Origin of the sequence: Actinomadura fibrosa, from assembly GCF_900659615.1 — a bacterium.
In the GTDB taxonomy this organism is placed as follows: domain Bacteria; phylum Actinomycetota; class Actinomycetes; order Streptosporangiales; family Streptosporangiaceae; genus Spirillospora; species Spirillospora fibrosa.
In genome coordinates, this window is sequence record NZ_CAACUY010000031.1 from 1 (window position 1) to 54,990 (window position 54,990).

Genomic DNA, 54,990 nt, shown 5'->3' on the forward strand with positions numbered 1-54,990 from the left:
ACCGCGGCGGCGGCCGGCGACGGCGGCGCGTCCTCCAGCAGGCGGGCGGCCTCCAGCAGGTCGGGCAGCGGGTCCTCGCCGTTCCGGTCGCGCAGCGCCGCCCGCGTCTCCAGGAGCGCGGCGGCCCGCACCGGGTCCGGCGACTCGTCCAGCGCGGCGGTCGCGAGAGCGATCCCGGCGTCCAGCTCACCGGCGTTCAGGCAGGCCTCGGCGGCCATCTCCATGACCGCGGCCCGGTCGGCGCCGATCCGGCCGGGCAGGTCCGGCAGCCGGTCCCACAGCCGCAGGACGCGGTCGAGCATGCGGTGCCGCTCGGCGTGCGCGTAGGACCGGCGGGCCGACTCGGCGGCCTGCCAGGCGGCCTCGGCGGCGCGGGCGTCCTCCCCGGCCGCGTACCAGTGCAGCGCGGTCTCGGCGGGCGCGCGCTCGGCGGGGACGAGCCGCCGGTCGGCGGTGATCGCCTCGGCGCAGCGCCGGTGCAGCCGCACGCGCTCGCCTGGCAGCAGCCCGGCGTAGACGGCCTCGCGGATCAGGTCGCGGCGGAAGGCGTACCCGCCCTCGACCACGTCGAGGACCCTGCGGCGGACGAGCGGCCGGAGCGCGTCCTCGAACTCCAGGTCGGGCATCCCGGTGAGCGCGGCCAGCAGGTCGTGCTCGACGGGGCCGGCGGCGACCGCGGCGGCGCGCACGATCCGGCGGCTCGGCTCGGGCAGGCGCTCGACGTCGGTGCGCAGCAGCTCCAGCAGCGACTCCGCGGTGGCGTCGCCGGCGTCCACCAGCGCTTCGACGAAGAGCGGGTTCCCCTCGCTGCGGCGGAGGATCTCGTCCACCCGCGGTTCGCCGGGGTCGTGGCCGAGGAGCGCCGCGACCTGCCGCGCCACCGCGTCCCGGTCCAGCCGGGACAGGTCGATCCGGCGGACGTCCTCGCCGCGGGCGACCAGCGGCCGCAGCGGATGCCCGGCGACGATCTCGTCCGGCCGGTACGTGCCGACCAGCAGCAGTCCCGGGCCGCTGAGGTTCTGCGCGAGGAAGGCCAGGAGCTCGCCGGTGGACCGGTCGGCCCAGTGCAGGTCCTCCAGCGCCACGACCAGCGGCCGCTCGGCGGCGCCGCCCTCCAGCAGCAGGAGGACCTCCTCGAAGAGCCGGGCGCGGCCGAGGTCACGGTCCCGCTCGCCGTCGTCCTCGCCGAGTTCCGGCAGCAGCCGGGCCAGCCCGCGCCGGCCGCCGGCCGGGAGGAGCCCCGCGGCGGCGGGCACGCCGATCGCCCGGACCAGCCGGCGCAGCGCCGTCACGACGGCCCCGAACGGCGGCCCGTCCGCGCCCAGGTCGGTGCACCCGCCCGCCGCCGTCCGCGCGGACGCGCCGAGCCCGGACGTGAACTCCCGCACCAGCCTGGTCTTGCCCATGCCGGCCTCGCCGCCGACGAGCACCACGGTCGCCGCCAGCGCGGCGTCGCGGTACGCGTCGAGCAGCGCCGCGCGCTCCCGCTCCCGGCCCACCAGCACCGGGCTCGTTAATCGGCTCGCCATCCCCACAGCGTCTCCCGCCCCCGGAATCTAAAGATCTCGCGGCGGCCCGCTTAAGGCATCGGCCCCATGCGCGCGGCCGCCGTGCCGAACATCCTGGACGGGCATCCGAGCGAAGGGAAGATCTCATGCGCATCCGCACCCACATCGCCGTCAGCGTCGACGGCTACATCGCGTCCCCGGACGGGCTGCCCGCCATCCTGACCGCGCCGGACTTCGAGTCCGGCGTCTCGCACGGCCTCCCGGAGTTCATCGCCGGCTGCGGCGCGGTCGTCATGGGCCGCAGCACCTTCGCCCCGGCGGTCGGTTCGCCGCACTGGCCGTGGCCGAACCTGCGGGTGTTCGTCCTTACGAGCCAGCCGCTCCCGGAAGGGACGCCTCCCGGCGTCGTGTCCGCCGCCGACCCGTCCGAGCTGCTCCGCCTCATGCGCGAGGCGGACTTCACCGGCGACGTGCACCTGGTCGGCGGCCAGCAGACGATCCAGGCCTTCCGCGACATCGGCGCGCTGGACGAGCTCGGCGTGGTCGTCATGCCGATCCTGCTCGGCGACGGCCTCCGCCTCACCCCGGACAAGGGTGCCACCGCCCCTCTCCAGCTCACCGGCACCCGTACCTTCCCGGACGGCTCCGTCGAGCACCGCTACACCCTGGTCCCCGAACGTCCCTGACCGGCGGCGGAGCCGGAAGGCGGTGCGGGGGACCTCCGCGCCCGCAGGCCCGCGCGACCGACTTCAAAATTTTTTCCGCGGTCGTGTCGGTTCGCGCCGATCCCGTTCGTAGCCATGGTGAGAGACCGGCACCGAGCCGGTCGCCCCTAACCGGAGGCACACGATGTCCGTCACCACCACCACCGCGACCACCGCCCCCGCCAAGCCGCTGATCATCGCTGGCCTGGCCGCCTCGGCCGCGGCGTCCGCGGCGACCGCGGCCGTCGCCGCGGCGGGCCAGGCCGCCGGGATCAGCGTCGCCGTCGGCGGCGCGACGATCCCGGCGTCCGGGTTCGCCACGCTCACCGCGATCTTCTCCGTGGTGGGCCTGGCGCTCGCCCTGGCGCTGTCCCGCCTGGCCCGCCGTCCGCGGACCGCGTTCGTCCGCACCACGGTCGCCCTCACCGCGCTGTCGCTGGTGCCGGACGTGCTCGCGGACGCGGCGCCGGCCACGAAGGCGCTGCTGATGCTGACGCACCTCGTCGCCGCCGCGATCGTGATCCCGGCGGTCGCCCGCCGCCTTTCCGCCTGACCGCCCGGAGGAGCCCGCAGTGAGGAAGTACCTGCTCGCCGTCCAGGACGAGGAAAGCGCGTCCTGGACGGACGAGGAGATGCGGCCCGCCGGTGCGTGGCCACGCTGACGCGCCTCGTGACCACCACCCGCAACCGGCCGATCGCCCTGGCCGCCACCACCACGGAACGCGCCTGCCTGCGGAAGCGGCTGCTTCCGCGCCCGGACGCGGCGTTCAGCCTCCGGCGGCGTCGGCTATACGGCGCGCCAGCAGCCGCGACTGGGCGATGAGCTCCGGCGGCCCCTCGATGCGGTACGGGACGCCGACCGACGCCAGCGCCATCGCCAGCCACTCCCACGAGTCGGCCGCCGTGACATAGCGGCAGTTCCCCGCGTCGATCTCCTCCAGGACGCCGGTCTCCGCGACCAGGCGTTCGGCCACGACGCCCAGCGGCGCCGCGAAGCGGACGACGCCCGCCGCTTCACCGCCCCGGGTGCTCGGGAAGGCCGCGGGATCCTCCGGCGGCTCGCGGGGCGTGAACGTGGTGCCCGGGGAGTGGACCTCCTCGATCCGGTCGACGCGGAACGTCCGCCAGTCCCGGCGGTCCCGATCCCAGCCGAGGAGATACCAGTGGCGGTCGAGGAGAATCAGCCGGTACGGCTCGACGCGGCGCTCGCTCGGACGGCCGTCGCGGCTCGTGTAGCCGAACCGCACGTGCCGGTGCTCGTGGGCCGCCGACCCGAGCACCTGCACGGTGTGCAGATCCAAAGCCGCGGCCGTGCGGGACACCGCCTCGGTGGACGCCGAGACCGCCTCGATCCGCGACCGGAGCCGGGGCGGCAGCGCCTGCCGGAGCTTGCGGAGCACGCCGTCCGCCGCGCCGGTGGCGCCGTCCACCCGCGCGAGCGCCGCGAACCGCAGCCCGGCCACGGCGGCCACCGCCTCGTCGTCGGTGAGGGGGAGCGGAGGCACGGCCCGCCCGGCGACGAGCCGGTAGCCGCCGTCCGGCCCGCGCGCGGAGAGCACCGGATAGCCGATCTCGCGGAGCCGCTCGATGTCGCGGCGCAGCGTCCGCGGCGACGCGCCGAGCCGCTCGGTCAGCTCCGCGGCCCGCCACGTCCGCCCGTCCTGCAGCAGGGAGAGCAGCTCCAGCGTCCGCCTGCTCGGATCGGTCATGCCACCAGCCTCGCACGGGTTGTGGCCGGGATCTGACCACAACCCTCCCTAGCCTCGCCCGCATGACCGACGATCACATCCGCGTCCGCGGGGCGCGGGAGCACAACCTCAAGGGCATCGACGTCGCCGTCCCGAAGGGGGCGCTGACGGTCGTCACCGGCGTGTCCGGGTCGGGCAAGTCCTCGCTGGTGTTCGACACGATCGCCGCCGAGTCCCAGCGCCAGCTCGGCGAGACGTTCACCGCGTTCGCCCGCCACCGGCTGCCCCGGTACGCCCGCCCGGACGCCGACGCCATCGAGGACCTGCCGGCCGCGATCGTCGTCGGCCAGAAGCGCCTCGGCGGCAACGCCCGGTCGACGGTCGGGACGGCGACGGAGGTCTACGCGCTGATGCGGCTGCTGTGGTCGCGGGCGGGCCGCCCGCCCGCCGGCGAGTCCACCGCCTTCTCCTTCAACGACCCGCAGGGCATGTGCCCGCGGTGCTCGGGCCTCGGCACCGTCCGGACCATCGACCTCGAACGGCTCGTCGACCGGCGGCTGTCGCTGAACGAGGGCGCGATCCGCTTCCCGACCTTCCACGTCGGCGGCTGGATGTGGCGGACGTTCGCCGAGTCCGGCCACTTCGACCCCGGCAAGCCCCTTTCCGACTACACGCCCGAAGAGTGGCGGCGGTTTCTGCGCGGCGCGCCGGACCGGCGGCGCGGCGGGAGCGGACCGTCCGCCAACTACGAAGGGCTCCTGACCCGGTTCGAGCGGATCTGGCTGCCCAAGGACCCGGAGTCGCTGCGGGGACCGACCCGGGAGGCGTTCGAGGAGGTCGTCCGGGAGGGCACCTGCCCGGCCTGCCGGGGCGCCCGCCTGTCGGAGGCGGCGCTGTCGTCCCGGATCGGCGGCCGGACGATCGCCGAGTGCGCCGCCATGGAGATCGCGGACCTCCTGGAGGTCGTCCGGACCATCGACGCCCCGGGCGCCGAACCGGTCGTGGCGGGGCTCGTCGCCCACCTGGAACGCCTGGCGGGCATCGGCCTCGGCTACCTCAGCGTCGACCGGCCGACCACGACCCTGTCGGGCGGGGAGTCGCAGCGCGTCACGATGGTGCGCCACCTCGGCAGCAGCCTGACCGGCATGGCCTACATCCTGGACGAGCCGAGCGCCGGCCTGCACCCGCACGACGTCGCCGACCTCGTCGCCCTCCTGCGGACGCTGCGCGACAAGGGCAACACGGTGATCGTCGTCGAGCACGACCCGGACGTCATCCGGGCGGCCGACCACGTGATCGACCTCGGGCCCGGACCCGGCGACGCCGGCGGCCAGATCCTCTACGAAGGCGACGTCGCCGGGCTGGCGGCCTCCGGCACGATCACGGGCGACCACCTCGACCGTCCGACCACCCTGAAGGAGCGGCTCCGCCGGCCGGCCGGAGCCATCGAGATCCGCGAAGCCACCCGGCACAACCTCCAGAACATCGACGTGGACATCCCCCTCGGCGTGCTGACCGTCGTGACCGGCGTCGCCGGGTCGGGCAAGAGCACCCTGGTCCACGGGTACGTGCCCCGGCTGCGTCCCGACGCCGTCGTCGTCGGCCAGGACGCCGTCCACGCCTCCCGCCGGTCCACCCCGGCGACCTACACCGGCGTCCTCGACCCGATCCGCGACCTGTTCGCCGCCGAGAACGGCGTGAGCCCGTCGCTGTTCAGCCCGAACGCCGACGGCGGCTGCCCGCGCTGCGGCGGCCTCGGCGCCATCTACACCGACCTGGCCTTCCTGGAGCCGATGGTCAGCGTCTGCGAGACCTGCGACGGCCGCCGCTTCACCGATGAGGCCCTCCGCTACCGGTTCCGCGGCCGGACGATCGGCGAGGTCTTCCAGGCGAGCGCCCAGGACCTGGTGGACGTCTTCCCCGAGCAGCGCGTCCGCCGGGTGCTGGAGCACCTCGTCGACGTCGGGCTCGGCTACCTCCCGCTCGGCCAGCCGCTGACCACCCTGTCCGGCGGCGAGCGGCAGCGGCTGCGCCTCAGCCGCGAACTCGACCGGCCCGACCGCGTCTACGTCTTCGACGAGCCGACCACCGGCCTGCACATGGCCGACGTCGCCGACCTGCTCGCCCTCCTGAACCGCCTCGTCGACCGCGGCGGCACCGCCGTCGTCATCGAGCACGACGTCGCCGTCATGGCCCAGGCCGACTGGATCATCGACCTCGGCCCCGGCCCGGGCCGCCACGGGGGCCGCCTCCTGTTCAGCGGCACCCCCGCCGACCTGCTCCGCACCGGCGACTCACCCACCGCCCACCACCTACGCGAAGCAGTCAACCGACCAACCCGTTGACGCGCCACGAGGGGTGCTTCTGAGCGGCCGGCCGAGCACCAAGCCCGCACTCGAATGCTCAGGTCGCGGTGAAGAGCACTGCTCGGCCGGCCTTGGCGGCTCGCTGGTAGAACTCCCGGACGTCCGCGAAGTTGCTCCAGATGTACTCGAACTCCTCATCACCTCCCGGGGCGCTGCGATCGCCAGGTTCCAGAGCGTCGTAGCGCTGCCGCAGCCAGCCCCGGTCGAGAGGACGAAGCGCTTCCGCCACATCCCTCACCTCAGCCGCGGACACGTGCACGACGTGAATGTCCTCATGCAGATGCCGCCCACCGAGCACGGCATGTGAGAGCGGATAGGCCTCATAGTCGAGCGTTCCGTCACCGAGGCACCGGTGGATCGTTTCCCAGGCTTTGTCCGTGTCGACTTTCAGGTCATCGTCCCGCCAGTTCTCTTCGAGGTCTTCGACGAGGTCGGCCACCGTCTCCTCATCACCCGCCAAGAGGGCCCGCTCCTGGTCGCCGGTGATCGCGAAGTGCACGCCCAGCATGGACGGTCATCGTAGGTGCTCGGTCTGACACGCGCTCGGGCGCCGTCGCCGTGGTGGGGGCGGTCACAGTGGGGTCACAGGGGTTCGGACCGTGGTGTGACCGTCGGTTCCCTACAAATGGCCTCCAGCGATTGACGCGATAGGAGACCACGCGATGTCCAAGGGGAAGCCGAAACGGACCCTGGCGCTGCCGTTGGCGGCGCTTTCGATGCTGCTGCCGCTGCTCGCGGCCTGCGGGGGATCGGACGACTCCTCCGGCGGGTCGGGCGCGGCGGGAGGCGGCGGTTCCGGCGCGGGGGCCGGGGCCTCCTCCGGCGCGGAGGGCGACCGGTACGTGAAGTACGCGCAGTGCATGCGCAAGAACGGGCTCCCGGACTGGCCCGACCCCGTCGACGGGACGAAGTTCCGCATGCCGAAGGGGAAGATCGATCCCAAGTCGCCGCAGTTCAAGGCCGCGACGCAGGCGTGCGCGCCGCTCGCGCCACCGGGATGGGACGGCAAGCGCCAGCAGGATCCGGCCATGCAGGCGCAGGCACTGAAGTACGCCCGGTGCATGCGCCAGAACGGGCTGGCCCAGTTCCCCGACCCCCAGAACGGCGTGCTGGACCCCGGCGGCCTCGATCCCGACTCGCCGCAGTACAAGGCCGCGGACCAGAAGTGCCAGTCGCTGCGTCCGGCGGGCGGTGGCGGTTGAGCACCGAAGCGAAGCAGGCGCCGTCGGCTATCGAAGGCGGCGCGGCCGCGGGGCCGGTCACGGAGCGGCAGAAGCCCCGTTGGCGCAGGCGGTGGAAGGTGCTCGCCGGGACGGGGGTCCTGGTGCTGCTGGTGCCCGCGGGCATCGCCGCCGCCGTCATGGATCCCTTCGGCGACGAGGAAGAGCAGCCCGCGTCCTCAACCGAAGGCACCTCGCTGGCGGCCGTCCAGGAGGGTCCGCTGTCCACGCAGGTGACGCAGAGCGGGACGCTCTCGTACGCCGCCCATGGCGACGGAACGCCGTACGCGGTCGTCAACCAGGCCAAGGGGATCTACACCTGGGTTCCCGCCGAGGGAAGGGACGTCGAATGCGGTAAGACGCTTTACCGCGTCGACGAGAAGCCGGTCGTGCTGATCTGCGGCGACACACCCGCCTACCGTGCCCTGTCGGTGGGCGAGAAGGGCCGCGAGGTGCGCGACCTCAACGAGAACCTCGTGAGGCTCGGGTATGCCGAGAGGTCCGAGCTCGATCCCCGCTCGTACTACTACGGCTGGGAGACCGCGGAGGCCGTCCGCGAGCTGCAACATGAGCTGCGCGTCGACCAGACCGGGACGCTGGACCTCGGGGACGTCGTCTTCCTGCCCGGCCCGCTCCGGGTGACGAAGGCGACGGCCAAGGCCGGAGCGAAGGCGGCGCCCGGAGGACAGGTGGCCCAGGCCACCTCGGCCAAGCGCCAGGTCATGGTGGAACTCGACCCCGGCCAGCAGACCCAGGTCAAGGTCGGTGACCGCGCGCGGATCACGCTCCCGGACAACCGGACGACTCCGGGAAGGGTGAGCCGCATCGGGACGGTCGCGAACTCCGAGGACGACAAGAAGGACTCGTCGGGCGCCACGATCCCGGTGTCCATCACGCTCAGCCGCCCGAAGGACGCGGGGAGGCTGGACGAGGCGCCGGTCCGCGTGCAGATCACGACCGACGGCGTGGAGAAGGCGCTGATCGTCCCGGTGACCGCGCTCATGGGACGGGCCGCAGGCGGCTACGTCGTCGAGGTCGCCGACCCGGCGGACGGGCGGCGCCGCCTGGTCCCCGTGACGCTCGGCATGTTCGACAACGACAACGGGCTCGTGCAGGTGACCGGGGAGCTGTCCGCCGGCGACCGCGTGGTGGTGCCGGCCTCATGAGCGCAATCCACGACCAGGGCGTCCGGGCTCCCGCGCTCGAACTCGAAAACGTCACCAAGATGTACGGGGGCCAGCCGCCAGTGCCCGCGCTCCGGGGGGTGAGCCTCACCGTCCGGCACGGAGAACTGGTCGCCGTCGTCGGGCCGTCGGGATCGGGGAAGACGACGCTGCTCCACGTCATGGGGACGCTGGAGCGGCCCACCGGCGGGGTCGTCCGGATCGACGGGGTCGACGCGGCAGGGCTCGGCGACCGGCAGCTCGCTGCGCTGCGCGCCCGCAGCATCGGGTTCGTGTTCCAGCAGTTCTTCCTGGCCGAGCACTCCACCGCCCTGGAGAACGTCGCGGACGGCCTCCTGTACGCGGGCGTCGAGGTCGGCGAGCGGCGCCGCCGTGCCGCCGAGGCGCTCGACCGGGTGGGGCTCGCGCACCGCGGCGCCTTCCGTCCGGGGAAGATGTCCGGCGGCGAGCGCCAGCGCGTCGCCATCGCCCGCGCGCTGGTGGGCAGGCCCGCGATCGTCCTCGCCGACGAGCCGACGGGCAACCTCGACAGCGCCACGGGCGCCTCGATCCTCGAACTGCTGCGGGAGCTCAACGCGGCGGGCGCGACGATCATCATCATCACGCACGACGGTGAGCTGGCCGCGCGGCTGCCCCGCCGCGTGCACGTCCTGGACGGCCGGATCGTCTCCGACGACGGCGCCGGCGCGCTCACCGGCTCGGCCGCGCGCGGCGGGCCCGGAGAGGTGGAGTGACATGCGGATCCCGACCCATCTCGTGCCGGCGCGCCTGCGCGCCGGAGACCAGGTCCGGGTGGCGGGCACCGGGCTGCGCGCCCGCCCGCTGCGGGCGGCGCTTTCCGCGCTCGGCATCGCGATCGGCACCACGGCGATCGTCGCGGTCCTCGGGCTGTCGTCGTCGTCCCAGGCCGGGCTGCTGGCCGAGATCGACCGGCTCGGCACGAACCTGCTGACCGTCAAGACCGGCCAGAGCTTCACCCAGGACGAGGCGGTCATGCCGGTCGCCGCGCCCGGCCGGGTGGCGCGGCTCGCGTCCGTCGAGGCGGTGGCGCACACCGGCACGGTCACCGACGCGAAGGTGTACCGGAGCCCGCTGATACCGCCGGTCAGCACCAACGGGCTGACCGTCCAGGCGGCGAGCCTGAACGTGCCGGCCGTGGCCGGCGCGGGCGTCGCCCACGGCCGCTGGCTGAACGAGGCGACGGCGGCGCAGCCCGCCGTCGTGCTCGGCGCGACGGCCGCGCGACGGCTCGGACTCGACCGCGTCTATCCCGGCCAGCGGGTGTGGCTGGGCGGGCAGTGGTTTTACGTCGCCGGGATCCTCGCCCCCGCGACGCTCGCACCGGCCGTCGACACGAGCGCCCTGGTCGGTTACCCGGCAGCGCGGCGCTACCTCGGTTACCTCGGCATGGACCGCGGCAGACCGGCGGACGGCCCGCCGAGCACCCTCTACGTACGCGCGAAGACCGACGCGGTCGAGCGGGTGCAGTCGGTGCTCGCGCGGACCGCGAACCCGGAGGCGCCCAACGAGATGGACGTGAGCCAGCCCTCCGACGCGCTCACCGCCCGCGCCGCGGCGAAGGGCGCCTTCAACAGCCTGTTCCTGGGGCTCGGCGTGGTGGCGCTGCTCGTCGGGGCGGTCGGCGTGGCCAACATCATGATCATCTCCGTGCTCGAACGCCGCTCGGAGATCGGCCTGCGCCGCGCGCTCGGGGCGACCCGGGGACAGATCCGCACCCAGTTCCTGTCGGAGGCGATCATGCTGGCGGTCCTCGGCGGCGCGGTCGGCGTGCTCTGCGGAGCCGCCGCGACCGCGGTCTACGCCGGCGCCAAGGGCTGGACGGTCGTCGTGCCCGCCGAGGCGTGGGCGGGCGGCATCGGCTCCGCCGTCGTCATCGGCGCGATCGCCGGCCTGATGCCCGCCCTGCGCGCCGCCCGCCTCTCCCCGACCGAGGCCCTGCGAACGGGTTGAGCCTCCGGCCGACATCTCAGCGGCTCCAACGCCGCTCGCAACGGCCCAGCCACCTGATCGTCCGCGAGGTGACCGCCTGCTCCAGATCCTCGCCAGGGTGGACGCCGCCCGCGGGGATCTGGGTGCCGGCCTCCGGCATGCCGACGTGATCGAAGACGAGGAGCTCCGGGACGGTGCGGCACCTGATCACGTAGGCGGCGACGCGGATTCTGGGCTGGCTCACCCCGAGCATTGTCGTGGTCGCGCCGTCCCTGCCGGGCCGCTCGTCCCGGGAGGCGACGGGATCGGCCTACCGTTGCCGCGTGCGCCGGGGTCTGCTGAAGTGCTACTTGGATTCGAGCCGTCCCAAGGGGTGCGACCTGCCGGTGAGGGCCGCTCGCGCCGCGTCCCAGGCGGAGCTGCCGACGCCGAGGACGTGCCGCAGGTAGGCGAGGGTGACCTCTCGGACGAGGATGACGCGGGCCGGGTTCTCATCGGTGGTCTCGGCGGCCTCGTAGCCGGAGATGCCGCCAAGGAAGTGCTCGGCGCCGAACAAGGTGAGCAGGCTCTTGTCGCCGGGGCTGAGGGTGTAGGGCTCGGTGGTCCATTCCGGCCCTCGGGTCGTCAGAGGGAGGTCGTCCTTGTCTCCGGCGACCACGAGGGTCGGTGCGGTCATGTGGGAGAAGTCCACGTCCCGCAGCCAGGGAAGGTTCTCGGCGGCGAAGGGGGTCAGGTGGTCGCCGCCCGTCCCGGCCGTGGCCAGCAGGACGCCCGCGGTGACGCGCGGGTCGGCCAGGTCTTCGGCGACTCCGGTCCGCGGGTCGGTGACGCGCAGGCCCAGCAGGACCGCCGCGGTCTGGCCGCCGAAGGAGTGCCCCGCCACCGCGACGCGGCCGCGGTCAAGGCGTCCGACCAGACCGGGGACGGCCGCTTCCAGTACATCGAGCTCGTCGAGGAGGCGCTTCAGGTCGGCGACACGGAACCGCCACATCTCGGGCCTGCGGGGATCGTCCGCGGCGAGGCTCAGCCGCTTCGAGTCCAGGTGGGTGGCCTGGATCACCGCGAAGCCGTGGGCGGCCCAGTGGTCGGTCAGGGGTGCGTAGCCGTCCAGGCTGGAGCCGAACCCGTGCGCGAACACGACGATCGGCAGATCGCGTCCGGTGACCGGCGCGGACACGCGGACGTGCAGGTCCTCGCCGCGCTCGGGGGCGGGCAGCACGACCGGCTTGACCGAGACGATCGAAGCGGCGGCGGGCACGCCGGTGATGCCGATCGCGCTGTGGGTAGTGGTCATGGGTGTCTCCGTCCGTCGAGATCCAGGTCGAGGGCCGTTCGCCCCGACGCCGGGTACGCTAAATCCTCACGTTGACGTCAGAGGCAAAGGTCTGTGCCGCACATCACGGAGGGCGACGGATGCGCATCGGGGAACTCGCCGCGCGGACGGGCGTCAGCGTCCGGGCGCTGCGGTACTACGAGGAGCAGGGCCTGCTCGCCGCCGAACGCAGCCCCAGCGGTCAGCGCCGCTATCCCGGCAGCGCGGCCGATCGCGTCGGGCTGATCCAGCGGTTGTACGCGGCCGGGCTGTCCAGCAAGACCATCGTCGAGCTCATGCCGTGCGTCGTCGACGGGCGCGCCACACCGGAGCTGCTCGCCCGGCTGGCCGCACATCGCGATCGCATCGACGAGCGGATCGCGGACCTGACCGACACTCGGAACCGGCTCGACTCCGTCATCACCGGCGCCACGACCAACATGCTGACTGGCCGGTCCTGCCGAGCCGATAACGCCTCGCAGCAGGAGCCAGCGAGCGCCTGACGACCGTCAGGTCCCTCGGCGGAAGCCGCCTTCGGTATTGATGACCTGCCCCGTGATCCACGAGGCGTCGTCGGTGGCGAGCCAAGCGATGAGGCGAGCGGGATCGTCAGGGACTCCCCAGCGTCCCGCGGGGAAGCGCCGGGCGACCGCGGCGTGGACGTCCGGCGGGGCGTAGCCCGTATCGACGGGACCGGGGTTGACGGTGTTGAGCGTGATCGCCTGGTCGGCGAGGTGGTCGGCCGGCGTCGGGGTGATCGAGGCGATGGCGCCCTTGCTGGTGGTGTAGGCGACCTCGTGGGGCATGGGCCCGAGGTCCTGGCCGGAGGTCATGAGGACGACCCGTCCGCCGGCACGGCCGTCGTGCTGGGCGGCGAAGGCCTGGATCAGCAGGTACGAGACATGATCTCGAACGTAAGCCGGTGGCGTCGGCGCCGGAAAACCGTTTGAGTGCTGCCGCCGCGTTCCCATAGGTTGCCCGTCGACCCATCGCAGTGAAGACAAAGAGGACAGACCGCGTGACCCCGCCTGCTCTCCAGATCTGACACCTTCTTCCGCACACCTGTAGCCGGCGCTGCCGCCGGTTCCGCCGGGCTGCCTCCGCGCGCCCGGTCGTAAAGCGTTTGAGGCCGCGCGCGATCGGCCTCGTGTCAGGTCTAGAGAGATCATGTCTTCACAACCCCATACCGTGCTGTCCTGGGTCGTCCGCCGGACCCGGCTCCCGCTGCTGTCGCTGCGGTGCCCGGACTGCCGGTCGGAGTCGGCCACGGTCGGCGACGGCAGGTTCCGCGTCAACGCCAACGGCAAGCTGCTGGACGTGTGGCTGCTCGTCCGCTGCGCGTCCTGCGACCGGACCAGCAAGCTCACCGTGCACGAGCGGGCGCCGGTCAGGTCCTTCGATCCGGCCGTCCTCCACGGCTACCGCACCAACAATCCGGACCTCGTGGCGTCCAGGCTGCTGGACCCGTTCCTCGCCCGGCGCAACCGCTTCACCCTGGACTGGGAGGGGGCCTGGCGGCTGGACGTCCCGTCGGCATGTCCCGAACCGGCGTGGCCGGTCCGGATCGAGGTCGTCTTCGAGGATCCGGTACCGGTGCGTCCGGAACGGCTCATCGCCCAGGGGCTCGACCTCAGCAGGAACGAGGTACTGCGCCGGATCAAGTGCGAGATCCCGCTGCGCCGTCCGACCAGCAGCGGATTCACCTTCACCGTGATGGCCGCCTGAACCGAGGCGTCGGCGCGCTGGACGGCGTCCATCGGCAGGCCGCGCGACGGATGTCTCTCCGTCGCGCGGCCGTGTCGGTTCAGGCCGAGCCCGTTCGTAGTCAAGGTGAGAGGCCGGTGACGAGCCCGGCCGCCAACCGCGAGGAGCGCATCACCATGACCGCCGTCTACACCTTCGACGTCTTCTCCAGCCTCGACGGCTACGGCTCCTACGACAGCAGCGGCGACTGGGGCGGGTACTGGGGCAGGCAGGGTCCCGAGTTCCTCGACCGCCGCCTCGCCCTGGTCAGCGAGGACCAGCGGCTGGTCCTGGGAGCGACCACCTTCCGGCAGTTCGTGGAGGCGCTGGGCCCGAGCGCCGAGGAGTCCAAGGTGGACGACCCGGTGAACACCCGGATGCGGGAGCTGCCGACGACCGTGGTGTCCACGACGCTGGAGGACTCCCTCGGCTGGCCGGACGCGACGGTCGTCAGCGGCGGCGCCGTCGATGCCGTCGCCCGGCTCAAGCGGGAGTCGGACGTGCCGTTGCGCTCGCACGGCAGCCTGTCGATGAACCGGGCGCTGATGGCCGCCGGCCTCGTCGATCTCGTCCAGGTGACGATCTTCCCCGTCATCACCGGGAGGACCGGGACCGACCGGATCTTCCAGGACGCGGCCGACTTCGACCTCGAACTCATCGAGCACCGGACGCTCGACGGCCACACCCAGGAACTCGTCTACCGGCCCACCCTGCATGGCTGAGCCCTCGCCTTGGCCGCGCTCGCCTCGTCCGGCCGGGCCAGATTCGGTCAACGCCGATGCCGATCACGCGATGACTTTCGCTCCCTCGGACGGTCTGTATCCCTGGACCGCGCCGCGCGTCCGATGAACCGCATGGCGAGAGGAAGAGATGATCGATCTGCAACCGGCGTGCCGCCAGATGATCGACGTGCTGGCCGGCGTCACCGACGACCGGCTCGCCGGCGCCACGCCCTGCACCGAGTACTCGGTCGGCGACCTGATCAAGCACATCGACCAGGTGTCGCGGGGGTTCGTCGCATTCGCGCGCAAGGAGCCCGTCGACCGGAGCGGCGCCGGCGCGCAGGAGCTGCGGTTCGACCAGGGCTGGCACGAGGACGTCATGGCGCACGTGCGGGAACTCGGCGAGGCCTGGACGGACCCGGCGGCCTGGCAGGGCACGACCGACGCGGGCGGTACGGAGTTGCCGAACGAGAGGTGGGGGAGGATCGCGCTCACCGAGATGGTCGTCCACGGCTGGGACCTCGCGACCGCCATCGACCGTCCCTTCGCTCTTCCGGACGAGACGCTCCGGGCCTGCCTTGACCACGTGGCCGAGTTCGTGCCGAAGGCACCCGTCCCGAGCATCTGGGGGCCCGCGGTCGACGTCCCTCAGGACGCCCCACTGCTGGACCGGATCCTTGGCATCACCGGCCGCACCCCTTCGTCCACGCCGAAGGAAGGTGGCGCCACCGGGCATCGGAGGTCGCTTCCCACATCGGCATGATCCGCAGCGCTGGATGAAGGCGTGGGTTCTTTTCGCGCCGGTGTCCGGCGCCGCCCCACATCGTGGACGGTGCGTCGCCTCAGCGCCACACCTCTGCGACTGCTACTTGTCCTTACCGCGGCGCGGAAAGTAGACCTCGATGGAGGCTCTCCTCGATGCGGTAGGGAGACGTCCGTGACCGGCAAGCCCGACGGTGCGGTGCCCTTCAGCGCGACGGACCGGGTGGTGGGGTGGCTGGTCTCGCGGTGCCGGGACGGGGCGCACATGCGCTGCGGCGCGCTGTTGCGGGTAACCGGGCCGCCTCCCGAGTCGGAGGCTCTCCGCGCCTTCGTGGCCGAACGCCTCGAACGCGCCCCGGTGCTGGCCTTCCGGCCGGATTGGCTTCGTGCCGTATGGGTGCCGACACCGGGGTTCGCGGTGGGCGACCACCTGCACCGACGGGCCCTGACACCGGGAACGGACGTCGAGGCCGCCGCGCTGTCGGTGCTGGACGAGCCGCTGCCGCTCGACCGCCCGCTGTGGGATCTGACGGTGTTGCACGGCTACGACCCCGGCGAGTACACGCTGTGCTGGCGGGCTGATCACCGGTTCCAGGACGGCATCTCCCAGGTCGCCTCGTTGGAGGCGCTTTTCGGCGACCGTGAGCTGGCGCTCCCCGTCCGTGCGAGATCGCGGCCCGGCGGCCGTCCGCGCCGGTCGGCGCTGCCCGCCACCGGCCTGTTCGGCCCGGGCGGCCGGGTCGATCTCGGCGTACCGTGGCGGCGCACCGCGAGATGGTCGCCCAACGAGGCGCCGTTGACCGGGCGGCGGACCCTCCACAGCTTCACCCTCGACGCGGCCGAGTTGGACGCGACGGTCGCCGCCACGGGAGCGTCCCTGAACCAGGTATGCCTGGCCGCGCTCGCGGGCGGGCTGCGCGCCTGGACACCCCAGGACTGGCCCGGTCGTGAGGGCGGGTTGGCGGTGCTGCTTCCGCTGAACCTGCGGCCGCCTGACCGGGCCGGGGCGCTGGGCAACCAGGCGGCGGTGCTGCGGGTGGTACTGCCGTGCGGGGTGGAGGAACCGCTGGAACGCCTGCGACGTGTGGTCGCGCAGACTAGCAGGGCGCGAGTACGGCGGCAGCGGGACCGCAACCGGCTGCTGGCCGCTCTGGTGCCCTACCGGCTGGCCCGTGCGGTACTGGCGCGCTACTGCGATCGGCGGTACCTGGCCATGGGCGTCACAACGGTGCCGGTTCAGCCGGGGCTCGCCGTGCTCGGTGCGCCGGTGCGGCGGGTGAGTGCGCTGGCGCCGCTGCCGCCCGAGCACCGCGTGGTGGTGACGATGGCGCAGTACGACACGTCGGTGACGGCCTCGCTGCTGACGGACGCCGGGGTCGCCCGGCCCGCCCGGCTGCTGGAATGCTGGACGGAAGCGATCGCGGAGTTGCGCCGCCACGCCCTCGCCGCCACCGATCAACGCACCGAGCCCTGATCACCGGACGGCGGGCGGGGGAGCGCCGTGCACCCGCCCGCAGGTACGGCGGCGCCCACTCGGTATGACGGTCGAGCCACCTCTTTCTCACCGGAAAACACGCAGGGCCGCGTGTAGTCGCTTCGGGTGCAGGAACACGAGGGGTAGCCGATCCGTCCGGAATGTCACGGGATCGGCTCCTTCCTTCCGACCGAGCGCGAGGGGACGCCATGGCAGCTCCGGACCACGGGAGCGGCTCCCGGCGCTTCGGCGTCGCGCCCGGAGCGCTGCCGCTCGTCGGCCACGCCTGGGAGCTGCTGCGCGACCCGTTGGCGTTCGCGGCCCGGCTGCCGTCCTACGGGGATCTGGTGGAGGTGCGGCTCGGACCGGCCCGCGCGTACGTGCCCTGCCACCCCGAGCTGCTGTCGCGGGTGCTGCGCGACGGCCGCACGTTCGACAAGGGCGGCCCGTTCTACGACCGGGCGCGCGGCGTGCTGGGCGGCGGGGTGGGCACCTGCCGGGACGCCGAGCACCGCAGGCAGCGGCGGCTGCTGCAACCCGCGTTCAGCGCCGCGCACCTTGAGCGCTACAGCGCCGTCATGGCGGCGCAGTTCACCGCGCTGTCCGAGGGGTGGCGCGACGGGCAGGTGATCGACGCCTATCCCGTCCTCTATGAGGCCGCGATGCGCACGGTGCTGGGCTCCTTGTTCGCCACCCGGGCCGGTACCGCGGCCGTGGAGACGGTCCACCGGTCGGTCGAGACGATCCTGGACCACCTGTTCCGGCGGATGTTCCTGCCGGGGCCGCTGCAACGCGTGCCCACGGCGGCCAACCGCCGCTTCGACGCCGAGCTGGACGCCCTGAACCGCAGCGTGGCCGCCGTGATCGCCGACTACCGGCGCGCCGGCGAGGACCATGGCGATCTGCTGTCGACGATGCTCGCCACCCGGCGCCAGGACGACGGCGGACTGAGCGACACCGAGATCGCCGAGCAGGTGCTGACGATGCTGGTGGCCGGCGGCGATCCGGTGGCCTCGACGCTGTCGTGGGCGCTGTGGCTGCTGGCCGGGCATCCCGCGGCCGCCGAGCGGATACGGCGCGAGAGCGAGACCGTCCTCGGCGGACAGCCGGTGCGCGGCACCGACGCCGAGCGGCTCGGCTACACCGGCCGCGTGGTCACCGAGACGCTGCGGCTGTATCCGCCCGGATGGCTGTTCACCCGGGTCACCAGCGCCCCGGTCGAGCTGGCGGGACGGACGCTCCCCGCGGGCGCGACCGTGCTGTTCATGGCCCCGGTGCTGCACCGCCAGGCTGCCCTGTATCCGGAGCCGCGGCGGTTCGATCCCGACCGGTGGCTGCCCGAGCGCGCCGCCGGTCTGCCGCACGGGGCGTTCGCCGCGTTCGGCGGCGGCGCCCGCCAGTGCCTCGGCAACGCCTACGCCACGATCGAAGCGGTGCTGGCGCTGTCGATCATCCTCGGCCGCTGGAAGGTCCGCTGCGCGGCGGGCACCGATGCGCGCCCGGCCGCGATGGCCACCAATCTGCGCCCCCGCAGGCTGCTGCTCCGCCTGACCAGGGTCCCCGCCGCCGAACCGCCCACCCCCTCACCCCCTGGACGGACGACATGACCGTCGGAGTGCGTACCACCACGACACCCGCCACGGGCGTGCCAGAGATCCAGGTCGAGTTGCCGCCCCGCTACTGCCCCTTGCCCGCCGTCCGCCATCTCGACGAGACCCGGCTGGCGGCGTCCACCCAGGCTTGGATCGGCGGCTGCGGGGTGACGCTGACCGAGCGGCAGCGCGCACGGATGCGCGGCAACGACTGCCCCGGCTTCTACGGCCGGATCATGCCCGCGGCCCCGGCGGACCGCCTCCAGCTCGCGGTGGACTGGTGCACGCTGATGTTCCTGTTCGACGACGCGCAGTGCGACGAAGGACCGGCCAGCGCCGATCCGCACCAGTTCGCCGCCCTGGCCGCGGGCATCCTGCGGACGCTGGAGACCCCCGGCACCGGCACCGGCCCCGTCGCGCTCGGCGGCCCGTTCGAGGCTCCGGTGCGGGACCTGGCCGGACGCATCCGGGAGTGGGCGACGCCCGCCCAGGTCCGCCGCAGTGTCGAGGGGCACCGCGCCTGGTTCTTCGGCGTGCTGTGGGAGTTCGCCCACCGCCACGCCGGCCGCGCCCCGTCCCTCAACAACTACGCCCACATGCGGCAGCACACCGCCGCCGGTACCGCCACCACCGCGTTCATGGAGATCATCGACGGTGAGGAGATCCCCGCCCGGGAGCTGGACGCGCCCGCCGTCCGCGCGCTGGCCGAAGTGGCCATCACCACCGCCGCCCTCGACGACGACCTGTTCTCCTACGGGAAGGAGCTGTGGCACACCGCCCGCGCCCCCGCGCCGTCCAACTGCCGGTTGGACCTGCCCGACATCCTGCGCGTCGAGCGGGGCCTGGACCTCAAGCGGGCGCTGGAGCAGGCGGTCGAGCTGAACAACCGGCTCACCCTGCGGTTCCTCCACCTCCGCGAGCGGACCCTGCCGGGCGCCAGCCGCCCGCTCCGCCGCTACATCGACCACCTGTCCCACCTGATCCCCGGCAACCTGCAATGGGGACTGCGCGCCGGCCGCTACACCAACCCCGACGGTGCCCATCCCGGAGCCGTCACCACCCGCGCCGCCTTCACCGAGACCGCCCCGTCCACCGCCGCCCCCGAGATCCCATCCATCGCCTGGTGGTGGGACCCGGCCCTGTGAACTGCCGAGACGCTACGCACCGGACAGCAGCTCCCCGACCAGAGATGTCTTCGCGGCCGTGTATGCCTGACGGTCATCGGCGTACTCGACGGCGAGCCGCCGCTTGAGCCGGGCGTAGGCGCGACGGGCGACCGCATCGACACGAAGCCGCTCTCGAAACGCCAGATACTCGCGCCATTGCGGGCCGCCATGCCGTACCGCGTGGACATGGGCGATCCGGAAGAGCGGCCGGGACTCCAGGACGAACAGCCACCCGATTTCCTCGCCCTTATCGCCGCGGAACTCGTAGCCGAGCGCGGTCACGGCGTCCACCACGTCAGAGAGCCGCGCCTCCGCCGTCACGCCGACCGCGATGTCGATGATCGGCTTGGTTGGAAGGCCCGGCACCGACGTCGAGCCGACGTGCTCGACGGCGGTCGCCAGCGCACCCAGTGCGGGACGTAGAGCCGCCGCCAGCTCCTCGTACACGCCCGGCCAGCCGGGGTGACCGTCCGCCACCCGGACGGATCCCTTGGACAGTCCCAACCAGGTCTCGTCCCAAGCGGCACGCACCGGGCGACGCCTGTCAGGCTTCGGTGCCGAGTTCGGGGAGGTTCTCGGCCAGGGGGACGAACTCGGTCACCGACAGGAGGCCGTCGAGGTCGGTGTCGTACTCGGCGAACAGCGCCTTGACGAGGCCCGACAGGTCGTCCACCTCGGCGGCGGGGAACAGGCTCGCGACCGCCGCGGTCACCTCGGTCTCGGTGAGCTGCCCATCCCCGTCGGTGTCGTACCGGGCGAACAGAGCCTCGTACTGATCGGACATGTCTTCCTTCCCCCAGAGCGAGCGTGGCCCCTGATCGTAACCACTCCCGCGGCCGCGACGCCCGTCAGACCGGGAGAAACGGGAACCGGCGGCCCGCGCCGAGGTTCAGGGACACCGCTCAGCGGCGCGCGCTGAGGATCATGTACGGGGCCACGGTGGTCTCGGCTCCCCAGGCGCGGGAGAGCGCCGCGCCGGGGTGCGGGGCGGCCTGGTCGACGAGCGGGAACCGCACCATGTGATCGGTGAACCCGGCTCCGGCCAGCAGCATCCGGTAGAACCGCTCGCTGCGGAAGTAGCACGCCGTGCGCAGGACGTCGCCGTTGTGCAGGCGCAGGAACGTGGGCAGCAACTCGCCGTTCTCGTAGGACCGGCCGGGGTCTCCGAAGCGCAGGGTCGAGAACCGCACGCCGACTCCGGCGGGCGACAGCTCCAGGACGGCCAGGCGGCCACCGGGCCGCAGGACCCGGTGCAGCTCGCGGGCGAGCGCGGTCAGGACGGCGGTGTCCGGCACGGTGCAGCACACCAGGCAGACCGCCGCGGCGGCGACGCTGCCGTCGGCCACGAACGTCAGCCGCTCACCGTCGAACCGCCGGTAGGTGATCAGTGGGTGCGGCCGGTCCCTGCGGGCCCGGTGGAGCATGTGCTCGGACGGGTCGACGGCCAGCACCGGCACCCCGGCCGCGGCGGCCAGCTCGGCCAGCACTCCGGTGCCGCACCCCAGGTCCAGCAGCATCCCCGCGACCGCCGGGCCGTGCGGGACGATGCCCAGCTCCCGCAGGACCAGCGGATAGGCGATCTGCAGGGCGATGCTCATGTCGCGGTCCTCGTAGCCCGCGGCCGCCACACCGGTCGTCCAGGACACCAGATCTCCGTCGCCGGGCTCGGCGCCGGTCGAGGGCGTTCGAGGATCGTCCATGCGGCCTTCCTCTGATGGCCGACCTTGGCGGTGGCCGTCACTGATAGTAGCCGCCCTGTAGCGAGGTGAGGTCGACATCCGGTGTCAAATGGCGGGGATGCTTTGCAGAGGGACGATGATCTCGCCGGAGGGGGTCCTCGCCCAGACCTGGAGGGCGATCAGGCGGGCGCCACGGTAGATCGGGACGACGTCGACGTGGACGGTCTTGCCCGCTCTCAATGCCGCGATGACGGGATGCTCGAAAATGACCTTGATGGTGGAGAGGTTGAAGTGCGCCTTCGCCCAGGCGAGGTTGCCGCGGTCCACTCCCGAACCGCCGAGGAGCCGGGCCAGCAGGTGGGTGTTCTGGTCGCCCTTCTGGTGCTCGCCCCCGGGCTTCACGGAGGCGCGCGTCCCGGTACGGAGGTCCGACGGCACCAGTTCGCCCGTCACGTAGGTCGCCCGTCCCCCTTCCAGGCCACCGACGGTGACGCGCTCCTCGAACGGCTTGACGCCTGGGACCCGCGGATGCGGCTTGCCGGGGCTCCGGGTGAGTTCGGCCCGCTCGTCGATGCGCATGGTCGGCGAGGCCGCGGCGAGCCTGCTGCGGTCGGCCTGGGACAGCGAGGTGTGCAGTTCGGCGTCGATCTCCGTCTGCGAGAACCTGCTGGAGCGGCGTGCCGGCGCCGGGCGCTTGATCGGTTTACCGCCCTTCTTCGGTTCCGTAAGCCGGATGCCGGATTCGGGTGCGGGGGCGGTGCCCGGCTTCTCGGCCACTGGTGTCGTGGCCTTCGGTGCCGGAGCCGCGATCGGATGGACGCCCGACGTCGGCGTGGACGGCTCTGGCCGGACGCTGGACGGCGTCGCCTCAGCGGTGACCGGGGCCGGGGTGGCTGGAGCCGCAGGTTCCGAAGCCGGAACCTGCGCAGGCGCAGGGGTCGGGGTGACGGGCGGAGGCGCGGGCGTGACGGACGGCGGGGTGGTGGACGCGGCAGGGGGTGGTGGGGCCTTCGCCGGGGCGGCGGCGGTGACCTTCCGGTGGACGCCGAGGTGGATCGCGCTGGACAGGGTGGCCATGAACAGGCCGACCGGGTCGGTGAGGTGGACCATCAGGTCGTCGGCGAAGCCCTGCCAGCTGAAGCGGCCCCGCCACCGCGCCAGGACCTGGTCGACGGTGACCACGAACGCCTGGGTCAGCTCGTGGGTGGCGAGCCCGGCGGCCAGGGCACTGAAGGCCTGCCGGGCGAACGCCTGCCCGGCGGGGTCGCCGGCGAGGCGGGCGAGGAGCGCGCTGTTGAGGCGCCCGCCGAGCCGGACGAGGACGATCTGGACGGCGGCGTCCAGCGCGATCGAGGTCCAGTCGACCGTGTCGCCCTGCGCGGCGGCGATGGCGCCCTTGCCGACGTTCGCGACGATCGGCGTGCCGACCGACACCGCGGTCAGGGTCTCGCCGAGGGTGAGGCCGCCGATGCCGGTGCCGAGGAGCTCGGGGGCGAGGCCGAGCGCGGCGCCGCCGGACGCGACGGTGGCGAGCACGCCGAGGGTGACGAGCGCGACGTCCTTGGTGATCTCCAGGGAGGTCAGCAGGCTCTGGCCGCCTTCGAGGGTCTGCTCGACGTAGCGGCCGATGAGGGCGGAGAGGCGTCCGGACGCCGCGTCGGCGCCGGTGAGGTGCCGTGCGGCCTCAGTGAACGCGCCCTGGGCGAGGGCCTGCCGGGCGGCGGCGACGTCCTGGGCGACGGCCGCCTCCAGCCCCGGCAGGTCGGGGCCGGGGTCGCGGTAGCCGGACTGCGTGAGGGAGGCCCACGCCTTGATCGCCCCGGAGCTGATCGGCATCTGCGCGTCGAGCCGCGCGTGCGCCTGGTACCGGGTGATCGCGAACTCCGCCCGCCGGGCACTGCGCTCCAGGCCGTCGTCCAGCGCCGACCGCGCCGCCGCCCGGAACCGCTCGCCCTGGTCTCGGGTGAGCGTGAGGACTCTGCCGCGGTAGGCGGTGTGGAAGGTCCCGTCGGGGGCGGGAGCCAGCCCGTCCACGGCCTCCATGACCGCCGTGATCGCCGCGCGGGCGTCTCCCGCCTGCGCGGCGGGCTGGGCCGCCTGCTCCGGCGACGCCGGTACCGGACGTGCCGGAGCGGGTGCGGGCGCCTTCTCGATGGCGTGCTCGCCCATCGCGGTCAGGGCACCGTCAGGACATCGCCGCCGGACGATCCGGCCGCGCCGTCCGCCGCCGGAGCCGCGTTTCCAGGGTCGGACGCATCGCCGCCGCCGATGCGGGACGCGACGCCGACGCCGAAGCGGGGTGTATCGCCGGTGTCGGTTCCGCCCGGCATTCCGGCGGCGGCGCCGGTATCCGGACGGGAGTCCGGGGTGCCTGCCGAAGGCGGGCCGGAGTGCTCGGCGATCAGTTCCTCCAGCATCTGGATGGCGCCGCTGATGCGCAGCAGCGTCTCCCGCAGGGCGGTCTCGCGGCCGAGCAGGTCGCGCAGCCGGCGCTCGCCCTCGGCGAAGTCCTGCCGAAGTTCGGCGAGTCGGGTTTCGAGGCGGTCGGGCATGGTCACTCCGGTTCCGGTGAGGCGATGCGCAGGTGCGCGGGTTCCCCGTGCAGTTCGGGATGCAGGTAGCGGCCCCGCTCGTGCTCGGCCTTGCGGGGTTCGGTCTCGATGCGGTTCTCTTCGGCCCATTTGTCCTGCCGGACGCCGGTGACCTGCCAGCAGACGGTCACGCCGGGACGGCCGGTGAGGATCGTCAGCGTGTCCCCGGTGATCTCTCCGGCGACCTCGGTCAGGACGCCGGACGGGGTGAGCTGGAAGCGGTGGTCGCGGTTGAGCGCGGCGAAGTACGCCGGGAGCGCGACCTCGGCGCGGCCGTCGTCGCCGGTGACGGCGGTGCCGCAGTAGACGTTCAGCATGTCCGGCGACTCGACGAAGGAGTGCGCGAGGTAGCGGTCGCCGGGGTCGAGCGGGTGGTCGATCTGGAACCCGCCGCCCGCCTTCAGCAGGGGGCCGTACACCTCCATCTGGTTGAAGGTCCGGACGATGCCGCCGCCGCTCTGCAGGAACAGGATGCCGTCGCCCTGGTCCCAGATCCGGGAACCCCACAGCGTGAGGATGGCGGGGCCCCATGGGTTTCCGAACTGGCGGCCGAAGACCAGTTCCCCCGAGTCGACGTTCATCTGCAGGCCCCAGTGGCACCCGGCCCCGTACCAGCCCAGCATCTGATCGCTGGCCATCCCGACGAAGGCCCGGTCGCCCGCCCTGTTCTGGCTGAACCAGATGCCCGCCGAGTCGCTGCGGCCCTGGCGGACCCGCATCCGGGACGGGACGTCCAGCGCGCCGCCGTCGTCGGGTGCGCCGACGGTGAGCCGGTCCCAGCCGGACCAGAGGCGGGCGTATCCGGCGCCGGCGTACCAGACCCACCGTTCGCCGGCGCCGGGGTGCTCGACGAAGGAGGACACGTCGCGGTCGGCGAAGGAGTAGCCGCCGCCGGGGCCGCCGCTGTGGACCTCCGTGCCCTCGACATGGACGATCCGCTGGAGGTCTCGGGCGCCGATCCCGATCCGGCCGGTCCCGTCCACGAAGAGGCGCTCCATGCCGGCGTCGTGGTCCGTGAGCCGGAAGCCGCCGCCGTCGTCGACCGCGAGTTCGAGTTCCCGCTCGCCGCTCGGGGAGGGCAGCCGCAACCCCGACCCGGTCACCCGCAGCGCCGGGCGCGGATGCGCTCCGGACAGCAGGGTCAGCCGGACGTCCCCGTTGGGGTCCGCCTCCAGCCAGGCGGCGTCCTGCTGCCAGACGTCGCCGGTCATGGAGTCGAGGGCCAGCCCGGCCGACACCGGCGCCTGGAGCGCCGGGCGGGTGGCGACGCGCCGCGGCCCGGCGTCGAGCCCGGTGACCTCGTGCCGGTCGTCGATGGTCACCGCCGCGAGCACCACCTGCCGTCCGTCGTCGGTGAAGCCGGCCGCGGGCACGAGCCGCAGCCACGGGGCGTGCAGCAGGTAGGGCGTGCTGTTGGGGCTGTCCTGCTCGACCACCTCCCGCCAGGTGAGGGTGAGCAGGCACGCGCCGGTCGCTCCGGCCGTCGGGACCTGCGCCCCGTCGGGGCCGACCACGACGGTCGGGACGTTGCGCATCTCGTTGGGGTCCTTGAAGTCGACGATCACCGGGCCGCCCTCGACCACCGCGATGAGCCTGCCCGCGGAGTCGACCGCGCTGCCCGGCAGGACGGCCGGCACGGACCCCGCACGCACCCGCACGGTCAGGCCGTCGGCGACGCCCCACGTGTGCAGCGCGGCGGTGCGGATACGGTCGAGCGGCAGGAGGTGGCTCTCCATGTCGGTGAGGGACTCGGGCCGTCCCGTCTCGCCCGCGCGGACGGTGCCGTTGTCCCTCCGGTACCAAACGCGCTTGATGGCGCCTTTTCCCATGAATGCGTCCTCCTAGACCGAGGTGATGCAGTTCCACACCGTGTGGGCCGGTTTCTGTTCGTCGACGATCGCGCCGACGTTGGCGACGACGCCGTCCAGCGCCGACCGGCGCGCGGCCTCGTCCTCGGGCAGGCGGCCCTCGGTGAAGTGCAGGACGACGTCGAACTCGAACGGCCTGACCCGCGACCAGTACGGCTCCTGCCCGCCCGCCGAGGGCTGCCCGGGATCGCAGACCACCAGGTGGTCGCCCGCCGCGGCGAGGCCCGTCGGGTACACGAACTGCGCCGGCGGCGTCACGCGGACGGCTCTGCTCCCCGCGATCGCGAAGACGCCGGCGTGCTCGGCGACCGGGCAGATGAAGGGGTTGGAGTCGGACGGGGACAGCGGCTTCAGCCCGACGTCCAGCACGTACAGCAGCCCGTCCCGTCCCCGGGCCAGGCCGGTCGGCGCGACCAGCGGCCCGACGGGCAGGGGCGTCACCGTCCACGACGTGCCGGTGCGCGCCACCCGCAGCAGCGCGCCCGGGTACTCCTCGGGCCCGGCGGGCTCCTGCGGTCCGCCGTCCCCGACCAGGAGGGTGCCGTCGCGGTCGACCAGCAGCGACAGCGGTTCCTGCGCGGACGCGAGCGCGTTGCGGGTCACCGTCAGCGGATCGGGGCGGACGGTGTGGATCGTCGGCGGGCTCGATGACCCCGGGCCGAAACCCCCGTCCAGGATGAGCAGGTCTCCGGAGGCCGGGTCCACCGTCATCGCCGCCGGGCGGAAGAACGTGCCGCTCGTGGCGAGGCTGGTCACCAGCGTCGCGGTGCGGTCCTGGAAGGGCGCGGGGACCGCGTACAGCTTCCCAGGCCGGTCCAGGACGTACAGGGTTTCCGGACGTCCTCCGCGCGCGGGCCGCACCGCCACCGCCACCACCTGCGTGAACGCCGTGTCCGGGACGAGCGGGAGCGGCCGGGGCGGGGTGCCGCCGATGTCGTAGCGCCCGGACGGGTCGAGCCGCCACACGCGGCTCGGCGCGTCCACCGGCGCGTCGCTCGGCAGCCCGAGGTCGCCGGCGAAGAGCCCGCCGCCGGTCCCGACCGCGACGCACTGCGGCCGGATCAGCCCCTGCGGCGGGAGGCCCGCCCCGGACGGCACCGCCCCGGAGGTGACGAGCCCGGACACCGTCCCGGACGGCGCCACCGCGAGCAGCCTCCGCCCCACGTCCAGCGTGATCCGGGGCCGGATCGCGCCGGCGGCGTACAGGTCCAGGTAGGAGTTCAGGGCGGACTGGCGGCCGCGGCCCCGGTAGACGGAGGCGATCCGGTAGATCACCCGGCGGCGCTGGTACTCGTCCCACAGGTCGGCGCCCTGGAGGGTCGGGAACTCCAGCGCCACCCACGAGGCCAGCCACGGCAGGAGGTGCTCGGGGGTCGTCCACGGGTCGGCGAGCCGGTCCAGCGCGGCGATCTCCTCGGCGAGGGAGCCGTGCGCGGGAACGCCGTCGGGCCGGCCGCTGAGGGTCTTCTCGAAGACGCGCAGCAGGTCGGCGAGCGGGTCGCCGGCGAGGACGGGCGGCAGGTACCGCAGGTAGCCGCTCATACCCGCGCGTCCACCATCGTGATCGTCTGGGTGGCGGACGCGCAGACCAGCTCGTAGTCGGCGACGCGGACCGACGCCCCGTCCTGCGACAGCGGGAAGGGCCGCGCGGGCGGCGTGTAGGCGGGGGCGTCGGGCCGCACCAGCAGCTTGGACAGGTAGCCGAGGTCCTGCGTGGGGGCGATCGCCTGGAACAGGTCGGAGGCGAACACCGGCTGCCCGACCTGCCAGCCGGTGCCGTCCGGGCCGCCGCGGGTGGGGTGGAGGAACCGCTGGATGCGGGCGAGGGTGTCGGCCCTGACCTGGTCCCGGTCCGCGCCGGCGCTGGTCGCGCGCTGCCACAGCGTCACCTCCACCGTCACGATCACCGGCAGGTAGCACGGCCCGTGCACCACCAGCTGCGCGGTCAGCTCCCTGCGCGGCTCCAGATGGGCGCGGACCTCGTCCACGTCGCCCGGGGACGGGACGGGCCGCGCCACCGACGGGCCCTGGTCCGGCGCGATGACGAGGTTCACGGTGCCGGGCGCCCGGACGATCCCGCCGTAGTCGTAGGGCGTGCCGTCGTCGTCGTGGCGCCGGGGCGGCAGGCAGCGCACCACGATCGGGCCGGACGCCTCGCGCACCAGGAACTCGTAGTCGTCGGCCGTCACCGCCCGGTCGCGGATCTTCAGCTCCTGCGGGGCCCGGGCGAGGGTGTCCTCGACGGGCTCCTCGTCCACGCCGTCCTGGCCGGGGCCGAGGTTGGTGACGGCCGAGACGCCCGCCGGGACGGCCCCGGCGAGCGTGGTGCCGAGCACCGTCACCTGGCCCGGCGGGACGTTCCCGTCCTGCCCGCCGGAGACGTACCGGTAGCGGAGCGCGCGGATCCGGCTGCCCGCCGGAGGGATCGAACCGTGCCCCTCCAGCCCGGGCGCGGTGTGCGGGTCGTAGGAGCCGAAGCCGATCTCGCCCGTCACGGGGTCGGCGCGGTAGACGGTGCCGGGACCGGACGGCAGGTCGTCCGCGAGCGTCCAGTCCTGCCAGACCGGGGGGCTGCCCGTGCCGACCTGGATCGCGAGGTCGCCGTAGGGGGCGTCGAAGGAGGGGCGCCGGGCCAGGGGCCGCTGCGCCAGCGCGAACACCTGGAACGGGGCGCCGGTGCTGACGCCGAGCTCCTCCGGGACCCGGACGGTGACGGCGGTCCGGGCGGGCGCCGCGTTGAACAGCAGCCGCTCCAGCCCGATGAGTGCCGGGCCTCCGCCGCCGTTGGCGATCCGCAGCCCGATCCAGAACAGCGTGTCGGTGACCGCGCCGCCCGGGGCGCGCGGCGGAACCGTCTCCCAGGGATGGTCCGCCGCGGAGCCGGGCGCGGGGCCGGTCGGCTGCTGCGCGCTCCAGCCGGCGGGCGGCGTGCACCGGAACGCCCCGTCGTGGGTGAACGCGTCGGTCTCGTCGCTCGCTCCCGTCAGGACCGGCCAGGCGAGCGGGTCGGCGTCCCCGGCGGAGTGGACGAAGGTGACGGCGAGGCCGGGCGGCGCGCCGCTGTACAGCCGCACCTCCGGCGCCAGCTCCTCGGACGTCGCGCGGTCGAAGCCCAGGCACAGCTGGGCGGTCTGCGCGGCCGGCACCTGGATCGCGGTCTTGCCGGACAGCGCCGACGTGACGTCGTCGTACGCGCCGCCCGACACGAGCACCGCCGCCTTCAGCGCGGTCGGCAGCACGCGGGCGTCGGCGTCGGTCTCGAAGACGACCGGCCGGTCGCCGCCGGTCTGCGCCTGCGTGCCCGCCGGGACGACGACCGCGCCCGCCCCGGCGGTGAAGGTGAGGTAGGCGTGCGCGGGGACCGCGGGCCTGCGGGTGATCCCGAGCAGGTCGAGGAACGCCACGTACGTCTTGTCCGGGACCTGGTTCAGCCGGTAGATCATGCTCTCGGCCAGCCACGCGAACAGCTCGATCAGCGTGATGCCGAGGTCGCTCGGGTTGTGGTCCGTCCACTGCGGCGCGTAGACGGGGATCAGCGCGCGCATCTGGTCGACGAGGTCCTGCCAGGTCCGGTCGTCCAGGTTCGGGGGGACGATCCGGCCCCGCCGCGACTCGAACGTCATCGTCCGCCTTCCAGGTAGAACGGGTAGACGAGGTTGCGCACCTCGTTGGTGGCGCGGAGCCGGTACTGCACGTCGATGAGCAGGCGGACGTCGTCGTTCGCGACGGCCACGTCGAGGACGTCGATGCGCGGCTCCCACCGGGCGAGGGCGTCGGTGACGTAGTGCCGGGCGAGGTCGGCGGTGGCGCCGTTGTTCGGCGCGAACGCCAGGCTCCGCAGGTTGGCGCCGAAGGTGGGGCGCATCACCCGCTCGCCGTGCTGGGTGCCGAGGACGATCCGGATCGACTCGGCGACCTTGGCGGCCCCGGCGGACTCGGCGACGCCCCCGCCGTCCAGCCGCAGCGGGAAGGCGGGGCCGCGCCCGTAGAACTGCCCGGTCACGGCGCCCCCAGCGTGGTCTGCGAGGACGTCACCGTCAGCGCGCCGGCCACGCCGCCGATCTGCCCGTCGGTGGTGCCCGCCAGCGAGGCGAGCAGGACCGGGCTGCCGCCGACGAGCAGCTTCGCCGAGCGGCCGCCGGTGATCGCGCGGACCTTGCCGCAGGGCTTGTCGTTCGACGACACCGGCGTGCACGCCGTGTCGAACGTGGTCACGCCCGCCTCCAGCAGCACGGGCTCCCCGGCCACCGCGAGCTTGGCGGCGCTGTCCGGCAGGACGTGCCCGGCGGTGGCGTGGCCGCAGGTGATGGTGGAACCCGTCGTCAGGACGTTCACGTCACGTTCACCTGCGACTCCGTCATCGTGATGGTGGTGGCGCCGCCGTGGGCGGACAGGACGATGTCGCCCGCCGCCCGGACCGTGACGGCTCCGGTGACGGCGTCCAGCTCGATGGAGCCGCCCTTCGCGTCGGCGACGCGGACGCCCCCCGCGCCGGGCGTGTCGTCGAAGGTGATCGTGTGCCCGGCCCTGCTCTTGATCACCCGGGTGCCGTTGGTGCCGTCGCGGTCGGTGACGGGCGGCCCGTTCACCGCGTTCCACAGGCTGCCGACGATGTACGGCTTGGACAGGTCGCCGTTCTCGAACGCCACGAGGACCTGGTCGCCCGGCTCGGGCAGCGAATAGAAGCCCATGTCCTTGCCGCCCATCGGCGTCGCGCACGGCGCCCAGCCGCTGGTGAAGGTGTCGGACAGGCCGGGGAACGCCACCCTGACCCGGCCCGTCGGGATCTTCGGCGGGATCGCCCGCAGCTCGTCGTTGTCGCGGACCTCGCCGACCACGACGCCGTGGAAGCGCGCCGCCTCGTTCGGCGACGGCTCCTCCACGAGCTTGCGGCGCAGCAGCCCGAGCAGGCTGGAGTGCCCGCGCGGGGAGATGGAGAAGTCGGTGGTCAGGCCGCCGCCGTCCAGCCGGTGGGTGACCTTCCGGACCCGGTAGGTCCCCGAGAAGCGCCGCCCGACGCCCTCGATCCGCAGATGGTCGCCCGCGGTGAGGTCCGGCAGCCCGGCGCACGACCCGGTGCCCTCGTACATGCCGTCCAGCAGGTCCGCCAGCACCGACCGGGCGAGCAGCGCCGCGTCCAGGGGGTTCTCGACGGTCTGCTGCCGGACGCCCCTGCGGGCGAGCGAGGCCAGCAGGTCTAGGGCGGCGCCGCCGAGCCGCTCGACGACGTCGTCGAGGTCGAACTCGCCCGCCAGCACCGTGGCGGAGACCGCCTGCGCGAGTTCCTGGTTGTAGCCGCGGACGACCTGGAGCCCGGCCATCGCGGCGGCCGAGATGCGCGGCTGGAACGAGGCGAGGTTCCGGCCCCACTCCAGCGTGTGCGCGGGCGGCGCGGGGCGGGGAAACCGGAAGTGCAGCCGGTCCCACTGGACGTACACGTCGAAGAAGTACCGCGCCGCCCGCGACTTGAGGAACGCGAAGTCGCTCTCCGTCTGGATGATCTTCTCTTGCAGTCCGGGGGTCGGGTCCACGAGGGGGATCAGGCCGTTCTCCGCCGCCAGCCGGGCCGCGATGACGCTGTCGTTGGCGAACGCGTACTCGGTCGGCTCCGGCTGCGCGCGCCGCATCCGGTACGACTTGTCGTAGCCCGACACGCGGACCGTGGGCGGGCCGCCCGCCGGGAACGACGGCTCGATGGCGGCGATCTCGCCGAGGAACGCCGGGACGAGGCCGTCGCCGTAGCCGAGGTGGATCTCCACGGTGCGGCCGGGGTCGAGCAGCGCCGAGTCGAGCAGGGCGTTGTCCGCGTTCCGCAGCGTGACCGCGAACGTGCCCGCGAGGTCCAGGTCGGTCTCCACGACCACGTCGAGCAGCTGGGACGCCAGGTCCGCCGCCAGCGCCACGCCGGAGATCCGCACCTCGCACCGCGGCGCCGTCATGCCCGCCCCCCGGGGATGACGAGCTGGGTGCCGGGCGGCACGTCCAGCGGGTCCTTGATCCTGTTGGCGTCGGCGATCCGCCGCCACCGGCCAGGGTCGCCGAGGTAGGCGGCGGCGATCGAGCTCAGTGTGTCGCCGACCGCCGTGGTGTGCACGGTGACGTCCGCGCCGCCGGGCGCGCCCGTCCCGGGGGCGCCGGATCCGCCGCCCGCCAGTGCCTGGACGGTCGGCGGGCCGAGGAAGAGGCCGTGCCCGATCTGCGGCCCCTCGGTGTCGGCGTGCTCCTGGAGCCGCACCGACAGGGTGGAGCGGACCGGGGTGCCGTCCCGCAGGAACATCGTGTAGCGCTGCCCGGCGTCCAGCATCACGCACCGGAACTGGACGCGGCCGAGCGAGAACAGCAGCACCGGCGGCGCCATCGTCTGCCGCCCGCGCTCCAGCAGCGCGACGATCGGCCCGGTGTGCGCGCGCACGTCCTCGCCGGACTCGTAGGTGTCGAAGAACAGCTCCATGGACAGGGTGCGCGCCTTGCCCCGGATGTACTGCACCGGCGGCGCGTCCAGGCCGGGGATCGGGACCTCGGCGTAGACGTTGCCCTGCTCGACCTTCAGCTCCTCGGGGTTGTACATCACCGGATGCGCGGCGCCCGTGCCGGTGTCGATGATCGTCGCCTTGGCCAGCTCGTGGCCGGCCCGCCTCGGCACCGGGCGTCTCGGCCCTGGCAGCGCCATCTCAGCCTCCTCGCTCGAACTCGGCCCGCACCTGCCGCATCAGGTCCGCGACGACGTCGCGCCGCAGCCGCTCCAGGTCGACGGGCGCGGGCGGCGCGGCGACGTCCCTGCCCGTCCCGGCCGCCAGTGGGATCGGGGGCGGTGCGGGCGTCGCGCCCGTTCCCGTGGACGGCCCGCCCGTCTCGGCCTCTGGCGGCCCGTACCGTGCGGGCGGCGGACCCGGTACGCCGATCCCGGAAACGGCACCGGGATGCGCGGTCGTTGACCAATCCGCTGGGGGCTCGGACGCCGCTGGATCGGGCCGCGTCGCCGCGGGGAAGCTCCACCGGGCCGCCGACTCGACGGCGAGCGCGTGATCCTCACCGGCGTGCGCGTGCGGCGGGGCTCCACCGGACGCGCCCTGCCGAGCTGGGAAGCGGGTCTGCGTGACGTGCGCGGCCTCGTGGGCCAGCAACCCGAACCCTTCCGGCTCGTCGGGCTGGAAGCGGCCGTCGCGGAAGTGGACGTCGGCGCCGAGCGTCACCGCGTCGGCCCGCAGGCTCCGGGCGAGCGCGTCGGACGCGGCTCCGACGTGCGGCCGCAGCACATCGGCTCCCGGACCGGCCAGGTCGCGGAGCCTGCCCCGGACGTCCTGCGCGAGCGGCACCTGCCTGGCCTCCGTTACGCCATCGGATCCTGCCTGTGGCACGCCGCCCGGTACCTCGTCCGGCCACGGCGCGCGGGGGCCGGGCAACGCGTTCCGGCCGGCCGGGTGCGTGCGCAGCGGACCCGCCGGTCGGTCGGGCGGTCGCTCGGCGCGGTCGGGCGGGCGCTCGACGCGGTCGAACCGGCCCGCCAGCGGCGCGGCGTTCCGGGCGGCCCTGGCCAGCACCGGGTCGAGCGCCGCCGTCCAGGGGAAGTCCGGCACGTGGCGCGCCGCCAGCCGCAGGCCGGCCTCCTGGAGCCGCTCCCCGAGCGTCGTCATCCCGCCTCCTGGGCGATCTGGTCGAGCACCTCGGCCACCCAGCGGCGGCGGGTCGCGTGGTCGAGGTCCAGGACTTCGTTGAGGGTCCAGTGCGCGTGCCGTCCGAGAAAGGCCACCTCCTGATGGACCCGGTCCAGGGGGTAGCCGGTCATCCCCCCAGCGGCGCCACCTCCACCTCGTGGCCCTGGCCGCAGTGCGGGCACTCGACGGGGGCGCTGCGCGGCGCCAGGCCGTTGATCCGGTTGTAGAGGTCCTGGAGGTAGGCGAGGTCCTCCGAGAACAGGCCCTCGATCACCCCGGGGTTGACCTCCGGCAGCCCGCCGAGCCGGCTGACCACCCGCGACAGCAGCAGGACGACCAGGTACGCGGGCCAGTTGCGGACCCTCGGGTCCTTCAGCGGGTAGATCTCGTCGGCCGCCGTGGCGAGCCGCATCACACCGGTGCGGTGCAGGGTGCCGTCGGCGTCCACGTACCCCTTGGGCAGCTCGAACTCGACCTCGGTGACCAGCACGCTCATACGCGGGTCAGCCCCTCGTGCGCGAGCACCAGCGTGTCGATGGAGATGTCGCCGCCCTTGGCGGTGAACGCCGAGCTCTCCCATTTGGTCGGCCAGGCGTTGACGAAGTTCCACCGGGCCACTTCGGTGCTGTTGTCGAGGTCGAAGACCACGATCGAGCCGTTGCTGCGGACGACCGTGCCGAGCACGATCTGCTGCCGCCAGTCCCACAGCTCCGTCGAGGCCGTGAGACCCCATTTCAGCGAGATGTCGGAGTAGCTCGTCCGGCCGGGGAGCTTGTAGGACGTGGTGTTGTCGCCGCCCTGCCGGTTCTCGATGACCTCGGTGGTGGAGCCGAGGCCGCTGCACTCGATGAAGCTCGCCTGGGCGATGCCGTCCAGCTCGACCAGGAAGTTGAAGTTGCGGAACGGATCGACCCGCTGTCCGGTGGTGGGCATTGCTGCTCCTTATCCCTCGCTGATGGACGCGCCGCCGTCCCACAGGCCGATGCGCAGCTCGATGAACTCGGCCGGGCGGCTCGGCGCCAGCCCGATCTCGATGACCACCTCGCCCCGCGCCCGCACGTCGGGCGGGTTGAGCTCCTCGGTGATCGAGACGTAGAAGGCATCCTTCGCGGTGGCGCCGAACAGCGCCCCGGCCTGCCAGACCCGGGTGAGGAACTCGCCGATCGAGCGCTCCAGGCCCCGCCACAGCCGCAGGTCGTTCGGTGCGAACACCGCCCAGCGGACGCCCTGGCGGATCGAGTCCTCCACGTAGCAGACCAGCCGCCGGACGTTGACGTACTGCCAGGAGACGCTGGTGGTGAGCGTCCGCGCGCCCCAGACCAGCGGCGGGCCGCCCGGGAACCGCCTGATCGCGTTGATGTTGCGGTGGTTCAGCTGCCCCTGCTCGGTGTCGTTGAGCTGGTACTCCACGTCCAGGGCGCCGCGGACGTCCTCGTTGGCCGGGGCCCGGTGCACGCCGACGGTGTCGTCGCAGCGGGCCATGATCCCGGCGACGTGCCCGGACGGCGGGACGGTGAGCCGCCGGTCCGGCGCGCCGGGATCGGGGATGACCAGCCACGGCCAGTACAGGGCCCCGAAGCCGTTGCCGGAGTCGAGCCCGCCGCGCTGCGTCAGCAGCGGGCCCTGCGGGTTCACCGGGTTCGCGTCCTGGACTCCGTCGAGGACCGCGAACCGGTCGCCCATCGTCTCGCAGTGCGCGAGCACCTTCGCCTGCGCCGCCGCGTCCACCGTCCCGGGCAGGCAGACCATGCTGACGTCGGGGTAGCGGGTGAGCCGGTCGATCGCCGCGTCCAGCCCCGCGGCGTTCTGCACCGGCACGATGTAGGCGAACGTGCCGCCGTTGTCGAAGAAGCCCTTCACCGCGTACGGCAGCTGCACGCCCGCCTTGTAGTCGCCGAACTTCGCCACGTACGCGGTCCACGTGGTGACCGGGAACGGCTCGCCGAGCCCCGCCTCGCCGGGCAGGACGGCCGGCGTCCCCACGAACGCGGTGACCGTGCTGCCCACCCCGGCGATCGGCCCGGCCGGGGTGATCTCCTTGACGTAGACCCCGGGGGCCGCGGTGTCGTAGGCCATCATCTCTCCTGTCGCTCGAAGCGGTGGGGCACGCGGGCTCACGCGTCCAGGACGGGTTTGAGCACGACGTTCTTGACGAGGGGGCTGCGGTCGGACCGGTCGAAGGGTTCGGCGGCGACCGTCACCGTCAGGCCGAACGCCGGCCGCGGCGGGATGCCGAGGGCGCTCCAGAAGTGACCCATCGCCTGCCCCTCGGCGGACCGGGCGACGGTCATCGGAAGGGAGTACGGCTGCGTCGTCAGCGAGCCCCGGAGGACGCGGTCCGGGACGACGGGGAAGCGGGCGAGCCAGACCAGGGCGGCGCCGAGGAGCGCGTGCTCCTCGGCGGTCCTCAGCCCGCCCGTCTGGTGGGACCACGCCGTGACCAGGTAGTCGCAGTCGAGCCGCACCGCGGGCAGCCGGGCGGTGACGGCGTCGGGTGTGCGTTCGAGCACCCTCGCCTCGTCGCGCAGCACCCGGTTCTCCGCGATCTCGTGCAGGAACAGGTTCAGCGTCGTCTGGTCGGGACGGTAGTCGCGGTCGGGCGTGTCGAAGGCGACCTGGGCGCCGCGCAGCGCGTCGGGGGCGGCGGCGTCCCGGACGAGCGCGGCCATGGTCTGGTCGAGGTCCTGGAACATCACGCCTCACCCGCTGCGGGAGTGACCCGGCCGGTCTTGCGGTGCTCGCGGCGGATCGCCTCCAGCACGTCGCCCTGCCCGATGGGCTGGCCCGCCGCCGCGGCGGCGAACGCGGCGCGCAGCACGACGTTGCGGATCTCGCCGCCGGTGAGCGGGAACTCCCCGGCCAGCGCGGACAGGTCGAGGTCGTCGCCCCGGGGGGCCCGCGCGGGAAGCGACCGCTCCCAGATGAGGCGCCGCTCCGCCTCGCCGGGGAGCGGGAAGTCGACGACGAACCCCAGCCGCCTGGTGAACGCGGGGTCCAGATGGCGGCGCAGGTTGGTGGCCAGCAGCGCGATCCCGTCGTACTGCTCCAGCCGTTGCAGCAGGTAGGACGTCTCGACGTTGGCGTACCGGTCGCGTGCGTCGCGGACCTCGCCGCGCCTGCCGAACAGGGCGTCCGCCTCGTCGAACAGCAGCACGGCGTCCGCGTCGCCCGCGGCGGCCAGGACCTTCTCCAAATTCTTCTCGGTCTCGCCGATGTACTTGCTGACCACCGACGACAGGTCGATCGTGTACAGGTCGAGGCCGAGCTCCCCGGCGACCACCTCGGCGGCCATCGTCTTTCCGGTGCCCGGCGGACCCGTGAACAGGGCCGTGACGCCCCGGCCCCGTGACGCCTTGTCGGCGAAGCCCCAGTCCCGCCAGACCGTCCGCCGCCCGGTCACCTGGGCGCACAGCTCGCGGAGCTGGCCGAGCCCGTCGGCGGGCAGGACCAGGTCGTCCCAGCCGTTCAGCGGCTCGATCCGCCGGGCGAGCGCCGCCAGCTCATGGCCGGTCTGGGCGCGGGCCGCGGCGAACAGCTCCGCGCGCCCCGGCCCCGCCGTCCCGTCCGGACCGGTCGGGTCGTCCGGATCCGGCTGCCCGGATTGCGGCGGGCGCATCGCCCGCTCCACCGCCCATGTCGCCGCGGCCGCCGCGACGGCTCCGCCGATCCGGTCCGGCCCGAACCGGAAGCGCGCGGCGAGCTCGGCGGCCGGAGCGGCGTCCATTCCGGCGGCGGCCAGCCGGACCGTCCAGACGCGGTGCCGGACCTCGTAGCAGGGACGCGCGAACGACACCTCGACGGTGTCGCCCGGCGGCCCGGGCAGCGGCCCGGCGCCGGCCGTGACGGCCACGCCCGGATAGCCGCGGACCTCGTCCGCCAGGTCGTCCGGAGCGTAGAGGAGCGCCCCGTGCAGGGACGCCTCGCGCAGCACATGGAACATCAGGTCCGGGCCGGGCGGCGCGTCGACGGTCAGCAGCGGCACGCCCAGCCGCCCGGCCAGGGCACGGGCGGTGGTGCGCCGGCCGGAACCGCGCGGACCGTCGAAGTGCAGGCGGAGGCGGCGGCCCCAGGCGGCCTGGACGGCGACGAGCAGGGCCGCCCGCCGCTCGTCCGGCAGCGGCGCCTCCGCCCACAGGCTCGGCGGAGGCGAGGTCAGCGTGCAGAACGGGACGAGCCGCCGGTCGAGCCCGTTCTGCCCGAGGAGGACGTCGGCGATCTGCTCGTCGAGCGCCATCCGGCGGGCGATCAGCGGACCGTCCCCCAGCAGCGCGACGATCCGCTCGGAGATCAGCGGGGCGTCGCCCTGGAAGTGCCGCCGTTCGGCGCCGGGCACCGATGCCAGCGCGTCGGCGACGGTCGGCCGGGCGCGTCCCGTGACCTCCGGTTCCAGGGCGAGCGCGGTGACGCCCATCTCGGCGTCGGTCAGCGCGTACGTGTCGCGCAGCCATTGTCCGCGAAAGGGCTCCGCGGGAACGGCGCACTCACGTGGCCGCGCGGCCGCTGACACATCCGACACACCTGCCCCCATGCGTGAATCACCACACGCCGGGCCTGAATGAGCAAAAGGCGTCTGGCGTGAGACCGCGGTCGCCGTGCGGCCGCCACCGATGAGAACACGTACAGTAAACGGAAAAGCAAGCCGTGTCGACTCGACGGGAAAGCCGATCGAATCGGAGTTCCCGGAAATTGTCCGTTAAGTTCCTAATTCCCTAACTAGCCGCAGCTAGCATGGTATTCGGCCATCACGGGGTCTCTTTTTGAGGTCGTCCGTACGACACTTCTTGGAGCGGTCCCGGAGGCCGGGGCGCGTCACGATGGCCGGTCCTCTTTTGTATACGTGCATCGTTCTCTTATGTGATATACGACCCTGATTAGAATCATCTTCTCTTTGTCGGATCATTCACTCGGCCCGGCGCTGTACGGAGGGCCGGAGGGAGCAGGGGGAGCGCGTCCGGAAGCCCGAAGAGCGCGAACAAGCCTGGTTCGCGGAACGCGACGATCCGCGCGATCCCCGTATCGCGGATCGAGAGGACCATCACCGCGTGCGCGCGGTGGACCCCGTCCTCACCGCGCCCGTACATGGCCACCGCGGGCTGCCCGTTGGCGGCGGTCACCACCATCCGGGACGCTCCCGGCGCGGTGAGGACCCGGGTCTCGAAGAACCGGGCGACGGACGCGCGTCCGGAGAACCAGGTCGGGGTGGGCGGCATCTCCAGGGCGGCGTCCTCGGTCAGGAGCCCGATCAGGGCGCCGACGTCGGCGTTCTCGAACGCCGCGGCGTAGCGGTCGAGCAGCTCCCGCTGGCGCGTGCCGCCGGCCTCTCCCGTGCCGTCCTCGGTGGGGGCCACCCGGCCGAGCTGCGCGCGCGCCCGCTGGAGGAGGCTCTTGACCGCGGGCACGGAGATGTCGAGCAGCGCCGCCACCTCCGCGGCCCGCAGCGCCAGCACGTCGCGCAGGATGAGGACGGCCCGCTGCCGGGCGGGCAGGTGCTGCAAGGCCGCGACCAGGGCGAGCCGCAGGCTCGACCGCGCGGTGACGACGGCGGCGGGGTCGTCGTCCGGGCCGGCGGGGGCCAGCCGGTCCGGGAACGGCTGGAGCCAGGCCGTCTCCGCCGGCGGTGCCACGGGCGCGTCGGGGTCGTCCGAGGGGGCGCCGAGCCCCGCGGGCAGCGGCCGCCGCTCGCGGTGTTCGAGCGCGGTCAGGCAGGCGTTCGTCGCGATCCGGTACAGCCAGGTCCGCAGCGACGCCCGGCCCTCGAACCCCTCGTACGACCGCCAGGCGCGCAGGTAGGTCTCCTGGACGAGGTCCTCGGCGTCGTGGACGGAGCCGAGCATGCGGTAGCAGTAGGCCAGCAGCTCGGACCGGTACGGATCGGTCAGCCGAGCGAACGACTCCTCGTGCGCTCGATCGTGCGCTGTCACGAGCGCCCGGTGTTCCGGCCGGGACGGACCTGGGCGCGGTTGTCGGGCGTCACCGTCCGGCACCGGCCCGATCGGCCAGCTCGACGATCTGCACGTAGTTCCCGACCGGGTCCTCCACCGTGGCGATGCGGCCGGGGCCGAAGTCCTCGACCGGGCGGACCCAGCGCGCGACCCCCACGTCCTTCAGATGGGCGGCGGCCGCGGCGATGTCGTCCACGTAGAAGTTGATCAGGATGCGGCCGGGCTCCCGTGCGCTGCGCTCCAGGTCGTCGCGCCGGTCGAACACCAGCCGGTTGCCGCCGATCATCAGGACGGTGCCCGGGTCGGCCGACGGCGCGAACGCCTCCCGGTACCAGGCGCTGAGCCGCTCGGGGTCGGCGCTGCCCAGCACGAGCCCGCCCAGCCGGATCTCCGTCATCTCCATCATCCCTCTCGGTCGTCGAACGGATCCCTCACACCTGTGGACCCGGCGACACGCGAAAAGGAATCGGCCGCGCTCCGGTCACTCGCGCTTGGCGGTGAACGTCAGGTGGGTGACGCCGCTGGGCGTGGAGACCGCTTCGATGTCGTACGCCTCGTCCAGTGCTTCCAGGCCGTCCCAGAGCCGGACGCCGCGGCCGAGCAGGATCGGGATCTGCACGACGTGCATGTGGTCGACCAGCCGCTCGGCGAGGAAGTCGCGCACCACCGAGGGGCCGCCGCCGAGGCGCACGTCCTGGCCGCCGGCCGCCTCGCGGGCCGTCTTCAGCGCCTCGGCGGGAGAGGCGTCCAGGAAGTGGAACGTGGTGCCGCCCTCCATCTCGACCGACGGGCGCGGACGGTGCGTGAGGACGAAGACCGGCGTGTGGAACGGGGGATTGCTGCCCCACGCGCCCGTGTAGTCGGGGTCGTCCTGCCAGCCGGGCGGGCCGAACTTCCCGGCGCCCATGATCTCGGCGCCGATGCCGGCGCCGTGCATCGCGGCGAACGCGTTGTCGGCGCCGGTGGTGCCGGCCCGGCGGCCTCCCATCTCATGCCAGAACCGGGTGGCGAACATCCACTCGTGCAAACGCTCGCCCGCGTGGCCGAACGGGGCGTCGGCGGCCTGTCCCTCGCCGGTGGCGAAGCCGTCTAACGAGATCGTGAAGTTGTGGACGCGAAGGTCGGACATCGGGTGCTCCTCCGTGGAGTCGGCAATCTGGCGCACCCCAGCATGGGGGAGGGGCGATCATGTCGTCTAATGCCCTTTTTCGAGGACATCCATTGATACCCTCGATGAGTGCTCAGCCTCGTTCATCTCCGAGTCCTGGCCGCTGTCGCGCGGCGGGGCTCGGTGACCGAGGCGGCGAAGGACCTGCACTATTCCCAGCCCTCGGTCAGCCACCACCTGTCCCGCCTGGAGGCGGCGACCGGCGTCAAGCTCGTCCAGCGCGTCGGGCGCGGCATCCGGTTGACCCCGGAGGGCCGGCTGCTGGCCGACAGGGCGGCCGAGATCGTGGGCCGCGTCGACGCGGCCACCGCCGAGCTGGCGGCGCAGGCCGGCCTGCGGGCGGGACGGGTCCGGCTCGCCGCCAACGCGTCGGCGCTGAGCACCATCGTGCCCAAGGCCGCCGTCGAGCTGGCCCGGGCGTACCCGGGCCTCGAACTGGTCCTGGTCGACCGCCATCCGGTCGAGGCGCTCCAGATGCTGCGCCACGGCGAGATCGACATCGCGCTCGTGTTCCAGCACGCCGACGCCCCGGTCGAGGACGAGGGCTTCCGCCCCGTCCACATCGCCGACGACCCGATCTACCTCATCAGCCGGCGTCCCGGCGACACGGTCGCGAACCATCGCCGGTCCGCCTGGATCGGCGGCTGCCTGCGCTGCCAGAGCGAGCTGGTCGGCGTGTGCCGGCAGGAGGGCTTCACGCCGCGCATCGCGTCGCTCAGCGACGACATGGTCGTCGTGCAGGCCCTCGTCGCCGCCAGCGCGGGCGTCGCCACCCTGCCCGGGCTCGCGCTCCGGGCCCATCGCCAGCCCGACGTCCACGCCACCGAGATCGCCGGTTTCCCGCGCCGGATCCACGCCGTCACCTACGGGGAGCCCCCCGACCCGCCCGCCATCGCCGCCGTGGTGGCGGCGCTCGCCGAGGCGGCCGCGTGAGCGGCCTCCGGAGCGGCGATGGCGCGGGCGGGCGGGTGACGGGAACCGGTCCATGGTGGTCGCGCCGTGTCACCGGGTGCGGACGGGCAGGCGGCCGGCGACGAGCGGGACGACGATCGCCGCGGCCGCCAGGTGGGTGAGGACGAGGACGGCCCGGGTCGAGGGCGCCGCCGCCGGGACCAGGAGGTCGGGGACGACCGACAGCACCGTGAGGGCGGCGGTGGTGACGACGAACGTGCGCCTGGGCGTGCCGGCCCAGCGCCGCAGCGCGACGGCCAGCAGGATGCCGATCACGGCGCACGCCAGGGTCAGCTGGGCGAAGGCGAGCAGCGGGATCGGCTCGCCGTCGATGTCCAGGGACACTCCCGCGCCCCGGGCGGCGGCGGCGATGCCGGTGGTGGCCAGGGCGGCCGCGACGGCGGCGAGCCCGCCGGTGCGCCACAGAGCGGCGGCGCGCGGGGAGGCCGGGACGGCCGTGGCGGCGGTGGGCTGGGCGGCGGTGTGGCTGGTGGTGTTCATCTGCTTCCCCTTGCTCGTGTTCGGGTGGAGCGTGGTGTCGGTAGTGCAGACCGGAGGGGCGCGGAAAACTCATCGGTCGTTCGGGCGGTAGATGGCCGAGGTCGGCCGACCGCACGTCCGCGGTTCGTCCTGGAAGGCATCACGCGAGGTCACGGCGGTGCCGTGCGTCATCGGCGGGAACCTTCCCGGCGCTGATCTCGTCTCATGACGGTGATCACGGAAGGGGATGCCATGGATGCGGCGGACTTAGAGGCCGAGTTCCAGAAGGGGCGCTCGCTCCAGGAGCAGGGACGGGTACGAGAGGCCGAGCAGCACCTCAGGGCCGCCGCCGAGGCGGGCCACATCGACGCCATGCTCACGCTCGGCGTCCTGGTCGTCGAGCGGGACGAGGCCGAGGCCGAGCGGTGGTGGCGCGCGGCGGCCGAGACGGGCGACGAGGTCGCGCAGCGCAACCTCGGGATCCTCTGCTCGGATCAGGGGCGCGCCGAGGAGGCCGAGAGCTGGTACCGCAAGGCGGCCGAAGCGGGCGACACGGGCGCGCATCACAACCTCGGGCTCATGCTCATCCGCCGTCGTGACGTGCAGGGTGCCGCCGAGCACTTCCGCCCCGCGGCCGAGGCGGGGCACACCGACGCGGTGACCAACCTCGGTCTGGCACTCGGTCAGCTCGGCCGGAAGGAGGAGTCCGAGCAGTGGCTGCGGCGCGCCGCGGGCGAGGGGGACGGCCGTGCGCTGAGCGCCCTCGCCAACCACCTCTTCTCCGAGGGCCGGCATGAGGAGGCCGACGAGTGGTGGGAGAGAGGGGCGGCCGCGGGCGACCCGGACGCCCTGTTCAACCTCGGTGTCCGTTGCGAGCACAAGAACGACATGACGGGTGCCGAGGAGTACTTCCGCCGGGCCGGTCGAGCCGGGCATCCGCGTGGTGCGGCGAGGGCGAAGGCCGTGGCCGGCGGGATCCGCGAGAACGGCGCCCCCTACATGCCCGGCCAGTTCTGACCGCTCCCTGAGCGTTCGAGCCGCCCCGCCCTCCCTTCGCGGCCGAGGGGAAGGCGGGGCGGTTGCGCGTTGTGACGTCGGCGGGCCGCGAGCAGTCCGGTCGCGGCGGGGCCTCGTTAGGGGTGCGTTAAGCGCGGCGGCGGGGGCGCTAAGGAGTCGTCAAGATCGAACAAACCCCCCGAAAGCGGCGCTTTACTCCATGTCGATCCCGGATGAACCCTCGACAAGGAAGCCAACCCCATGAGTGACGTGGCCTTCGTGCTGCTGACGGTGGCGGTGTTCGCCCTGCTCGGCCTGGTGGTGAAGGGCGTGGAGAAGCTGTGACGGCCGCGAACGCGGTCGGGCTCGTCCTGGCCGCCCTTCTGATCGTCTTCCTGGTCGCCGCTCTGCTGTTCCCGGAGCGCTTCTGATGAGCGACACCCTCGCGGGGGCCCTGTTCATCGGGTCCCTGGTGCTCGTCCTGGCCGTGGTGTACCGGCCGCTGGGCGACTACATGTACCGCGTCTACGGCGGGACGAGGCACTCGCGCGCCGAGCGGGTGCTCTACCGGCTGATCGGGGCCAGGCCGGACGCCGAGCAGACATGGGCCGAGTACGCCCGGAGCGTCCTGGCGTTCTCGGTGGCCGGGGTCCTGTTCCTGTACGCCTTCCAGAGGGTGCAGAACCATCTGCTTCTGTCGCTGGGGTTCGACCCGGTGAAGCCGGACCAGGCGTGGAACACCGCGGTCAGCTTCGTGACGAACACGAACTGGCAGTCGTACTCGGGCGAGTCGACGATGGGGCACCTGGTGCAGATGGCCGGGCTCGCCGTGCAGAACTTCGTGTCGGCGGCGGTCGGCATGGCGGTGGCCATGGCGCTGGTGCGGGGCCTCGCGCGCGAGCGGAACCGCTACCTGGGCAACTTCTGGACGGACCTCGTGCGCGGAAGCGTCCGGATCCTGCTGCCGATCGCGTTCGCGGGAGCGGTCCTGCTCGTCGCGGGCGGGGTCGTGCAGAACTTCGCGAACGCGGACGACCACGTGGTGACCACGATCGCCGGCCACCGGCAGGCGATTCCGGGCGGGCCCGTGGCGAGCCAGGAGGTGATCAAGGAACTCGGCACCAACGGGGGCGGCTTCTACAACGCCAACTCCGCGCATCCGTTCGAGAACGGGACGGCGTGGACGAACTGGCTGGAGATCGTCCTGATCCTGGTGATCCCGTTCGCGCTGTGCCGGACGTTCGGCCGGATCGTGGGGCAGAACCGGCAGGGTTACGCGATCGCCGGCGTGATGGCGACGATCGCGATCGCCTGCGTCGTCCTGGTCAACGTGTTCCAGCTGGCGCACCACGGGACCGTCCCGACCGCGGTCGGGGCGTCGACGGAGGGGGTCGAGAACCGGTTCGGCGTGGCGGACTCGGCGACGTTCGCCGGGGCGACGACGCTCACCTCGACCGGCGCGGTCGACTCCTTCCACGACTCCTACACGAGCCTCGGCGGCATGATGACGCTGTTCGGCATGATGCTCGGCGAGGTCGCGCCGGGCGGCGTCGGCTCGGGCCTGTACGGGATGCTGGTCCTCGCCGTGATCACGGTGTTCGTGGCCGGGCTGATGGTCGGCCGCACGCCGGAGTACCTCGGCAAGCGGATCGGCTCGCGGGAGATCAAGTTCGCCGCGCTGTACTTCCTCATCACGCCGATGCTGGTGCTGGCCGGGACGGCGGTGGCCATGGCGACCGGGAGCGGGCGCGCGGCGATGCTGAACCGCGGCCCGCACGGCCTGTCCGAGGTGCTGTACGCGTTCACGTCGGCGTCCAACAACAACGGGTCGGCGTTCGCGGGCGTGACCGTCAACACCGTCTGGTACGACACCGCGCTCGGGCTGTGCATGGCGTTCGGCCGGTTCCTGCCGATCGTCTTCGTCCTCGCGCTGGCGGGCTCGCTGGCCCGGCAGGGCCGCGCCCCGGCGTCCGAGGGGACGCTGCCGACGCACCGGCCGCAGTTCGTCGGGATGGTCGTCGGCGTGACGGTCGTCCTGGTCGCGCTCACGTTCCTGCCCGCGCTCGCGCTCGGGCCGCTCGCCGAGGGGATCCACTCATGACGGCACAGACCGTGCGGGCGCCGAGCCCGGCGCCGCGGCCCCCGGTGCGCCGCGGCGGTGGAAAGATCCAAGGCGGTCTGCTCGACCCCGGCCAGCTGGTGCGGTCGCTGCCCGACGCGCTCCGCAAGCTGGACCCGCGCACGCTGTGGCGCAACCCGGTCATGCTGATCGTGGAGATCGGCGCGGTGTGGACGACCGTCCTCGCCGCGTCCGAGCCGAGCGTGTTCGCCTGGCTGATCGTCGTGTGGCTGTGGCTGACCGTCCTGTTCGCCAACCTGGCCGAGGCGGTCGCCGAGGGCCGCGGCAAGGCGCAGGCCGACGCGCTGCGCCGTGCGCGGACCGACGCCGTGGCGCGCCGCCTCCTCGACTGGGCGCCCGGGCGGACCGCGCCGCGCGAGGAGCGCGTCGGCGCCCCGGACCTGCGGCAGGGCGACCATGTCGTCGTCGAGGCCGGCGAGGTCGTCCCGGCGGACGGCGACGTGGTCGAGGGCATCGCCAGCGTGGACGAGTCGGCGATCACCGGCGAGTCCGCCCCCGTGATCCGCGAGTCCGGCGGCGACCGCAGCGCCGTCACCGGGGGGGCGAAGGTGCTGTCGGACCGGATCGTCGTCCGGGTCACGCAGCGGCCGGGGGAGTCGTTCCTCGACCGCATGATCGCCCTGGTGGAGGGCGCGAACCGGCAGCGGACGCCGAACGAGATCGCGCTCAACATCCTGCTCGCCGCGCTGACGATCATCTTCCTGATGGCCGTCGCCACGCTCCAGCCCCTGGCGATCTACTCGAAGGCGGGCAATCCCGGCGCCGCCGACTCGCTCGCCCTGGACGCCCAGGGCGTGACCGGCGTCGTGCTGGTGTCGCTGCTGGTCTGCCTGATCCCGACGACGATCGGGGCGCTGCTGTCGGCGATCGGCATCGCGGGCATGGACCGGCTCGTCCAGCGCAACGTCCTCGCCATGAGCGGCCGCGCCGTGGAGGCGGCGGGCGACGTCGACACCCTGCTGCTGGACAAGACCGGCACGATCACATGGGGCGACCGGCAGGCCGCCGCGTTCCTCCCGGTCGGCGGCGTGTCCGAGGACGAGCTCGCCGACGCCGCGCAGCTGTCCAGCCTGGCCGACGAGACGCCCGAGGGGCGCTCGGTCGTCGTGCTGGCCAAGCGGAGCCACGGGCTGCGCGAGCGGTCGCCCGGCGAGCTGTCCCACGCGACGTGGGTCCCGTTCACCGCGCAGACCCGCATGAGCGGCGTCGACCTGGACGGCCCGTCCGGTGCCCGCGGCCTCCGCAAGGGCGCCGCGAGCGCGGTCGCCGGCTGGGTCCGCGAGCAGGGCGGCACCGTCCCGGCCGAGCTGGGCCGCATCGTGGACGGCATCTCCGCGTCCGGCGGCACCCCGCTCGTGGTCGGCGAGAAGGCCGGCGGCACGGCGCGCGTCCTCGGCGTCATCCACCTCAAGGACGTCGTCAAGGACGGGATGCGCGAGCGCTTCGACGAGATGCGCCGGATGGGCATCCGCACCGTAATGATCACCGGCGACAACCCGCTGACCGCGAAGGCGATCGCCGACGAGGCCGGGGTGGACGATTTCCTCGCCGAGGCCAGGCCCGAGGACAAGCTCGCCCTGATCAAGCGGGAGCAGGAGGGCGGCCGGCTCGTCGCGATGACCGGCGACGGCACCAACGACGCCCCCGCGCTGGCCCAGGCCGACGTCGGGGTCGCGATGAACACCGGCACCTCGGCCGCCAAGGAGGCCGGGAACATGGTGGACCTCGACTCCGACCCGACCAAGCTCATCGAGATCGTCGAGATCGGCAAGCAGCTGCTCATCACCCGCGGGGCGCTGACGACCTTCTCGATCGCCAACGACGTCGCCAAGTACTTCGCCATCGTCCCGGCGCTGTTCGTGGCCGTGTTCCCGGGCCTGGACGCGCTGAACCTCATGCGGCTGCACAGCCCGCAGTCGGCGATCCTGTCCGCGGTCGTGTTCAACGCGCTGGTCATCGTCGCGCTGATCCCGCTCGCCCTGCGCGGCGTCCGCTACCGGCCGAGCGGCGCGTCCGCGCTGCTGTCCCGCAACCTCTACGTCTACGGGCTCGGCGGGATCGTCGCCCCCTTCATCGGAATCAAGTTCCTCGACCTGATCGTCCAGTTCCTTCCGGGGATGTCCTGACATGCGTATGCCCATCTGGATCCGCCGGCACCTGGCCGCGGCGCGGGCGCTGCTCGTCCTGACCGTGCTGCTCGGCCTTGCCTACCCGCTCGCGGTGTTCGCCGTCGCGCAACTCCCGGGCCTGAACGACAAGGCCCGCGGCTCCTACGTGACGGCGGGCGGCCGGACGGTCGGCAGCGCGCTCATCGGCCAGTCGTTCACCGACTCCCGGGGGAACCCGCTCAAGCGGTACTTCCAGAGCCGCCCGTCCAACGCCGGCGACGGCTACGACCCGACCGCCACGGCCGCGAGCAACCTCGGCCCCGAGGACATCGTCGACACCCTGCCCGACCCCGCACTGCTCGCGGCGGGCAAGCAGGACGAGAACGCCTCGCAGAGCCTGCTCACCCAGGTCTGCGCGCGCAGCAAGGCCATCGGGGAACTGGAGGGCGCCGACGGATCGCGGCCCTTCTGCACCCCGAGCGGCGTCGGCGCCGTCCTGGCCGTCTTCGGATCCCGCACGGCCACGGGCGACGTCCCGCACCCGACGCGCGTCGTCAGCCTCAACGAACAGGAAGGCGTGGTGAAGGCCCCGTTCGTCGCCGCCTACAAGGGCGTCCGCGTCGAACTCGCCCGCTACGGCGAGGACTACGCGAAGGGGCTGGTGGTCCCGATCAAGGGCCGCGCCCCGGCCCGCCCCGCCGTCCCCGCCGACGCCGTCACCGCGAGCGGCAGCGGCCTGGACCCGCACATCTCGCCCGCATACGCGCACCTCCAGGCCACGCGGGTCGCCGCGGCGCGAGGTGTCCCTGTCGCCGACGTGGAGCGGTTGATCGCGTCCAACGAGGAGGGCCGGACGCTGGGCTTCATGGGCGAACCCGTCGTGAACGTCCTCAAACTGAACATCGCTCTGGACGCCCGGTACCCGACCCGCCAGTGACCCCGCTGAGTAGGCTTGGGCGGTGTTCTCGCCTCATGGGCCGTCTTTGCGCGAACTGGTGATCCAGGCGCTGTCCTCGGTCGAGCGCGGCTACGACCTGCTCGCGCCGAAGTTCGACCACACGCCGTTCCGCACGCCCGACGGCATCCTCGCCGCGACCGCCGACGCGCTGCGTCCACTCGGGCCGTTCGGGCAGGGACTGGACGTGTGCTGCGGCACGGGTGCGGGCACCCAGGTGCTCGCACCCCTGTGCCAAGGACGGATCACGGGCGTCGACTTCAGCGCGGGAATGCTCGCGCAGGCGCGAGCGACGCACCCGGACGCCGAGTGGGTGCAGGCCGACGTCCGGGAGTTGCCCTTCGCCGAGGACTTCGACCTCGCGGTCAGTTTCGGCGCGCTCGGGCACTTCCTGCCCGAGGAACGGCCCGCGCTCTTCGGCGGGGTGTTCCGCTCGCTGCGGCCAGGCGGTCTGTTCGCGTTCCCGATCGGCGCGCCGCCGCCCCTCACGTCCGCCTGGTACTGGACGCTGCTGGGGTTCGACGCGGTCATGAGGGTCCGGAACGCCGTGTGGCGTCCGCCTTTCGTCATGTACTACCGCACATGCCCGCTGCACGCCCTCCGCGACGACCTGACGGCGGCCGGCTTCACCGTGACGACCGTTCCCCTGGCGGCGCTGGGGTGGCGCGAGGACGGCAGCCCCAGGTACCGGCTCGTCCTCGCGCGCAAGAAGTGAGGGCGGCGTCTCGGACGTGCTCAAGCGCCGGCTGAGTTCCGGGCGACGAACTGGAACTGGTAGCCGTTGATCCGCGTCACCTGGGCGTCCTGGAATCCGGCCGCTTCCAGGCGCGAGCCGAACGTGTCCGGATCGACCGGGACGTAGGTGTCGTCGACATGGCCTTGGCGGATCAGGTCGGTGTCGATGGACTCCACTCCCAGCAGCGCCGCGCCGGAACCGAGGGCGCGGTGCAGCCGCGAGAGCAGGCGGTCCTGCGCGCTCGGCGACGGGACGTGGTGCAGCATCGAGAAGCAGGTCGCCGCGGAGAAGCGGCCGACCGGCAGATCGACGACGGTCGCGTCCCCCTCGACGACCTCGACGGGAGCGCCGCGGAACCTGGTACGCACCTCCGCGGCCAGGGCGGGATCGAGCTCGACCGCAGTGACCTGGGACGTCACCTCCAGGAGCAGTTCGGTGGTGACACCGAACCCGGGCCCGATCTCCAGGACGTCGCCACCGAGGTCTGCGGCCTCCCGCAGCCAGGGCAGCAGCTCGGTACGCAGCTTGCCGGCCCATTCGGGACTGGACAGATAGGTCAGATGCGCCTGGTTCATCGTCCCGTCCTCACGAGGGAACCGCCGAAGTGCGTGGGAATCACGCCTTCATTCAGCCATAGTGCGGGGATGACCGGCTTTGCGGCATCGGCCGACCCGCTGCCCTCCGCGGCCACCGCCCGGCTGGTGTCGCTGCGCGGCGGGACGGGGATCACCGCCGGGTCCTACCGCTTCGAGGGCGACACCGCGGCGACGTCGTGGCACCGCCACGACCTCCACCAGCTGGAGTACGCGATCGAGGGGATCGTCGAGGTCCTGACCCCGGCGGCGCGCTACCGGCTGCCGTCCCGGCAGGCGGTGTGGATACCGGCGGGCCTGGTGCACCAGAGCACCTTCGCCAAGGCCAGGACCGTTTCGGTGTTCTTCGATCCCGCCCTGGTCCGCGACACCGGCGGCCGCGCCCGCGTCCTGCCCGTGGAACCGATCTGCCGGGAGATGCTGATCTACGCCTCGCGCTGGCCGATCGGCCGCCCGGTCGGCGACCCGGTCGCCGACGCCTACTTCGAGGCCCTCGCCGGCCTCGTCCTGGAGTGGCTGGCGCACGAGCGGCCCTTCTACCTGCCGACGAGCACCGATCCGCTGGTCATTGCGGTCATGCGCCACACCGACCGGAACCTCGGCACGGTCACCCTCGCCGGCGCCTGCCGCGCCGCGGCGGTCTCCGAACGCACCCTGCGGCGCCGGTTCCGCGCCGCGACGGGCATGACCTGGCGCCAGTACGCGCTGCACAGCAGGCTCCTCCACGCGATGACGCTGCTGACCGAGCCGAGCACGACCGTCCTCGGCGCGGCGACCGCGGTGGGCTTCGACAGCGCGAGCGCGTTCAGCCGCGCCTTCCAGGCGTCCACCGGCCAGACCCCCACCGCGTTCCGGCGGGAACGGACCCCGACGCGGCGGGACCTCTGACCTGGGGGGTGGACCGCGGACGGCTCGGACCGAAGGACGGCCCGGCCGGAATCTAGGCGGGCCAGTCCCAGTGGGGCACCTCGCGCAGCGGGTGCAGGTCCTCGTCGGTCTCGGCGTGCGAGTTCTGCCGGGCGACCTCGGTGCCGAACTCGACGTGCTCCCGCAGCGCCTGGCGGAACGGTGCGTCGTCCGGCAGCCCGGCGGTGTCCGCGGCGGCCATGAACAGGTCGATGAACCGCTGCCGCTGCTCCGGGGTGATCTTCAGATGGCGGTGGACGTCGATGATGTGCTGGAACCCGCCCATCCGCGCCGTGAAGGTGTCCGGCCCGCCGAACGTCTCGGCGGTGAAGGCCGTGAGGTGATCGACGTGGGTGGGCTGCCCCTCGCCGAACAGCGGCTTGAGCAGGGGATCGACCAGTACCGAGGCGTAGAAGACCTCGATGAGGCGGTGCAGCCCGTCGTGCCCGCCCGCGTGCTCGTACAGGGTTTCCATGATTACACCATTACGTCGTCGGTGGAGTACGGGTTCGTTATCGCAGAGATCGTCTCGTCCTGTCGAGGTGTCGTGCCGGTTGTGGTCATGGCGGGTGGTGAGTTCTCTGACTATGGTCAGAGAATGGAGCCCGTGATGGTCGATCGCGTGCGGCGGTTCAGCCGGACCGTCACCCAGCGGCTGGGCGTTCTCGACGACGCGTTCCTGGGACGCGGTCGTCCGCTCGGCCAGGCGCGGCTGCTGTGGGAGATCACTCCGCAGGGCAGCGAGGTCCGAGCGCTGCGCTCGCGTCTCGGGCTGGACTCAGGTTATCTCAGCCGCCTCCTGCGCACTCTGGAAGCGCAGGGCCTGGTCGTGGTCGAGACCCATGACGATGATGGACGCGTCCGCGTCGCGCGGCTGACCCCGGCCGGACTCGCGGAACGCGCGGAGCTCGACCGGCGTTCGGACGACCTCGCCGAGTCCATCCTGGCGCCGCTCGACACACGCCAGCGGGAGCGGCTGGTGTGCGCGATGCACGAGGTCGAACGGCTGCTGGTCGCGTCCCAGGTGCGGATCGACGTGACCGACCCGCGGCATCCGGACGCCCGGCGTTGCGTGCAGGCCTACTTCGCCGAGCTGGCCGACCGCTTCGACGGAGGCTTCGACCCGGCCCAGAGCATCCCCGCGGACGACGCGGAACTCGTCCTGCCCGCCGGTCTGCTCCTGATCGCGTACCTGCACGACGAGCCGGTCGGGTGCGGCGCGCTGAAACTGCACGCCGACGACGGCATCGCCGAGGTCAAGCGGATGTGGATCTCGCCGCGGGCGCGCGGTCTGGGACTCGGCCGCCGCATGCTCGCCGACCTTGAAGCGCGCGCTCGCGCCCATGGCATCCGCACGCTGCGGCTGGAGACCAACCGCGCCCTCGGCCAGGCCATCGACCTGTACCGCACCGCCGGATACCGGGAGGTACCGGCGTTCAACCAGGAGCCCTACGCCGACCACTGGTTCGAGAAGCACCTCCCTGCCGTCGAAGTGTCCGGTGGTTGACCTGCTGCCGTCCTTGCCGGCGCGGACGCGGTGACCGAGCGTTGGACGCATGTCATGTCTCGCCCCTCAGGGTGCGGGGGACGATGCCGACCATCACGGATGGATCGTCGTCCATTTCCCGCGGCACTGGGGGAGCACCGTCCCTCAGGTGACCGTCGACGGACTTCTCGTGGGGCACTTCGGTGTCAGTCCGATCGTCTGCGAGGTCGAGACCGGAGTCCACATCGTCGAGGCGTGCGTCATCGACGCTCATCCGCTCTACAACGGCCGCAGGTTCCAGACCAGCGCCTACGTGGAGGTCTTCCCCGGTCAGACGATCGAGTGCTCGTACACGCGCCTATGGTCGGGCCGCCTCACCCCGGGCCGGTACGAGGCCGAGGCCGCTCGCGGCAAAGAGGTCCAGGCGCGGCTGCTGATCGCGTGCAGCCCGCTCCTCGCTCTCGGGGTCCTGATGCTGATCGCGATCCTGCTGAACATCATCACCGAGATCGCCTGAGATCGTCCGGCGCCGCGCCCGGGCGGGGACGGAGGTCAGGCGCTGGTCTCTGCCAGGGCGTGCTCGGGGTCGTAGGCGTAGATCCAGGCGTTGGCCTTCAGCGGGTCCGCGTCGGCGAAGGACGCGTCGCGGGCCTGCTGTTCGGGGCCGTCCGGCAGGTGGTTGACGGAGGCGCGGGCGTGGCTGGCCTCCTGGAGCCGGGTGGTCCGCGGGATCCGCAGCCGCTCGTAGCGCCGGAGGGCGCCGAGCGGGTCGCCGGGACGGTCGGCGACGCAGCGCGCGAGGACGGCGGCGTCCTCGATGGCCTGGGCGGCTCCCTGCGCGAAGAACGGGAACATCGGGTGCGCGGCGTCCCCGAGGAGGGTGACCGGGCCCCGGGTCCACCGCCGGAGCGGGGCGCGGTCCAGCAGGGCCCAGCGCCCGGGTGTCCCGGCGGCCTGGATGAGGTCGGTGAGCCTGGCGTCCCAGGTCGCGAACTCGGCGAGGAACTCCCGCACGGTCGCGGTCGCGGTCCAGGACTCCACGACGTCGTCGCCCGCCGGGGCGAACGCGACGAGGTTCACGAACCGTCCGGCGGAGACGGGATAGTGCACCAGGTGGTGGCCCGGGCCGATCCACAGGGTCTGGGCGGGCCGGCGGGCGAAGGCCGGGGCGCGCTCGGACGGCACCAGGGCGCGGAAGGCGCAGTAGCCCGAGTACACGGCGGGCGACGGCTCGGTGACGGCGCCGCGCACCACCGAGTGGATCCCGTCCGCTCCGATCACGATGTCGGGTTCGGTGGTCTCGCCGTCGGCGAAGCGCAGGACGGGGAGTCCGCCGTCGCCGACGGTGATACCGACGCAGCGCTTGCCCAGCCGGACGTCCCCGGGGACCGCCGAGCGCAGCGCCGCCAGGAGGTCGGCGCGGTGCGCGGTGTAGGTGTGCTCGCCGTAGAGCTCCTCGCAGGAGGACGCCAGATCCTCGGCGGACAGGACCGTGCCGTCCTCCCAGCGGCGGAACTCCCAGCCGGTGTCCAGCCGGACCGCCCGTTCGGCGAGGCCGTCCATGACGCCGAGCCGCCGCAGCAGCCTCGCCGCGTTCGGGGCCACGACCAGACCCGCGCCGATCTCCTTCAGCTCCGAGGCCTGCTCGTAGACGGTGGCGGACATCCCCTCGCGATACAGGAACGCGCTCGCCGCGAGTCCGCCGATCCCGCCGCCGAGGATCGCGATCCGCGGGTGCTGCGCTCTCACGTCCGACACCTGCCAGCACCTCGGTTCCGCATCGTCCACCGGACGCGGCCATGGTGCCCGGCCCGCCTCTCCGGCGGACGGAGATGTCGCCTAATGATCGGATTTCGTTACCGGACCGTCCCAGAAGCGGGCGGGACGCGACGTCGCGCGCGGGCAGGGCTGGGGCCGCGCACCGGCGCCGGGGACCCGGTGTTGCATCCGGGTGCGGTGATGCCGCCGGTCACCGGCGACGGTGCGCGTCGGGCCCGCCTGGTCCGGGGACGGCGTCAGCCGGCGCGGCGGGACGCGAGTTCGGCGTCCAGGAGGATCTCGTGCGCGCGCCGTGCCGCCGCGATGGCGCGGTCGTTGTCCGGACGGTCGGCCGGCGCGTCCCGCAGCGCGGCGGTCAGCGTGCGTATCGCCTCGGTGAGCGCGGCGACCTGCTGCTCCAGGACCGCGGAGCGGTGCTCGAGCATCGCCGCGCGCTGGTCCAGGGCCGCGGTCGAGGCGGCGGAGCCGATGACGATCTGCTCGGCCATGGGCGAACTCCTCGTTGAGCTCGTTGGCGCCGCCGACTGCGGCCCCTCTACCTCTTCAGCGTTTCTGAAGCCGATTCGTCACACCTAGGGGCTTTCGTCCCTCGACCGCCGGCATCCGACCCGGCCGGCGACGCCCTACCCCGCGGAGACGGGGGCGGGACGCACGACGATGGCCTGGCTCAGCGGGCGCTCCCCGCCCGTGGGGAAGGGCGACCCCGGCGCCTCCTTCAGCGCGCCGCCGGCTCCGATCGCGAACGCGGCCACCTGGCTGGTGTCCCTGACGGACCCGAAGACGTTCCGGCCGTCCGGTGAGATCGCGACCGCGTCGACGATGGCGCCGTCGGGGGTGTGCGCGGGCGAGCCGGGTGCCGGCCTGAGCGAGCCGTCCTCGGCGATGCTGAAGCCGAGCAGGCCGCCGGGAGGCGAGTCGGTGTCCTCGTCGTTGCTGCCGACGTACAGGTGCTGCCCGTCCGGCGTGACCTTGAGGCCGACCGGGAGGTCGGGGGCGGGGAACGGCGATCCGGGCACCGGGGTCAGCGAGCCGTCGGCGCCGCGCCGGAACCCCCACACGTTCCGCGCCTCCGCCGAGGCCACGTACACGAAGCCGCCGTTCGGGCTGATCGCGATCGCGTAGTCGGCCTGCCCGACCTTGGCCACGTCCTCCCCGGGCCCGAGCGTCCCGTCCGCCCGGACGGCGAACCTGGTGACGACCCGCGGCGGGCTGTCGGACGTGTCGTCGGCGCCCGCGTAGGAGAGGTAGAGGAAGCGCCCGTCGGGTGACAGGACGGTCTGCTTCGGGCTGTCGGAGGTGGTGCGGACGTCGCCGATCCGGGCGGGCGTGCCGTCGGACCCGAGGCGGTACATGGAGATGGTCCCGTCGGCGGTGTTCGTGACGTACAGGGTGCGTCCGTCGGGGGCGATGGTGGCGCCCCAGGGCTCGTCGCCGGTCGGGACGATCAGCGGGTCCGGCTGGAGCGCGCCCTGCGCCCCGACGCGGAACACCGAGAGGGTGTCGGAGTCGCTGTTGACGACGTAGGCGTTGGCTCCGTCCGGGGTCAGGGCGATGCCGCGGGGGAAC

At 73.2% G+C, this 54,990-nt stretch carries 58 protein-coding genes (1 of these 58 only partly in view); 24 read left to right on the forward strand and 34 right to left on the reverse strand.

Annotated features, from left to right (window positions below):
• A partial coding sequence (locus E1300_RS13840) for an ATP-binding protein (RefSeq protein WP_165502823.1) occupies nt 1–1,529 on the reverse strand: 1,529 nt, incomplete at its 3' end.
• A gap of 125 nt (nt 1,530–1,654) precedes the next feature.
• Between E1300_RS13840 and E1300_RS13845 the strand changes: the two genes are divergently transcribed.
• Together E1300_RS13845 and E1300_RS13850 are read left to right on the forward strand one after the other, a co-directional pair.
• Complete coding sequence (locus tag E1300_RS13845; RefSeq protein ID WP_131757393.1) at nt 1,655–2,194, forward strand: dihydrofolate reductase family protein; 540 nt, start codon at nt 1,655–1,657, stop codon at nt 2,192–2,194.
• A gap of 163 nt (nt 2,195–2,357) precedes the next feature.
• Nucleotides 2,358–2,765: a DUF6069 family protein gene (locus tag E1300_RS13850; protein WP_131757394.1), complete on the forward strand. Its 408-nt coding sequence runs from the start codon at nt 2,358–2,360 to the stop codon at nt 2,763–2,765.
• A 214-nt stretch (nt 2,766–2,979) separates the two neighbouring features.
• Here the strand turns inward: E1300_RS13850 and E1300_RS13855 are convergent, their stop codons facing one another.
• Entirely contained in the window at nt 2,980–3,921 is a 942-nt protein-coding gene (locus E1300_RS13855; RefSeq protein ID WP_131757395.1) for a helix-turn-helix transcriptional regulator, read from the reverse strand.
• Nucleotides 3,922–3,983: 62 nt separating this feature from the next.
• On the opposite strand from E1300_RS13855, the gene E1300_RS13860 reads away from it, so the two are divergent.
• On the forward strand, nt 3,984–6,245 hold the full coding sequence (locus E1300_RS13860; protein WP_131757396.1) for an ATP-binding cassette domain-containing protein: 2,262 nt from the start codon (nt 3,984–3,986) through the stop codon (nt 6,243–6,245).
• A gap of 58 nt (nt 6,246–6,303) precedes the next feature.
• Here E1300_RS13860 and E1300_RS13865 read toward each other — a convergent pair whose 3' ends face one another.
• Entirely contained in the window at nt 6,304–6,774 is a 471-nt protein-coding gene (locus E1300_RS13865) for a YfbM family protein (RefSeq protein WP_131757397.1), read from the reverse strand.
• Nucleotides 6,775–6,928: 154 nt separating this feature from the next.
• Between E1300_RS13865 and E1300_RS13870 the strand changes: the two genes are divergently transcribed.
• Genes E1300_RS13870 through E1300_RS13885 form a run of 4 tightly spaced genes read left to right on the forward strand, consistent with a single transcriptional unit; the run spans nt 6,929 to nt 10,641 of the window.
• Entirely contained in the window at nt 6,929–7,468 is a 540-nt protein-coding gene (locus E1300_RS13870; RefSeq protein ID WP_131757398.1) for a hypothetical protein, read from the forward strand.
• Complete coding sequence (locus tag E1300_RS13875; RefSeq protein WP_131757399.1) at nt 7,465–8,652, forward strand: peptidoglycan-binding protein; 1,188 nt, start codon at nt 7,465–7,467, stop codon at nt 8,650–8,652. The genes E1300_RS13870 and E1300_RS13875 overlap by 4 nt, the downstream gene beginning before the upstream one ends.
• Nucleotides 8,649–9,404, forward strand: a complete 756-nt coding sequence (locus E1300_RS13880; protein WP_131757400.1) for an ABC transporter ATP-binding protein — start codon at nt 8,649–8,651, stop codon at nt 9,402–9,404. The genes E1300_RS13875 and E1300_RS13880 overlap by 4 nt, the downstream gene beginning before the upstream one ends.
• Nucleotide 9,405: 1 nt before the next feature.
• Nucleotides 9,406–10,641 (forward strand): ABC transporter permease, encoded by a 1,236-nt coding sequence (locus E1300_RS13885; protein ID WP_131757401.1) that lies wholly within the window; start codon nt 9,406–9,408, stop codon nt 10,639–10,641.
• A 16-nt stretch (nt 10,642–10,657) separates the two neighbouring features.
• Here the strand turns inward: E1300_RS13885 and E1300_RS13890 are convergent, their stop codons facing one another.
• Both E1300_RS13890 and E1300_RS13895 read right to left on the reverse strand, forming a co-directional pair.
• A complete protein-coding gene (locus tag E1300_RS13890) occupies nt 10,658–10,864 on the reverse strand; it encodes an NUDIX hydrolase (protein ID WP_207399712.1) in 207 nt (68 codons plus the stop codon).
• 102 nt (nt 10,865–10,966) lie between these two features.
• Nucleotides 10,967–11,914, reverse strand: a complete 948-nt coding sequence (locus tag E1300_RS13895) for an alpha/beta hydrolase family protein (protein WP_131757402.1) — start codon at nt 11,912–11,914, stop codon at nt 10,967–10,969.
• A gap of 119 nt (nt 11,915–12,033) precedes the next feature.
• On the opposite strand from E1300_RS13895, the gene E1300_RS13900 reads away from it, so the two are divergent.
• A complete protein-coding gene (locus E1300_RS13900; RefSeq protein ID WP_131757403.1) occupies nt 12,034–12,435 on the forward strand; it encodes a MerR family transcriptional regulator in 402 nt (133 codons plus the stop codon).
• 6 nt (nt 12,436–12,441) lie between these two features.
• Here E1300_RS13900 and E1300_RS53710 read toward each other — a convergent pair whose 3' ends face one another.
• Nucleotides 12,442–13,101, reverse strand: coding sequence for an SDR family oxidoreductase (locus E1300_RS53710; RefSeq protein WP_207399713.1), 660 nt, complete (start codon nt 13,099–13,101; stop codon nt 12,442–12,444).
• Here E1300_RS53710 and E1300_RS13910 point away from each other — a divergent pair.
• The 6 genes from E1300_RS13910 (at nt 13,100) to E1300_RS13935 (ending at nt 19,370) form a co-directional block, all read left to right on the forward strand.
• A complete protein-coding gene (locus tag E1300_RS13910; protein WP_131757404.1) occupies nt 13,100–13,657 on the forward strand; it encodes a DUF1062 domain-containing protein in 558 nt (185 codons plus the stop codon). The genes E1300_RS53710 and E1300_RS13910 overlap by 2 nt on opposite strands.
• A gap of 116 nt (nt 13,658–13,773) precedes the next feature.
• Nucleotides 13,774–14,397 (forward strand): dihydrofolate reductase family protein, encoded by a 624-nt coding sequence (locus tag E1300_RS13915; protein WP_242619143.1) that lies wholly within the window; start codon nt 13,774–13,776, stop codon nt 14,395–14,397.
• A gap of 148 nt (nt 14,398–14,545) precedes the next feature.
• Complete coding sequence (locus E1300_RS13920; RefSeq protein ID WP_131757405.1) at nt 14,546–15,160, forward strand: TIGR03086 family metal-binding protein; 615 nt, start codon at nt 14,546–14,548, stop codon at nt 15,158–15,160.
• A gap of 174 nt (nt 15,161–15,334) precedes the next feature.
• Nucleotides 15,335–16,633: a WS/DGAT domain-containing protein gene (locus tag E1300_RS13925; RefSeq protein ID WP_131757406.1), complete on the forward strand. Its 1,299-nt coding sequence runs from the start codon at nt 15,335–15,337 to the stop codon at nt 16,631–16,633.
• 209 nt (nt 16,634–16,842) lie between these two features.
• Nucleotides 16,843–18,240, forward strand: a complete 1,398-nt coding sequence (locus E1300_RS13930; RefSeq protein WP_131757407.1) for a cytochrome P450 — start codon at nt 16,843–16,845, stop codon at nt 18,238–18,240.
• Nucleotides 18,237–19,370, forward strand: a complete 1,134-nt coding sequence (locus E1300_RS13935; protein WP_131757408.1) for a terpene synthase family protein — start codon at nt 18,237–18,239, stop codon at nt 19,368–19,370. The genes E1300_RS13930 and E1300_RS13935 overlap by 4 nt, the downstream gene beginning before the upstream one ends.
• 12 nt (nt 19,371–19,382) lie before the next feature.
• On the opposite strand, the gene E1300_RS13940 is transcribed toward E1300_RS13935, so the two are convergent.
• From E1300_RS13940 to E1300_RS14040, 22 genes are all read right to left on the reverse strand, one after another.
• On the reverse strand, nt 19,383–19,895 hold the full coding sequence (locus E1300_RS13940) for a GrpB family protein (RefSeq protein ID WP_165502824.1): 513 nt from the start codon (nt 19,893–19,895) through the stop codon (nt 19,383–19,385).
• Between the two features lie 40 nt (nt 19,896–19,935).
• Nucleotides 19,936–20,175, reverse strand: coding sequence for an EF-hand domain-containing protein (locus tag E1300_RS13945; protein WP_131757410.1), 240 nt, complete (start codon nt 20,173–20,175; stop codon nt 19,936–19,938).
• A 118-nt stretch (nt 20,176–20,293) separates the two neighbouring features.
• The gene (locus tag E1300_RS13950) at nt 20,294–21,091 is read right to left on the reverse strand and encodes a class I SAM-dependent methyltransferase (RefSeq protein ID WP_165502825.1); all 798 of its coding nucleotides are present in this window, start codon (nt 21,089–21,091) and stop codon (nt 20,294–20,296) included.
• 84 nt (nt 21,092–21,175) lie between these two features.
• Entirely contained in the window at nt 21,176–23,239 is a 2,064-nt protein-coding gene (locus tag E1300_RS13955) for a DNA/RNA non-specific endonuclease (RefSeq protein ID WP_131757412.1), read from the reverse strand.
• A 5-nt stretch (nt 23,240–23,244) separates the two neighbouring features.
• Nucleotides 23,245–23,622 (reverse strand): hypothetical protein, encoded by a 378-nt coding sequence (locus tag E1300_RS13960; RefSeq protein ID WP_131757413.1) that lies wholly within the window; start codon nt 23,620–23,622, stop codon nt 23,245–23,247.
• 2 nt (nt 23,623–23,624) lie between these two features.
• Entirely contained in the window at nt 23,625–25,490 is a 1,866-nt protein-coding gene (locus E1300_RS13965) for a hypothetical protein (protein ID WP_131757414.1), read from the reverse strand.
• A 12-nt stretch (nt 25,491–25,502) separates the two neighbouring features.
• Nucleotides 25,503–27,071: a phage tail protein gene (locus E1300_RS13970; RefSeq protein WP_131757415.1), complete on the reverse strand. Its 1,569-nt coding sequence runs from the start codon at nt 27,069–27,071 to the stop codon at nt 25,503–25,505.
• Nucleotides 27,068–29,152: a baseplate J/gp47 family protein gene (locus E1300_RS13975; protein WP_131757416.1), complete on the reverse strand. Its 2,085-nt coding sequence runs from the start codon at nt 29,150–29,152 to the stop codon at nt 27,068–27,070. The genes E1300_RS13970 and E1300_RS13975 overlap by 4 nt, the downstream gene beginning before the upstream one ends.
• Nucleotides 29,149–29,532, reverse strand: coding sequence for a GPW/gp25 family protein (locus E1300_RS13980; RefSeq protein WP_131757417.1), 384 nt, complete (start codon nt 29,530–29,532; stop codon nt 29,149–29,151). Before E1300_RS13980 ends, E1300_RS13975 begins: the two co-directional genes overlap by 4 nt.
• Nucleotides 29,529–29,864 (reverse strand): hypothetical protein, encoded by a 336-nt coding sequence (locus E1300_RS13985; RefSeq protein WP_131757418.1) that lies wholly within the window; start codon nt 29,862–29,864, stop codon nt 29,529–29,531. The genes E1300_RS13980 and E1300_RS13985 overlap by 4 nt, the downstream gene beginning before the upstream one ends.
• Complete coding sequence (locus tag E1300_RS13990; RefSeq protein ID WP_131757419.1) at nt 29,861–31,468, reverse strand: phage baseplate assembly protein V; 1,608 nt, start codon at nt 31,466–31,468, stop codon at nt 29,861–29,863. Before E1300_RS13990 ends, E1300_RS13985 begins: the two co-directional genes overlap by 4 nt.
• Nucleotides 31,465–32,199, reverse strand: a complete 735-nt coding sequence (locus E1300_RS13995; protein WP_131757420.1) for a CIS tube protein — start codon at nt 32,197–32,199, stop codon at nt 31,465–31,467. Before E1300_RS13995 ends, E1300_RS13990 begins: the two co-directional genes overlap by 4 nt.
• 1 nt (nt 32,200) lies before the next feature.
• Nucleotides 32,201–33,163: an eCIS core domain-containing protein gene (locus E1300_RS14000; protein ID WP_131757421.1), complete on the reverse strand. Its 963-nt coding sequence runs from the start codon at nt 33,161–33,163 to the stop codon at nt 32,201–32,203.
• Nucleotides 33,160–33,315 (reverse strand): DUF6760 family protein, encoded by a 156-nt coding sequence (locus E1300_RS50040; protein WP_165502827.1) that lies wholly within the window; start codon nt 33,313–33,315, stop codon nt 33,160–33,162. Before E1300_RS50040 ends, E1300_RS14000 begins: the two co-directional genes overlap by 4 nt.
• Nucleotides 33,312–33,680, reverse strand: a complete 369-nt coding sequence (locus E1300_RS14005; protein WP_131757422.1) for a phage tail assembly protein — start codon at nt 33,678–33,680, stop codon at nt 33,312–33,314. The genes E1300_RS50040 and E1300_RS14005 overlap by 4 nt, the downstream gene beginning before the upstream one ends.
• Nucleotides 33,677–34,117: a phage tail protein gene (locus E1300_RS14010; protein ID WP_131757423.1), complete on the reverse strand. Its 441-nt coding sequence runs from the start codon at nt 34,115–34,117 to the stop codon at nt 33,677–33,679. The genes E1300_RS14005 and E1300_RS14010 overlap by 4 nt, the downstream gene beginning before the upstream one ends.
• 9 nt (nt 34,118–34,126) lie before the next feature.
• Nucleotides 34,127–35,260, reverse strand: a complete 1,134-nt coding sequence (locus E1300_RS14015; RefSeq protein ID WP_165502828.1) for a phage tail sheath family protein — start codon at nt 35,258–35,260, stop codon at nt 34,127–34,129.
• A gap of 38 nt (nt 35,261–35,298) precedes the next feature.
• The gene (locus E1300_RS14020) at nt 35,299–35,877 is read right to left on the reverse strand and encodes a Pvc16 family protein (protein ID WP_131757425.1); all 579 of its coding nucleotides are present in this window, start codon (nt 35,875–35,877) and stop codon (nt 35,299–35,301) included.
• Nucleotides 35,877–37,700 (reverse strand): ATP-binding protein, encoded by a 1,824-nt coding sequence (locus E1300_RS14025; RefSeq protein WP_165502830.1) that lies wholly within the window; start codon nt 37,698–37,700, stop codon nt 35,877–35,879. Before E1300_RS14025 ends, E1300_RS14020 begins: the two co-directional genes overlap by 1 nt.
• A 361-nt stretch (nt 37,701–38,061) precedes the next feature.
• Nucleotides 38,062–39,105: a sigma-70 family RNA polymerase sigma factor gene (locus E1300_RS14030; protein ID WP_131757427.1), complete on the reverse strand. Its 1,044-nt coding sequence runs from the start codon at nt 39,103–39,105 to the stop codon at nt 38,062–38,064.
• Between the two features lie 49 nt (nt 39,106–39,154).
• Entirely contained in the window at nt 39,155–39,523 is a 369-nt protein-coding gene (locus E1300_RS14035; protein ID WP_207399714.1) for a VOC family protein, read from the reverse strand.
• 84 nt (nt 39,524–39,607) lie between these two features.
• On the reverse strand, nt 39,608–40,255 hold the full coding sequence (locus tag E1300_RS14040; RefSeq protein WP_131757429.1) for a dihydrofolate reductase family protein: 648 nt from the start codon (nt 40,253–40,255) through the stop codon (nt 39,608–39,610).
• Nucleotides 40,256–40,363: 108 nt separating this feature from the next.
• Here E1300_RS14040 and E1300_RS14045 point away from each other — a divergent pair, with 108 nt between their 5' ends.
• Nucleotides 40,364–41,227, forward strand: a complete 864-nt coding sequence (locus E1300_RS14045; protein WP_131757430.1) for a LysR family transcriptional regulator — start codon at nt 40,364–40,366, stop codon at nt 41,225–41,227.
• Between the two features lie 69 nt (nt 41,228–41,296).
• Here the strand turns inward: E1300_RS14045 and E1300_RS14050 are convergent, their stop codons facing one another.
• Nucleotides 41,297–41,746: a DUF6069 family protein gene (locus E1300_RS14050; protein ID WP_207399715.1), complete on the reverse strand. Its 450-nt coding sequence runs from the start codon at nt 41,744–41,746 to the stop codon at nt 41,297–41,299.
• 231 nt (nt 41,747–41,977) lie between these two features.
• Between E1300_RS14050 and E1300_RS14055 the strand changes: the two genes are divergently transcribed.
• The 6 genes from E1300_RS14055 (at nt 41,978) to E1300_RS14085 (ending at nt 48,639) form a co-directional block, all read left to right on the forward strand.
• Nucleotides 41,978–42,742: a tetratricopeptide repeat protein gene (locus E1300_RS14055; protein WP_165502831.1), complete on the forward strand. Its 765-nt coding sequence runs from the start codon at nt 41,978–41,980 to the stop codon at nt 42,740–42,742.
• A gap of 320 nt (nt 42,743–43,062) precedes the next feature.
• On the forward strand, nt 43,063–43,152 hold the full coding sequence (kdpF, locus tag E1300_RS14065; protein ID WP_131757432.1) for a K(+)-transporting ATPase subunit F: 90 nt from the start codon (nt 43,063–43,065) through the stop codon (nt 43,150–43,152).
• Nucleotides 43,152–44,822 (forward strand): potassium-transporting ATPase subunit KdpA, encoded by a 1,671-nt coding sequence (kdpA, locus tag E1300_RS14070; protein WP_131757433.1) that lies wholly within the window; start codon nt 43,152–43,154, stop codon nt 44,820–44,822. Before kdpF ends, kdpA begins: the two co-directional genes overlap by 1 nt.
• Nucleotides 44,819–46,987: a potassium-transporting ATPase subunit KdpB gene (gene kdpB / locus E1300_RS14075; RefSeq protein WP_131757434.1), complete on the forward strand. Its 2,169-nt coding sequence runs from the start codon at nt 44,819–44,821 to the stop codon at nt 46,985–46,987. The genes kdpA and kdpB overlap by 4 nt, the downstream gene beginning before the upstream one ends.
• A 1-nt stretch (nt 46,988) precedes the next feature.
• Nucleotides 46,989–47,906 carry a potassium-transporting ATPase subunit C gene (locus E1300_RS14080; protein ID WP_131757435.1) on the forward strand — a complete coding sequence of 306 codons (918 nt, stop codon included), beginning with the start codon at nt 46,989–46,991 and terminating at the stop codon, nt 47,904–47,906.
• A gap of 22 nt (nt 47,907–47,928) precedes the next feature.
• Entirely contained in the window at nt 47,929–48,639 is a 711-nt protein-coding gene (locus E1300_RS14085; protein ID WP_131757436.1) for a class I SAM-dependent DNA methyltransferase, read from the forward strand.
• Nucleotides 48,640–48,659: 20 nt separating this feature from the next.
• On the opposite strand, the gene E1300_RS14090 is transcribed toward E1300_RS14085, so the two are convergent.
• Entirely contained in the window at nt 48,660–49,235 is a 576-nt protein-coding gene (locus E1300_RS14090) for a class I SAM-dependent methyltransferase (protein ID WP_131757437.1), read from the reverse strand.
• Nucleotides 49,236–49,304: 69 nt separating this feature from the next.
• On the opposite strand from E1300_RS14090, the gene E1300_RS14095 reads away from it, so the two are divergent.
• The gene (locus tag E1300_RS14095; protein WP_131757438.1) at nt 49,305–50,141 is read left to right on the forward strand and encodes a helix-turn-helix transcriptional regulator; all 837 of its coding nucleotides are present in this window, start codon (nt 49,305–49,307) and stop codon (nt 50,139–50,141) included.
• Nucleotides 50,142–50,193: 52 nt separating this feature from the next.
• On the opposite strand, the gene E1300_RS14100 is transcribed toward E1300_RS14095, so the two are convergent.
• Nucleotides 50,194–50,634, reverse strand: a complete 441-nt coding sequence (locus tag E1300_RS14100) for a group II truncated hemoglobin (RefSeq protein ID WP_131757439.1) — start codon at nt 50,632–50,634, stop codon at nt 50,194–50,196.
• 135 nt (nt 50,635–50,769) lie between these two features.
• Here E1300_RS14100 and E1300_RS14105 point away from each other — a divergent pair, with 135 nt between their 5' ends.
• Nucleotides 50,770–51,666: a bifunctional helix-turn-helix transcriptional regulator/GNAT family N-acetyltransferase gene (locus E1300_RS14105; protein ID WP_207399716.1), complete on the forward strand. Its 897-nt coding sequence runs from the start codon at nt 50,770–50,772 to the stop codon at nt 51,664–51,666.
• Nucleotides 51,667–51,814: 148 nt separating this feature from the next.
• A complete protein-coding gene (locus tag E1300_RS14110) occupies nt 51,815–52,162 on the forward strand; it encodes a hypothetical protein (protein ID WP_131757441.1) in 348 nt (115 codons plus the stop codon).
• A gap of 35 nt (nt 52,163–52,197) precedes the next feature.
• Here the strand turns inward: E1300_RS14110 and E1300_RS14115 are convergent, their stop codons facing one another.
• From E1300_RS14115 to E1300_RS14125, 3 genes are all read right to left on the reverse strand, one after another.
• On the reverse strand, nt 52,198–53,403 hold the full coding sequence (locus E1300_RS14115; RefSeq protein ID WP_242619144.1) for an FAD-dependent monooxygenase: 1,206 nt from the start codon (nt 53,401–53,403) through the stop codon (nt 52,198–52,200).
• 257 nt (nt 53,404–53,660) lie between these two features.
• Nucleotides 53,661–53,912: a hypothetical protein gene (locus E1300_RS14120; protein WP_131757442.1), complete on the reverse strand. Its 252-nt coding sequence runs from the start codon at nt 53,910–53,912 to the stop codon at nt 53,661–53,663.
• 135 nt (nt 53,913–54,047) lie between these two features.
• A protein-coding gene (locus E1300_RS14125; RefSeq protein WP_165502832.1) for a lactonase family protein crosses the window boundary here: on the reverse strand, nt 54,048–54,990 show its 3' portion. It continues 248 nt past the right edge of the window; 943 of the gene's 1,191 nt are visible here — the last part of the coding sequence; the start codon falls outside the window, past its right edge; the stop codon is at nt 54,048–54,050.

Coding starts and splice junctions, on each gene's coding strand:
- E1300_RS53710 (WP_207399713.1), bottom strand. CDS start 13,101: ATGATCTCTCTAGACCTGACACGAGGCCGATCGCGCGCGGCCTCAAAC.
- E1300_RS14040 (WP_131757429.1), bottom strand. CDS start 40,255: ATGTCCGACCTTCGCGTCCACAACTTCACGATCTCGTTAGACGGCTTC.
- E1300_RS13975 (WP_131757416.1), bottom strand. CDS start 29,152: ATGACGTTCGAGTCGCGGCGGGGCCGGATCGTCCCCCCGAACCTGGAC.
- E1300_RS14010 (WP_131757423.1), bottom strand. CDS start 34,117: ATGCCCACCACCGGACAGCGGGTCGATCCGTTCCGCAACTTCAACTTC.
- E1300_RS13880 (WP_131757400.1), top strand. CDS start 8,649: ATGAGCGCAATCCACGACCAGGGCGTCCGGGCTCCCGCGCTCGAACTC.
- kdpB (WP_131757434.1), top strand. CDS start 44,819: ATGACGGCACAGACCGTGCGGGCGCCGAGCCCGGCGCCGCGGCCCCCG.
- E1300_RS13885 (WP_131757401.1), top strand. CDS start 9,406: ATGCGGATCCCGACCCATCTCGTGCCGGCGCGCCTGCGCGCCGGAGAC.
- E1300_RS13945 (WP_131757410.1), bottom strand. CDS start 20,175: ATGTCCGATCAGTACGAGGCTCTGTTCGCCCGGTACGACACCGACGGG.
- E1300_RS14120 (WP_131757442.1), bottom strand. CDS start 53,912: ATGGCCGAGCAGATCGTCATCGGCTCCGCCGCCTCGACCGCGGCCCTG.
- E1300_RS13900 (WP_131757403.1), top strand. CDS start 12,034: ATGCGCATCGGGGAACTCGCCGCGCGGACGGGCGTCAGCGTCCGGGCG.
- E1300_RS13935 (WP_131757408.1), top strand. CDS start 18,237: ATGACCGTCGGAGTGCGTACCACCACGACACCCGCCACGGGCGTGCCA.
- E1300_RS14020 (WP_131757425.1), bottom strand. CDS start 35,877: ATGTTCCAGGACCTCGACCAGACCATGGCCGCGCTCGTCCGGGACGCC.
- E1300_RS14015 (WP_165502828.1), bottom strand. CDS start 35,260: ATGGCCTACGACACCGCGGCCCCCGGGGTCTACGTCAAGGAGATCACC.
- E1300_RS13860 (WP_131757396.1), top strand. CDS start 3,984: ATGACCGACGATCACATCCGCGTCCGCGGGGCGCGGGAGCACAACCTC.
- E1300_RS13845 (WP_131757393.1), top strand. CDS start 1,655: ATGCGCATCCGCACCCACATCGCCGTCAGCGTCGACGGCTACATCGCG.
- E1300_RS13995 (WP_131757420.1), bottom strand. CDS start 32,199: ATGGCGCTGCCAGGGCCGAGACGCCCGGTGCCGAGGCGGGCCGGCCAC.
- E1300_RS13960 (WP_131757413.1), bottom strand. CDS start 23,622: ATGCCCGACCGCCTCGAAACCCGACTCGCCGAACTTCGGCAGGACTTC.
- E1300_RS13920 (WP_131757405.1), top strand. CDS start 14,546: ATGATCGATCTGCAACCGGCGTGCCGCCAGATGATCGACGTGCTGGCC.
- E1300_RS13955 (WP_131757412.1), bottom strand. CDS start 23,239: ATGGGCGAGCACGCCATCGAGAAGGCGCCCGCACCCGCTCCGGCACGT.
- E1300_RS13965 (WP_131757414.1), bottom strand. CDS start 25,490: ATGGGAAAAGGCGCCATCAAGCGCGTTTGGTACCGGAGGGACAACGGC.
- E1300_RS14080 (WP_131757435.1), top strand. CDS start 46,989: ATGCGTATGCCCATCTGGATCCGCCGGCACCTGGCCGCGGCGCGGGCG.
- E1300_RS13930 (WP_131757407.1), top strand. CDS start 16,843: ATGGCAGCTCCGGACCACGGGAGCGGCTCCCGGCGCTTCGGCGTCGCG.
- E1300_RS13870 (WP_131757398.1), top strand. CDS start 6,929: ATGTCCAAGGGGAAGCCGAAACGGACCCTGGCGCTGCCGTTGGCGGCG.
- E1300_RS50040 (WP_165502827.1), bottom strand. CDS start 33,315: ATGACCGGCTACCCCCTGGACCGGGTCCATCAGGAGGTGGCCTTTCTC.
- E1300_RS13850 (WP_131757394.1), top strand. CDS start 2,358: ATGTCCGTCACCACCACCACCGCGACCACCGCCCCCGCCAAGCCGCTG.
- E1300_RS14095 (WP_131757438.1), top strand. CDS start 49,305: ATGACCGGCTTTGCGGCATCGGCCGACCCGCTGCCCTCCGCGGCCACC.
- E1300_RS14000 (WP_131757421.1), bottom strand. CDS start 33,163: ATGACGACGCTCGGGGAGCGGCTCCAGGAGGCCGGCCTGCGGCTGGCG.
- E1300_RS14100 (WP_131757439.1), bottom strand. CDS start 50,634: ATGGAAACCCTGTACGAGCACGCGGGCGGGCACGACGGGCTGCACCGC.
- E1300_RS14035 (WP_207399714.1), bottom strand. CDS start 39,523: ATGACGGAGATCCGGCTGGGCGGGCTCGTGCTGGGCAGCGCCGACCCC.
- E1300_RS14090 (WP_131757437.1), bottom strand. CDS start 49,235: ATGAACCAGGCGCATCTGACCTATCTGTCCAGTCCCGAATGGGCCGGC.
- E1300_RS14050 (WP_207399715.1), bottom strand. CDS start 41,746: ATGAACACCACCAGCCACACCGCCGCCCAGCCCACCGCCGCCACGGCC.
- E1300_RS14055 (WP_165502831.1), top strand. CDS start 41,978: ATGGATGCGGCGGACTTAGAGGCCGAGTTCCAGAAGGGGCGCTCGCTC.
- E1300_RS13970 (WP_131757415.1), bottom strand. CDS start 27,071: ATGAGCGGCTACCTGCGGTACCTGCCGCCCGTCCTCGCCGGCGACCCG.
- E1300_RS13990 (WP_131757419.1), bottom strand. CDS start 31,468: ATGACGGCGCCGCGGTGCGAGGTGCGGATCTCCGGCGTGGCGCTGGCG.
- E1300_RS14005 (WP_131757422.1), bottom strand. CDS start 33,680: ATGAGCGTGCTGGTCACCGAGGTCGAGTTCGAGCTGCCCAAGGGGTAC.
- E1300_RS13950 (WP_165502825.1), bottom strand. CDS start 21,091: ATGGACGATCCTCGAACGCCCTCGACCGGCGCCGAGCCCGGCGACGGA.
- E1300_RS13910 (WP_131757404.1), top strand. CDS start 13,100: ATGTCTTCACAACCCCATACCGTGCTGTCCTGGGTCGTCCGCCGGACC.
- kdpA (WP_131757433.1), top strand. CDS start 43,152: ATGAGCGACACCCTCGCGGGGGCCCTGTTCATCGGGTCCCTGGTGCTC.
- E1300_RS13865 (WP_131757397.1), bottom strand. CDS start 6,774: ATGCTGGGCGTGCACTTCGCGATCACCGGCGACCAGGAGCGGGCCCTC.
- E1300_RS13895 (WP_131757402.1), bottom strand. CDS start 11,914: ATGACCACTACCCACAGCGCGATCGGCATCACCGGCGTGCCCGCCGCC.
- E1300_RS13855 (WP_131757395.1), bottom strand. CDS start 3,921: ATGACCGATCCGAGCAGGCGGACGCTGGAGCTGCTCTCCCTGCTGCAG.
- E1300_RS14105 (WP_207399716.1), top strand. CDS start 50,770: ATGGTCGATCGCGTGCGGCGGTTCAGCCGGACCGTCACCCAGCGGCTG.